The organism is Amphritea opalescens, assembly GCF_003957515.1.
GTDB lineage: Bacteria > Pseudomonadota > Gammaproteobacteria > Pseudomonadales > Balneatricaceae > Amphritea > Amphritea opalescens.
Genome location: NZ_RQXW01000009.1, coordinates 115,344 through 170,257 on the forward strand (window position 1 = coordinate 115,344; position 54,914 = coordinate 170,257).

At 48.4% G+C, this 54,914-nt stretch carries 46 protein-coding genes (1 of these 46 only partly in view); 25 read left to right on the forward strand and 21 right to left on the reverse strand.

Annotated elements, in window-relative coordinates:
- The 3 genes from EH243_RS11640 to EH243_RS11650 form a co-directional block, all read left to right on the forward strand.
- A protein-coding gene (locus EH243_RS11640; RefSeq protein ID WP_126158838.1) for a tRNA-queuosine alpha-mannosyltransferase domain-containing protein crosses the window boundary here: on the forward strand, positions 1-63 show its 3' end. The gene continues 1,020 nt to the left of window position 1, outside the view; 63 of the gene's 1,083 nt are visible here — the last part of the coding sequence; its start codon lies off the left edge, out of view; its stop codon occupies positions 61-63.
- Positions 64-229: 166 nt separating this feature from the next.
- The gene (locus tag EH243_RS11645; RefSeq protein WP_126158839.1) at positions 230-2,164 is read left to right on the forward strand and encodes an acyltransferase family protein; all 1,935 of its coding nucleotides are present in this window, start codon (positions 230-232) and stop codon (positions 2,162-2,164) included.
- 735 nt (positions 2,165-2,899) lie between these two features.
- Positions 2,900-4,504: an ABC-F family ATPase gene (locus EH243_RS11650; RefSeq protein WP_126158840.1), complete on the forward strand. Its 1,605-nt coding sequence runs from the start codon at positions 2,900-2,902 to the stop codon at positions 4,502-4,504.
- Positions 4,505-4,671: 167 nt separating this feature from the next.
- Here EH243_RS11650 and EH243_RS11655 read toward each other — a convergent pair whose 3' ends face one another.
- A complete protein-coding gene (locus EH243_RS11655) occupies positions 4,672-5,148 on the reverse strand; it encodes a PACE efflux transporter (RefSeq protein WP_126158841.1) in 477 nt (158 codons plus the stop codon).
- Positions 5,149-5,329: 181 nt separating this feature from the next.
- On the opposite strand from EH243_RS11655, the gene EH243_RS11660 reads away from it, so the two are divergent.
- Positions 5,330-6,223: a LysR family transcriptional regulator gene (locus EH243_RS11660; RefSeq protein WP_126158842.1), complete on the forward strand. Its 894-nt coding sequence runs from the start codon at positions 5,330-5,332 to the stop codon at positions 6,221-6,223.
- 95 nt (positions 6,224-6,318) lie between these two features.
- On the opposite strand, the gene EH243_RS11665 is transcribed toward EH243_RS11660, so the two are convergent.
- The 7 genes from EH243_RS11665 to puuE form a co-directional block, all read right to left on the reverse strand.
- Positions 6,319-7,158 carry an IclR family transcriptional regulator gene (locus EH243_RS11665; RefSeq protein ID WP_126158843.1) on the reverse strand — a complete coding sequence of 280 codons (840 nt, stop codon included), beginning with the start codon at positions 7,156-7,158 and terminating at the stop codon, positions 6,319-6,321.
- A 104-nt stretch (positions 7,159-7,262) separates the two neighbouring features.
- Complete coding sequence (locus EH243_RS11670; RefSeq protein ID WP_164549110.1) at positions 7,263-7,901, reverse strand: HAD hydrolase-like protein; 639 nt, start codon at positions 7,899-7,901, stop codon at positions 7,263-7,265.
- A gap of 14 nt (positions 7,902-7,915) precedes the next feature.
- Positions 7,916-9,094 carry a urate hydroxylase PuuD gene (locus EH243_RS11675; RefSeq protein WP_126158845.1) on the reverse strand — a complete coding sequence of 393 codons (1,179 nt, stop codon included), beginning with the start codon at positions 9,092-9,094 and terminating at the stop codon, positions 7,916-7,918.
- 85 nt (positions 9,095-9,179) lie between these two features.
- Positions 9,180-9,692, reverse strand: a complete 513-nt coding sequence (locus tag EH243_RS11680; RefSeq protein WP_126158846.1) for an ureidoglycolate lyase — start codon at positions 9,690-9,692, stop codon at positions 9,180-9,182.
- An 11-nt stretch (positions 9,693-9,703) separates the two neighbouring features.
- Positions 9,704-10,693 carry an allantoicase gene (alc, locus tag EH243_RS11685; protein ID WP_206441601.1) on the reverse strand — a complete coding sequence of 330 codons (990 nt, stop codon included), beginning with the start codon at positions 10,691-10,693 and terminating at the stop codon, positions 9,704-9,706.
- A 47-nt stretch (positions 10,694-10,740) separates the two neighbouring features.
- Entirely contained in the window at positions 10,741-11,262 is a 522-nt protein-coding gene (gene uraD / locus EH243_RS11690) for a 2-oxo-4-hydroxy-4-carboxy-5-ureidoimidazoline decarboxylase (RefSeq protein ID WP_126158848.1), read from the reverse strand.
- Positions 11,259-12,182: an allantoinase PuuE gene (puuE, locus tag EH243_RS11695; protein ID WP_126158849.1), complete on the reverse strand. Its 924-nt coding sequence runs from the start codon at positions 12,180-12,182 to the stop codon at positions 11,259-11,261. Before puuE ends, uraD begins: the two co-directional genes overlap by 4 nt.
- 320 nt (positions 12,183-12,502) lie before the next feature.
- On the opposite strand from puuE, the gene uraH reads away from it, so the two are divergent.
- On the forward strand, positions 12,503-12,856 hold the full coding sequence (gene uraH / locus EH243_RS11700; protein ID WP_126158850.1) for a hydroxyisourate hydrolase: 354 nt from the start codon (positions 12,503-12,505) through the stop codon (positions 12,854-12,856).
- Positions 12,857-13,014: 158 nt separating this feature from the next.
- Here the strand turns inward: uraH and EH243_RS11705 are convergent, their stop codons facing one another.
- Positions 13,015-13,326, reverse strand: a complete 312-nt coding sequence (locus EH243_RS11705) for a putative quinol monooxygenase (protein WP_126158851.1) — start codon at positions 13,324-13,326, stop codon at positions 13,015-13,017.
- A gap of 152 nt (positions 13,327-13,478) precedes the next feature.
- Here EH243_RS11705 and EH243_RS11710 point away from each other — a divergent pair, with 152 nt between their 5' ends.
- Together EH243_RS11710 and EH243_RS11715 are read left to right on the forward strand one after the other, a co-directional pair.
- Positions 13,479-14,198: a polyamine aminopropyltransferase gene (locus EH243_RS11710; RefSeq protein WP_126158852.1), complete on the forward strand. Its 720-nt coding sequence runs from the start codon at positions 13,479-13,481 to the stop codon at positions 14,196-14,198.
- A 66-nt stretch (positions 14,199-14,264) separates the two neighbouring features.
- Positions 14,265-14,888, forward strand: coding sequence for a LuxR C-terminal-related transcriptional regulator (locus tag EH243_RS11715; RefSeq protein ID WP_126158853.1), 624 nt, complete (start codon positions 14,265-14,267; stop codon positions 14,886-14,888).
- 4 nt (positions 14,889-14,892) lie between these two features.
- On the opposite strand, the gene EH243_RS11720 is transcribed toward EH243_RS11715, so the two are convergent.
- Positions 14,893-16,716 (reverse strand): sensor histidine kinase, encoded by a 1,824-nt coding sequence (locus tag EH243_RS11720; protein WP_126158854.1) that lies wholly within the window; start codon positions 16,714-16,716, stop codon positions 14,893-14,895.
- 187 nt (positions 16,717-16,903) lie between these two features.
- Positions 16,904-19,393: an FG-GAP repeat domain-containing protein gene (locus EH243_RS11725; RefSeq protein ID WP_126158855.1), complete on the reverse strand. Its 2,490-nt coding sequence runs from the start codon at positions 19,391-19,393 to the stop codon at positions 16,904-16,906.
- Positions 19,394-19,690: 297 nt separating this feature from the next.
- On the opposite strand from EH243_RS11725, the gene EH243_RS11730 reads away from it, so the two are divergent.
- Entirely contained in the window at positions 19,691-20,209 is a 519-nt protein-coding gene (locus EH243_RS11730; protein WP_126158856.1) for a lipocalin family protein, read from the forward strand.
- Between the two features lie 28 nt (positions 20,210-20,237).
- Here EH243_RS11730 and EH243_RS11735 read toward each other — a convergent pair whose 3' ends face one another.
- From EH243_RS11735 to EH243_RS11745, 3 genes are all read right to left on the reverse strand, one after another.
- A complete protein-coding gene (locus EH243_RS11735; protein WP_126158857.1) occupies positions 20,238-21,581 on the reverse strand; it encodes an NAD(P)/FAD-dependent oxidoreductase in 1,344 nt (447 codons plus the stop codon).
- A 172-nt stretch (positions 21,582-21,753) separates the two neighbouring features.
- A complete protein-coding gene (locus EH243_RS11740; protein WP_126158858.1) occupies positions 21,754-22,164 on the reverse strand; it encodes a GFA family protein in 411 nt (136 codons plus the stop codon).
- 169 nt (positions 22,165-22,333) lie between these two features.
- Entirely contained in the window at positions 22,334-23,779 is a 1,446-nt protein-coding gene (locus tag EH243_RS11745) for an NCS2 family permease (protein ID WP_126158859.1), read from the reverse strand.
- A gap of 451 nt (positions 23,780-24,230) precedes the next feature.
- Between EH243_RS11745 and EH243_RS11750 the strand changes: the two genes are divergently transcribed.
- On the forward strand, positions 24,231-24,953 hold the full coding sequence (locus EH243_RS11750; protein WP_126158860.1) for a GntR family transcriptional regulator: 723 nt from the start codon (positions 24,231-24,233) through the stop codon (positions 24,951-24,953).
- Between the two features lie 110 nt (positions 24,954-25,063).
- On the opposite strand, the gene guaD is transcribed toward EH243_RS11750, so the two are convergent.
- The 4 genes from guaD to xdhA form a co-directional block, all read right to left on the reverse strand.
- The gene (gene guaD, locus EH243_RS11755) at positions 25,064-26,374 is read right to left on the reverse strand and encodes a guanine deaminase (protein WP_126158861.1); all 1,311 of its coding nucleotides are present in this window, start codon (positions 26,372-26,374) and stop codon (positions 25,064-25,066) included.
- 63 nt (positions 26,375-26,437) lie between these two features.
- Positions 26,438-27,268 carry a xanthine dehydrogenase accessory protein XdhC gene (gene xdhC, locus EH243_RS11760; RefSeq protein ID WP_126158862.1) on the reverse strand — a complete coding sequence of 277 codons (831 nt, stop codon included), beginning with the start codon at positions 27,266-27,268 and terminating at the stop codon, positions 26,438-26,440.
- Positions 27,269-27,329: 61 nt separating this feature from the next.
- Positions 27,330-29,705 carry a xanthine dehydrogenase molybdopterin binding subunit gene (xdhB, locus tag EH243_RS11765; RefSeq protein WP_126158863.1) on the reverse strand — a complete coding sequence of 792 codons (2,376 nt, stop codon included), beginning with the start codon at positions 29,703-29,705 and terminating at the stop codon, positions 27,330-27,332.
- Positions 29,698-31,137, reverse strand: coding sequence for a xanthine dehydrogenase small subunit (xdhA, locus tag EH243_RS11770; RefSeq protein WP_126158864.1), 1,440 nt, complete (start codon positions 31,135-31,137; stop codon positions 29,698-29,700). Before xdhA ends, xdhB begins: the two co-directional genes overlap by 8 nt.
- Before the next feature lie 598 nt (positions 31,138-31,735).
- On the opposite strand from xdhA, the gene EH243_RS11775 reads away from it, so the two are divergent.
- The 7 genes from EH243_RS11775 (at position 31,736) to EH243_RS11805 (ending at position 44,281) form a co-directional block, all read left to right on the forward strand.
- Positions 31,736-33,082 carry an 8-oxoguanine deaminase gene (locus EH243_RS11775; protein WP_126158865.1) on the forward strand — a complete coding sequence of 449 codons (1,347 nt, stop codon included), beginning with the start codon at positions 31,736-31,738 and terminating at the stop codon, positions 33,080-33,082.
- A 69-nt stretch (positions 33,083-33,151) separates the two neighbouring features.
- Positions 33,152-33,727: a phosphoribosyltransferase gene (locus tag EH243_RS11780; protein WP_126158866.1), complete on the forward strand. Its 576-nt coding sequence runs from the start codon at positions 33,152-33,154 to the stop codon at positions 33,725-33,727.
- A 44-nt stretch (positions 33,728-33,771) separates the two neighbouring features.
- Complete coding sequence (locus tag EH243_RS11785; protein ID WP_126158867.1) at positions 33,772-34,347, forward strand: phosphoribosyltransferase; 576 nt, start codon at positions 33,772-33,774, stop codon at positions 34,345-34,347.
- Positions 34,348-34,512: 165 nt separating this feature from the next.
- Positions 34,513-35,775, forward strand: a complete 1,263-nt coding sequence (locus EH243_RS11790) for a DEAD/DEAH box helicase (protein WP_126158868.1) — start codon at positions 34,513-34,515, stop codon at positions 35,773-35,775.
- A gap of 351 nt (positions 35,776-36,126) precedes the next feature.
- Positions 36,127-41,520, forward strand: a complete 5,394-nt coding sequence (locus EH243_RS11795) for an alpha-2-macroglobulin family protein (protein WP_164549111.1) — start codon at positions 36,127-36,129, stop codon at positions 41,518-41,520.
- Complete coding sequence (pbpC, locus tag EH243_RS11800) at positions 41,501-43,837, forward strand: penicillin-binding protein 1C (protein ID WP_126158870.1); 2,337 nt, start codon at positions 41,501-41,503, stop codon at positions 43,835-43,837. The genes EH243_RS11795 and pbpC overlap by 20 nt, the downstream gene beginning before the upstream one ends.
- 207 nt (positions 43,838-44,044) lie before the next feature.
- Positions 44,045-44,281, forward strand: a complete 237-nt coding sequence (locus EH243_RS11805; protein WP_126158871.1) for a hypothetical protein — start codon at positions 44,045-44,047, stop codon at positions 44,279-44,281.
- Between the two features lie 204 nt (positions 44,282-44,485).
- On the opposite strand, the gene EH243_RS11810 is transcribed toward EH243_RS11805, so the two are convergent.
- Positions 44,486-45,352: a LysR substrate-binding domain-containing protein gene (locus EH243_RS11810; RefSeq protein WP_126158872.1), complete on the reverse strand. Its 867-nt coding sequence runs from the start codon at positions 45,350-45,352 to the stop codon at positions 44,486-44,488.
- A 256-nt stretch (positions 45,353-45,608) separates the two neighbouring features.
- Here EH243_RS11810 and EH243_RS11815 point away from each other — a divergent pair, with 256 nt between their 5' ends.
- Together EH243_RS11815 and EH243_RS11820 are read left to right on the forward strand one after the other, a co-directional pair.
- Entirely contained in the window at positions 45,609-45,884 is a 276-nt protein-coding gene (locus EH243_RS11815; RefSeq protein WP_126158873.1) for a hypothetical protein, read from the forward strand.
- Between the two features lie 192 nt (positions 45,885-46,076).
- A complete protein-coding gene (locus tag EH243_RS11820) occupies positions 46,077-46,289 on the forward strand; it encodes a cold-shock protein (protein ID WP_126158874.1) in 213 nt (70 codons plus the stop codon).
- A 291-nt stretch (positions 46,290-46,580) separates the two neighbouring features.
- Here the strand turns inward: EH243_RS11820 and EH243_RS11825 are convergent, their stop codons facing one another.
- Positions 46,581-47,057, reverse strand: coding sequence for a Crp/Fnr family transcriptional regulator (locus EH243_RS11825; RefSeq protein WP_126158875.1), 477 nt, complete (start codon positions 47,055-47,057; stop codon positions 46,581-46,583).
- Between the two features lie 430 nt (positions 47,058-47,487).
- Between EH243_RS11825 and pcaF the strand changes: the two genes are divergently transcribed.
- The 7 genes from pcaF to paaE all read left to right on the forward strand — a co-directional run bounded on the left by pcaF (position 47,488) and on the right by paaE (position 53,904).
- Positions 47,488-48,696: a 3-oxoadipyl-CoA thiolase gene (pcaF, locus tag EH243_RS11830; protein WP_126158876.1), complete on the forward strand. Its 1,209-nt coding sequence runs from the start codon at positions 47,488-47,490 to the stop codon at positions 48,694-48,696.
- Between the two features lie 97 nt (positions 48,697-48,793).
- Positions 48,794-50,104 carry a phenylacetate--CoA ligase PaaK gene (paaK, locus tag EH243_RS11835; protein WP_126158877.1) on the forward strand — a complete coding sequence of 437 codons (1,311 nt, stop codon included), beginning with the start codon at positions 48,794-48,796 and terminating at the stop codon, positions 50,102-50,104.
- 90 nt (positions 50,105-50,194) lie between these two features.
- Positions 50,195-51,139, forward strand: coding sequence for a 1,2-phenylacetyl-CoA epoxidase subunit PaaA (gene paaA, locus EH243_RS11840; protein ID WP_126158878.1), 945 nt, complete (start codon positions 50,195-50,197; stop codon positions 51,137-51,139).
- A gap of 12 nt (positions 51,140-51,151) precedes the next feature.
- Complete coding sequence (paaB, locus tag EH243_RS11845; RefSeq protein ID WP_126158879.1) at positions 51,152-51,445, forward strand: 1,2-phenylacetyl-CoA epoxidase subunit PaaB; 294 nt, start codon at positions 51,152-51,154, stop codon at positions 51,443-51,445.
- Between the two features lie 15 nt (positions 51,446-51,460).
- Positions 51,461-52,225: a 1,2-phenylacetyl-CoA epoxidase subunit PaaC gene (gene paaC, locus EH243_RS11850; RefSeq protein ID WP_126158880.1), complete on the forward strand. Its 765-nt coding sequence runs from the start codon at positions 51,461-51,463 to the stop codon at positions 52,223-52,225.
- A 5-nt stretch (positions 52,226-52,230) separates the two neighbouring features.
- Complete coding sequence (paaD, locus tag EH243_RS11855) at positions 52,231-52,770, forward strand: 1,2-phenylacetyl-CoA epoxidase subunit PaaD (RefSeq protein WP_126158881.1); 540 nt, start codon at positions 52,231-52,233, stop codon at positions 52,768-52,770.
- A gap of 36 nt (positions 52,771-52,806) precedes the next feature.
- The gene (gene paaE, locus EH243_RS11860) at positions 52,807-53,904 is read left to right on the forward strand and encodes a 1,2-phenylacetyl-CoA epoxidase subunit PaaE (RefSeq protein WP_126158882.1); all 1,098 of its coding nucleotides are present in this window, start codon (positions 52,807-52,809) and stop codon (positions 53,902-53,904) included.
- Positions 53,905-54,109: 205 nt separating this feature from the next.
- On the opposite strand, the gene EH243_RS11865 is transcribed toward paaE, so the two are convergent.
- The coding region (locus EH243_RS11865) for an IS110 family RNA-guided transposase (protein ID WP_126158883.1) at positions 54,110-54,914 on the reverse strand (805 nt) is incomplete at its 5' end.

Sequence of the window (54,914 nt, forward strand, 5' to 3'; positions counted from 1 at the left end):
GGGTTAAGCTGGGAAGCTATGGGCAAAGCATACGCGCGATTATTGGGTGATGTTGTTGGTTGACAGATGTGAACCAAATAGAAATCGAATTTTTGATGAGAAGTGCGTGTAAAATTTTATCACTAATACTAAATTTTTAGATGACTATGATTTTAAAATATTAGTGTTGAGGTTGTTGTTTTATTTATATAATATGTTGTTTTAATTTTAATTTGTTGGGCGTAGTGATTTGAAATTTCGAAAAGATATAAATGGACTTAGGGCTATTGCTGTTATTGCAGTTGTTTTTTTTCATTTTAATGAGTCTTGGATGCCCGGTGGATTTGCAGGAGTAGACGTTTTCTTTGTTATTTCAGGGTTTTTAATGACGGGGATAATATTTAAGGGGATTGAAAACGATAATTTTTCTGTTTTAAATTTTTATATTTCACGTGCGAATAGAATTTTTCCAGCTTTAGCTTTTCTTTGTTTGATTTTGTTGGTATTTGGATGGTTCTATATCACTCCTTTGGATTACAAAGCGTTAGGTAAGCATGTTGCGAGCAGCATGACATTTCTATCTAATGTTGTTTATTGGAAAGAGTCAGGATATTTTGATGCCGTATCACACGGGAAATGGCTATTGCATACTTGGTCTTTATCCGCGGAGTGGCAGTTTTATATAATATACCCACTAGTGCTTGTTTCTATGCGGAAGTTCATGTCTGTAAAAGTAATGAAAGCAACAGTACTATTTGGAACAATATTGGGGTTTGTTTTTTGTGTTATTGCTACCTATAAATGGCCTAATCCTGCATACTATCTTTTGCCAACTAGGGCGTGGGAGTTGATGGTCGGTGGTGTAGCTTATCTTTATCCTATCGTTTTAAAAAAAGAAAGAAAAAAGATATTAGAGTTGTTTGGCTTATTGTTGATTGTTGGTTCATATTTTTTAATATCTAAAGATAATCCTTGGCCAGGCTACTTAGCATTTTTTCCGGTTTTAGGTTCATTCTTTATCATTCAGTCGCAACGAGATGATAGCTTTTTTACAGGGAATATAGTTTCCCAAAAAATTGGGATGTGGTCTTATTCCATTTATTTGTGGCACTGGCCACTCGTTGTTGTTATATATTATTTTTCATTGAGTGATAAATTTATTTATGTTGGTGTTTTTTTGTCTTTATTTATCGGTTTTTTGAGTAATAAATATGTCGAAGGGGTTAAATTAAAAAGTAGTTTTTCGAGTTTTTCAAGTTATCTTAAATGTAAACCTGTCTATATTCTGTTAGGTGTCAGTGTCTGTGGTAGTGGGGTTTTTTTTACAAATGGTTTTGAATATCATTATTCTGATGCAGTGGTAGTCGCAAGTAATGAATCTATAAATAGAAATCCTTATAGATGTATGAACGATCATAAGTTTCCTTGTTATATAGGCAATGAAAAAAACATTAAGGCAATTATTGTAGGGGATAGCCATGCGGATGCCTTAACTACAGCTGTTGCACATTCAGTTGATTTAAAAAAAGAGGGAGTGATTGCGCTAACAATGTCGAGTTGCCCATTTGTCTTGAATCTTATGTCCACCAAAAATGGCGATAAATGTTATAAAGAGAATGCTCGACGAATTGAATATCTAGAATCTAACTATGACTCTGTTCCTGTTATATTGGTTTCAAGAATGGGCGCTTATTTATATGGGCAATCCAACCCTCAAAGAGTTAAAGATATTAGTGATATTCAGCCTTCGGTCTATTTTACTAAGCCATATACTAAGGTTGAGGATTTATTATATGATGAATTAAAGTTTAATCTAAGTTTAACAGTCGATAAGCTTCTTATTAATCATCCTGTTTATATTGTTCAACCTACTCCTGAAATGAGAAAAAATGTTCCTGCTACGCTGGCTAGAAACCTTTTACTCGATAACGGAGATTATGACTTGTCGATAGATTACGGTCTATATATTCAAAGAAATGAGCGGTTAAGAAATCTAATCAATGAAGTTTCGATTAAGAAAAATATTGTAGTATTAGATCCTGCTCCATATTTATGTCATAACGATAGATGTTTGGCGCAAATTAAAGGGAGACCAATTTATTATGATGGTGATCATATGAGTGAATATGGAAATAAGCTGTTAACGCCGATGTTTAAGTTAGTAACTGAAAAAAATATTAATTAGTAGTCCTTAGCTGCGTTATTGTTGATGATTTTTTAATTTATGAATTATCGTTAGTGTTTTTTTCTGACAGTCAGTAGGGTAGTTTTTTTTTATTTAATAGAACAATTATTATCTGATGTGTTTTCAAATGTCGCTATATTTATTTATTTTCCCTAATTAAATATTTTTCACCAAAGAGCTAAAACTTGGTGATTTGGTATTAAATTTACTGCAGGCGAGCGATGCAGCATCTTGGTAAAGCGATCATACACCGGCACTTGCCCGTCTAGATGGAAGACGGCGATCAATCTACATAGCCGAAAATGTAATTAGGCTCTTTATTTTAGGCAGAGAAAGCTAGTTCGTACTGTAGAGAATCGTATTGTGAGGAAAGTCCAGGTGTAACCTCTAGTACTCACCTCGGTTACGTTGTTGAGCTACAGTTTAAGAGAATTAGAGTTGATGAATTCTAGATCTTCTACACCTCAATTTGACATTGAGGGGAGACTTGACTGACGGTTATTCAAATAAGTGGAAGCTTCTGAACGGTTTAATTTCACACTGAAGTACTCCAGAACTGCTTTTTGTTTAATAAATGTACAGTTGCCCCTCGACATTAGGGGCTGAACTCTTTAAAGTGGCGGCTTCTTTAACAGCATCGCTTTTATGCTGTGTAATCTGTACTTTTTCCGGGTTCTTTTTCAGGATTCTTTGTCAGTACACTCTTTCTAGAACTTTCTTTTCAGGACCTATCCTTTGATCTCCTCTGCGAATATCACTATGCAGTTTGGCGCTGAGCCGCTGTTCCAAAATATTTCTGCTAAATTCGGCAACGGTAACCGTTATGGTTTAATCGGCGCGAATGGCTGTGGCAAATCCACCTTTATGAAGATTTTGAGCGGTGAGTTAACGCCTACGTCGGGAAATATTTCGATGACGCCTGGGGAAAAACTGGGCATCCTCAGTCAGGACCAGTTTGCCTTTGAAGAATACACCGTTATCGATGCCGTGATTATGGGTGATGCGGCGCTGTGGAAGATAAAACAGGAGCGTGAGCGCATCTATTCGCTGCCGGAGATGTCTGAAGAAGACGGTATGAAGGTTGCTCATCTGGAAGTCGAATTTGCCGAAATGGATGGTTACAGTGCTGAGAGTCGCGCTGGAGATATTCTATTAGAGGCGGGTATTGAAGAAGAGTATCACTTTGGTTTGATGAGTCAGGTTGCGCCGGGTTGGAAGCTTCGGGTGCTGTTAGCGCAGGCGCTGTTTGCTAACCCTGATGTCTTGCTACTGGATGAGCCGACCAACAACTTGGATATTCATACCATCAGTTGGTTGGAAAATGTGCTGAATCAACGTAAAAGCACCATGATCATCATCTCGCATGACCGTCACTTCTTGAACTCGGTCTGTACCCATATGGCGGATATCGATTATGGCGAGCTGCGTATCTATCCGGGTAATTATGAATATTACCTAGAAGCTTCGTCATTGATTCGTGAACAGCTGTTGACCGCAAATGCGAAGAAGAGTCTCGAGATGGACGAGTTACAGTCATTTGTAAACCGTTTCTCGGCGAATGCTTCAAAAGCCAAACAAGCGAGTTCGCGGGCGAAGAAGTTAGAAAAGATCGAGCTGGATGAAGTAAAAAGCTCTAGTCGTCAGTTTCCCTCGATTACCTATAAACAGGACAAGAAACTGCACCGTCAGGCGCTTATTCTGGAAGATATGGGACATGGCTTTGAAGGCGAGATGTTATTCCGCGATGGTAACCTGATTCTAGAAGCAGGCGCTAAACTGGCGATTATAGGTGAAAACGGTGCCGGTAAAACCACCTTTATGCGCTGCCTGATGAATGAGTTGGAAACCAAAGAGGGCACCGTCAAGTGGTCTGAAAACGCCTCAATTGGTTATTGTCCTCAGGATAGTACCGCCGACTTTAATTGTGATCTGACCCTGTTTGAGTGGATGTCTCAATGGCGTACACCGAAGCATGATGATTTGAAAGTGCGGGCGATGCTCGGACGTTTGTTGTTTACCGCGGATGATTTCAATAAGAAGGCTCGGGTTTGTTCCGGTGGTGAAAAGAACCGCCTACTGTTTGGTAAGTTGATGATGATGGATATCAACGTGCTGATTATGGATGAGCCAACCAACCATATGGATATGGAAGCGATCGAATCATTGAACATCGCGCTAGAAGGTTTTGATGGTACGCTGATTTTTGTTAGTCATGACCGAGCGTTCATCTCTTCTTTGGCAAACAATATTATTGAGATTAAAGATCAGCAAGTGATTCACTTCCCCGGTACTTTTGATGAGTATCTGGATAATCAAACTAAGGCTTCCCGGGTCGCTTAATGTTGATTGCTTGATTTGGTTTCAATGAAAAAGCCCCCTTCGACTTAACTCGAAGGGGGCTTTTTTACGTCTAATGGCTCGACCCGTTGAATCATTCGCTCGACAGATTTTTTGGGTCCCTGCGGTTTGAGAGCGAACAAAGCGGCTAGCGAGATAAGCCTTTTTTATTAGTTCTCTACCGGCAGCACTTGATGGGGTGCTTGAGCGGAGGGCTGACTAACGGGGAATACTCGGTCATATCCCCAGTTGAATACCAATGTGTAGGTCATCACTAGAAAGATCGAAATAAGGTCGACCATCAAGGCCTGCATAACGGTCACGTTAAGCCACCAGATAATTAGCGGTAGCGAGGTGGCAACCAGTGTTACTTCTAGCCCTGCCGCATGTAGCAAACGACCGGCGAGCTTTCGTTCAGTGGGAACTCTACCCCGTTTGACGTCATAGCGATCAAACAGATAATTGAAAAATGGGTTGATCAGCATCGCCTTGAGACTGATCACCACGGATAGCATACCCACCTCCATAATATCTCGGTCGAGTAATAGCGCCATCATGGGGGCTAATAGTGTGAGCAGTAATAGTTCGAACATCAGGGTATGACGCAGACGGTCGAGCGGGGTACGGGTGATGATTGGCTGATTCATGATGGCTCCTATACTCAGTTAAAGTGCTTCTTTGAAGTGCTTCGTTACAGTGCTGATTTGTTATGCTCACTTGCCAGATTTTGATTAGCGAGTGCTGCTTTAAGATGAGGCTATTCTAGGCTTTATTTAGATAGTAAAAAGTTAGATACTATCTAAAATTCAGATAGGTTGGGGTGTGAAAATGGCTGGTATCGACCCGTTAGAGGCGTTTGTCATTGCGGCTGAAACAGGCTCTTTTTCGGCGGCTGCGAGGCGTTTGGGTAAAGCGCAGTCAGCGGTGAGCACCGCGATCAGTAATTTGGAGCTCGATAGTAATGTCACGTTGTTTGATCGCACCCACCGTAGTCCGCTATTAACCCCTAGCGGTGAGGCACTGTTGGAGTACGCCCGAACGGTACTGCACAGTCAGCATGAGTTTAGGGTGCATGCCCAAGCGTTGGGGCAGAGTGATGAGGTTGAGCTCTGTTTGGCGGTAGAGCAGAGTATTTCTAGTCAGCCGTTGCTCGATATCTTGCATCGCTTTGAACAGCGCTTCCCCCATATTCAGTTGGAGTTACTCGATCCCGGCGGTAGTGATGTTGCCGAATTGATCCGCACTAATCGCGCGGATATCGGCTTAATGTTAGAACGGGAGTTTTATCCTCAGGGATTTGGTTTCCGTGGCATTGGCTATTCTGAACTGGTGGCGGTGTGTCGCCATGATCATCCTCTGGTCGATAAGCAATCGGTGAGTCACGCGAACTTTAGAGCCCATCGACAGTTAGTGCTGCGAAGCTTGGATCTCACCGATCGTAGTCATGAACGGCTGATGTTTAGTCCCAGTGTTTGGTTTTCAGAAAGCCCCCATCTGATACTAGAACTGCTTTGTAGTGGCTTGGGCTGGGCATTCTTGCATCGTAATGTGGTGCAGGAGAAGCTAGCCAGCGGCGAATTATTAGCCCTGCAGCGGGATTTTCAGACGGTGGCATCCCTTCAGGGTATTGATGTTGTCTGGACGGAAAATCGTTCTTTGGGCACGGCCGGTAGCTGGTTATTGGAAGAACTGTCACAGTTAGACCTGACCGCCAATCGTTAAGCTAATGATTTAAGCTTTTATTTAAGTTCTTATTTAAACTCTTATTTAAGCCCTGAGTTAAACTCAGATCTTAAGCCTAGCTCATCTATCCCTCTTTAATCTGGCGTGCTACTCGCAGCGTCCTGGGCGCTGTACCCTAGCTGTGTTGAAATTGTGTGGGCGGCCTTCTTGAGAGCGTCAATCCATGTCAATTGGCGTCTTTCGATCGGTGCAGAGATCGATAGACCGGCAACCGGCAGCTGGGTTTGGTCATAAATTAAGACACCGATACAGCCCACACCGATTTCCGCTTCTTCGTTATCCAACGCATACCCCTGGGTGGCGGATTGCAGGCATTCAGCCGTCAGTTCCGGCAACGTCGAAAAGGTGTTTTGGGTGTAGGTGGGTAGATTGGTGCGTTGTGCGTAGCTGACAATATCGCTCTCACCGCCGATACCGAGCATCAGTTTACCTACGCCAGTGACATGTAGCGGTGCACGGCTTCCGACGAGTTGATGAACGTGCATCATACGGTTGGGGATCGCCCGTTCAAAATAGATCACCACATCACCCTCGCGAATGGTCAGGTTAACACTCTCGCCTAGTTGATCCCTGAGCCGTTCCATATAGGGGAGAGCGACGGCGCGAAGGTCCACATCGGTACGCCGTTTATTGGTTAGTTGCAGCAGCCGATTACCTAACCAGTACTCACCATGTTCATTGCGATCGACAAAACGGTTATCGATGAGGGCGCGGAGTATCCGGTGGGCGGTTGACGGGTGTAGGCCGGTTTCGGCGCTGAGTACTTTGAGTGTCACCGGTTGAGAATAGCGGGAGATCGCATCCAGAATATGCGCGGCCCGGTCGATAACCTGTATGCGGCTGACAGGCTTAGTGTCGACGGCTATCGCCGTATGATCATCGGCAGAGCTCGCGGTGGTGAGGGTATCTGGCATAAGGCACCTGAAAGAATGAACAAAAGATACCGTATTCTAATATCTAACAGCTCTATTTCATATTATGAAATCAGGGTGATGTCTTTATCCGTTGTTTACGCTGGTTAGGTGAGCAGTGGGATGAGCTGTTCGGGGCTGTGGATAAGATAGTCGCTGTTAGCCTGCTGTAGTTCATCTATCTCGCCATAGCCCCAAGTGACGGCGACGGAGTTAACCTCGCAACTTTTAGCGGCGTGGATATCACTGGCTCGGTCGCCGATCATCCAGTGCTGTTGATCGGGCTGATGATCTTGCAGCAGGCTTTCGAGGTGTAGGGTTTTATCACTTCGGCTGCCATCGAGGAGGCTGCCATGAATGCTAGCAAATAGATGGCTCAGTTGGGCGTGTTGTAAAAGCCACTCGGCTTGGGGCTGAGGTTTGACCGTTAAAACGCGCAGTGTTTTGCCCGAGCTGGCTAGCTGTAACAGCAGTGTTTTTATGCCGGGATAGAGTTGATAGCGATAGATCCCTTTTTGCAGATAGTGTTCTCGAAAATGTGTCACCGCAGATTCGATTAGCTGGTCATCATCGGTATCGAGGAGCCGAGCGAAGCTCTCACGTATCGGCGGGCCAAAGCAGGTTTTTAATTCGGCTGGCTCGGCAATCGAACCGCCGAGCTGGGATAACGCCGCCTGTATCGACTCGCCAATCCCTGCCTGAGTATTCAGCAGGGTGCCGTCTAGATCAAAAAAGATTGTGCCCATTATCGGTGATCCCATTAATCGACGAGGGCGCCTTGGGCAATCCACTGGCCGAGTAGGTCTCGCTCTTGTGGCGTCATCTGGGTGATATTCCCTAATGGCATGGCGGTTGTCGTGATGGCTTGGGCCTGAATGCGAGGGATGAGTGCTTTGATCTGCTCTGGCGTATCCATAATGACGTTGAGTGGCGGGGCATTAAAGCCCGCGTAGCTCGGGGTTGCGGAGTGACACACCGAGCAACGCTCACTGATAATCGGTTGAACCTGAGCGAAACTAACGGTTTGGATGTTGCTACTCGGTGCGGTTTGTGGCGCGACCACAAATGCCAAACCGATCATACCCAGCGCCGCAGCGGGCAGGGTCCAGAGGTATTTTTGCGTCAGGTGGCGAGTGTTGAAGTAGTGCCGCACTAATATACTTAGAAATGCCAGCGCGCTGAGAATGGCCCAGTTATATTCATAACTATAGGTGCTCGGGAAATGGTTGCTGATCATGATAAACAGCACGGGCAGAGTAAAGTAGTTGTTATGCCGAGAGCGCAACAACCCTTTTGCCGGTAGCTTAGGGTCAGGGGCTTGTCCTGCTTCAATCGCACGAATCATGGCCCGTTGGGCGGGCATGATAATGCGGAACACGTTACCGACCATAATGGTGCCGATGATGGCGCCGACATGAATAAAAGCACCGCGACCGCTATAAATAAGTGTTAAGCCCCAGGCGGCTAGCACCAGCAATGCAAAGAGCACGACGCCTAATAACAGTGGTTTTTTACCCAGTGGTGAATCGCAGAGGGTGGTGTAAATCAGCCAACCGGCCAATAGGCTGCCGATACTGATCGCAATGGCGGTGGCTGTCCCCATATCAGAGCCCGGTGCAATCAGATAAAGCGGCGCATTAAGGTAGTAAACAACCGCCAGTAAGGTAAATCCAGAGAGGAAGGTGGCATAGGCTTCCCAGTAGAACCAGTGTAGTGTTTCTGGCATCTGTGGGGGAGCAAGCTTATATTTTTCTAAGTGGTAAATACCGCCACCATGAATGGCCCATAGATCACCGGATAGACCCTCTTTAGGTTGGCTGCGCTCTAGATGATTTTCTAGCCAGACAAAGTAAAAGGACGCACCGATCCAAGCGATACCGGTAATCATATGCACCCAGCGTACTGCGAGGTTAAGCCATTCCGTGATATGTGGATCCATCGTTTATTCCTCATCAAGCTAGACCTCTCTCGAGATCTTTATCGTCTAATATATCGCTGCCAGGAACCACTCCTGCAGGTTCATCTCAGCTGGGTATACCGCTTTCAAGCACCATGTCGCTGTCGTCACTAAAATAGTGTTCATCGCAGTTGTTACCGTCGCCTTCGCGATCGACGATTAAAAAGTCGTCTTCAGCTTCACAGCTGAGTACCGGATGGTGCCAAACACCCGTGTGGTAGTTAATGCCCTGATGGCCGTTAGTGATAAAGGCGCGGATCGTCTCGGGGTCGGGTTGATCACCGGGTTCAGCCACGAGTATCAGAAAGGGCTTTTGTTTCAGGGGAATGAAGGCCTGACTACCGAGAGGATGTCGTTCTAACATCTTTATCGGCAGTGGGTAGGTCAGCTTCTGAGCCCTAAAGATACTGATGATGGCGCGATCATCCGGTTTACCCAGCATCACTTCAGAAAGCCGATGAAAACGTTGGGTAGAGCCGTTATTGATCATAAAGAAATCACTGCCCTCGGTTTCAATAACATCACCATAGGGTGCAAAGCGTGCTTTCGTCAGGGGTTCCGGTGTGATTATCCGCTGCATGGGTATTTATCCTATTGGCTCGGCTTGCCGAACAGTCGGAGACGACTCACGCCGCCGTCGGGGAAGATGTTTAGGCGAATATGGGTGATATTTCCCAAGCTGTTAAGCTGTTGCTCGAACTGATGTTCTTGATGCATCGCTAGTTTTTGTGAGGGCAGTAGCTCTTTCCAGAATAAGCTCTGGGTTTCGATCTGTTCATCGGTGCCCCCTTTGACATAGGCCGCCTGAATCGAACAGCTATCGGGATAGTTACCCTTGAAGTGGAGGGTGTCGACCACGACTCGGCTGATTTCACCCGGATGACCCAAGGCGATAATTACCCAGTCATTGCCTGGGGTACGACGACGGGCGGTTTCCCAACCATCGCCCATATTGATACCTCGTCCGGGGTTAAGAATATTGCTCATGGTGCCGTAGTGCTCATTACTACAGGCCAGCGCCCTACCGCCATTGATGGCGGCGGCTAAGTCGATCTCTTCATCAGGGTTAACGCTCGACCAGTCCAGATAAGGAATGCCGTACAGCTTCAGGCGTGCGATACCACCATCGGGATAGATATTGAAACGGACATGGGTCCATGGCGCATCCTGTTCGATGGCGTGAAGGTGCTGACTATCACCACTGAGGCTGACAGCACCTAACAATTCGGTCCATTCGGTATTATCGTCAGGGTCACCTTGCGGGCAAAAACAGGCCTCCAGTGATGCGGAAGGAGGGAAGTTGCCGGTAAAGAAGGCGGTATCGATATTAACGCCCTTAATCACGCCGGGAACGCCGAGACGAATGATGGTGTAATCATAGCCTTCAAAACGTTTGCGGCGGGATTCCCAGCCATCCATCCATTTACCGTTATCATCGTAAACATCGTCTTTCCACACCGGTGCTTCCGGTTGCAGCATTCGGTCAACCGCGGCAAACCAGTCATCGGTGACAAACACCGCTTTACTACCGAGTCGGGCATCGGCTAGGTTGATGTATTTTGTAAATGTAGGATTACTCATAAATTTCAGTGCCTTGTCTCTATCATTGCCGATTAACGGGGGAGGGTTTAGAGGGATTCCAGTCTAAACCGAGCTATTTTGTTAATCTCCATCAGGGCGCGCTGGAACTCTTGTTCCGGGCTATGATGAATTCTCTCTTCGAAAGCGGCGAGTATCTGCTGCTTTTGACTGCCTTTGACCGCCATAATAAAAGGAAAGCCAAATTTGGCTTTATAAGCATTGTTTAACTCGGTGAAACGAGCAAACTCGGCATCGGTGCATTCACTGATACCGGCGCCTGCTTGTTCCGAGGTTGATGACTCGGTCAGTTCACCGGCAATCGCTGCTTTGCCGGCTAAATCTGGGTGGGCGTTGATGAGATCTAGTTGAGATGCTTGGTCAGAATCAAGCAAGATCTTTGCCATGCGAGCCTGCAGGGTATCAATTTGGTTATGGCTATGATCGATACCGAGATCGAATGCCTGTTCGGCGATCCACGCGGAGTGCTCATAGATATCACCAAAAGTAGCCACAAAGTCGGCGCGACTCATCTGGCTGGGAGTACAGCTATGAAAGCAGGTTGCGCTCATTTGGCCGCCTCCGGTTGATAGGGGTGTTGTTGCTGCCAATGTTGAGCGATATCGATGCGCCGAGTAAACCATACGCGATCATGACTTTGGGCATAACGGATAAATCGTTCTAAGGCAGCGGTGCGTCCTGGACGCCCCGCAAGTCGGCAGTGCAAGCCAACCGACATCATTTTTGGTGCATCTTCTCCCTCGGCGTAAAGAGTATCGAAGCTGTCTTTTAGATATTGATAAAACTGTTCGCCACTGTTGAAACCTTGAGCGGTGGCAAAACGCATATCGTTAACATCGAGGGTATAGGGAATCACCAAGTGCCCTTTACCGGCGTTATCGACCCAATAAGGTAGATCATCATCGTAGGCATCGGAGTCATACAGGAAGCCACCTTCCTCCATCACTAACTGACGTGTGTTAGGGCCGGTGCGGCCGGTATACCAGCCCAGTGGCCGTGCGCCGGTGATCTCTTCGATAATATTGATGGCCTTCAGGAGATGATCGCGCTCCTCCTCGATATCGGTATATTGGTAATCGAGCCAGCGTAAGCCGTGACTACAGATCTCATGGCCTGCCGCCACCATTGCCTGAGCAACCGCGGGATTGCGCTGGATCGCCATCGCTACGGCGAACACGGTCAAGGGAATATTGTATTGATTAAAAAGCTTTAATAGCCGCCAAACACCGGCACGACTGCCGTATTCATAGCAGGATTCCATGCTCATATGACGGACATTAGCGAGCGCCTGAGCACCGGGCATTTCAGACAGAAAGGCTTCCGATTCTTGATCACCATGAAGAATGCAGCGTTCACCGCCCTCTTCATAATTCAACACAAAAGAGATAGCAATACGGGCGTTATCAGGCCAGTGGGGATGAGGAGGGTTATTGCCATACCCAATGAGGTCGCGAGGATAGTCGGTATTCACGGCGGAACTCCTTACATAACGATCGATGTGATCGTCTGGTTTAGCAAAATCAATGCCTTGATTGTATACAATTGATTGTGGGTCGTTCAAGTATAAAGTTGTCCGATCGGTCAGAATTAAACAGATGTTAGCGGGAATAACAGGTTTAAATGAGCCGAGAGAGGAGAAATAGACGGGGCTGTTTAGCGAAATAAAATGTATACAATTTTACGAATGCTCTGTTGTTTTGTTTCCTTGCGTTGTTTTATAGTGGTAGTTGATCTTTTAGCGACATGTCCGTCATAACCATTTTAAATCAAGAGTGATAAGGGGAAGGGCAGATGGGATATCTGACAACACATGTATTGGATTCGGCGCACGGTTGTCCAGGGGCAAATATACCGGTGGTGCTGTACCGTATTGATGGCGAGCGTCGCGAACGATTACAGCAAACATTAACGAATGATGATGGTCGTTGTGATCAGCCGGTATTAGAAGGCGACGACTTCAAGCGAGGAGTGTATGAGCTGGTCTTTAGTGTGGGTGAATACTACCGCCAGCGCGGCGTTGAGTTGCCGGTAACGCCTTTTCTAGATGATGTGGTGCTGCGCTTCGGTATTGATGATGAAGCTGAACACTACCATGTACCACTATTGATCTCCCCTTATAGCTATTCAACCTATCGAGGCAGTTAAACGCTGTTGCTCTAGGCTGGAAAAGGCAGGTGTACTTGCTGGGCGCTGTCTATCGACGGCCTTGTTTCGACGCGCCTTTTAGCGACCTATTCTTTTCACTAACGATTCATTCCTTTCGTTAACGCCCCCGCCTTTAACTTCCCCCGCCTAGGGGTTTATCAGCTGAGTGGGTGCATCAACTTTACCTGAATAGACTCCTCTTCTATCAATTCAAACACCTTTGGCCGAACCTCCGTGATCCACCACTGGTTATAGGTTGATTGGTAAATCGCTTGGCGAGAGGCTTCATCATCAAACTCGCGCAACCAGATAAAGTAGTCAGTACCGTCAGGATCTTGATGAATATAGGTATTGATAATTCTCATGCCCTTCGACTCTTGGTAGGGCAGTAGTTCTTCTCGCATCCAGTCTAACCATTGATCTGTTTTACCGGGTTTAATCTTATATTCACGCAGTTCAATTATTTTCAAAGTAGGGCCTATAGCAAAATGTCGTTATCGAAATATGAAGGTGCTTAGCTGTTAATGCAGGGTAAAGATTGGCTTGGCTATGCTGATGTTTTCCCATCGTGCGAGTTAGCACGTATGATAACCGACCGGATACCGTATTAGGATTGTTTCGCATGCCACTATTTGAAGAGATCGATAGCCAAGCCTCGCCTTTGGGGCAGATATCCCTACGTAAGCGGCGGATGCCCGCGTTTGGTGATCGAGATATCTATGAGGTAAAGCTCGGCGAAGAGTTTTTAATGTCGAGTATGTTTGTCGATGCGGAAGAAGCGTTATCAACACTGGGCCTTGCTGCCGTCGAGGGCGATCAACTCAGTGTGGTCGTGGGCGGTCTGGGGTTAGGTTATACGGCAGTGGCGGCCTTAAAGGATCCACGTATTGCTGAGTTGCTGGTGGTGGATGCGATTGAGACGGTGATCGGTTGGCATCAAGATGAACGGGTCCCGCTGGGGAAGATACTCAACGCGGATAGCCGTAACCGTTACATACTGGGCAGCTTCTTTGATCTGGCGGTTGAACCAAGCACTGGGTTTGATCCCGCGTGTAGTGGTAAAAAGTTTGATGCGATCCTGTTAGATATTGATCACTCTCCTACAGAATACCTTAACTCTGCCAACGCGAGTTTTTATACCACGGCTAATCTGAGCTTGATGGCTGAGCAGCTTAAACCTGGAGGTGTGTTTGCCATGTGGTCGCAAAACCTGCCGGAAGCGCCGTTTGAAGCGCTACTGAAAACGGTATTTGAGCGTGTCGATGCCCATGTGGTCTCTTTTTATAACCCGTTTCAGCAGGATGAATCGACTAATTCCGTCTATGTTTGTGTTAAGGCCTAGTGTTAGTAGATAGTTGGCTTGTCGTTCGTTAGTACTATTTTTATTGGTTCTAAAAGGAAACCGGTTATGTCAGAGAGAGTTACCATTGTTGCGGCTGATGACCATTCCATGTTCTTGGAAGGGCTGAGTAGTCTGATTGGCAAATCATCGACTTTCCAACTGCTAGGCACCGGTGCTAACGGCGATGAGTTGATTGCGCTGATTGAGCAGTTTTCTCCCACGATCGCTTTAGTTGATCTGTCGATGCCAGGAGCCAAAACCGCCGATATTCTTAAGTATGTTGAAACCCATAGTCCCGAGACTCAGTTGATCGCGTTAACCATGCATCTCGAAGCCCATCTGGCTAAAACCCTATTAAGGCTTGGGTTGTCCGGCTATGTGTTAAAAGAGAGTGCGTTTGAAGAGTTAAGTGATGCGATTAATAATGTGGTCGCCGGTGAGCAATTCTTATCTCCAGCGATGATGGAAGCCTTGAGTGTTGTTGATGCCGATGAGGCGGCCTTAACCTTAAGAGAGGTAGAGGTGTTAGCCTGTGCATCCAATGGACTCTCCAATAAGGAAACAGGGCGGCAGCTCGATATTTCTGAACGCACGGTACGCTTCCATATCTCGAACTCCTGCTTAAAGTTAAACGCCCACGGTCGCGCTAATGCGGTCGCTGTTGCGCTTAAAAATGGTTATATCAGTTAACCCATTACGTTGCGGGTGATAGTGGGAATTTAATCTGTATATGGCAGCCCTTGCCGGTTTCACTGGTCATATCAAGATGGCCGCTTAACAAGGTGATCCTTTCTTGAAGGCTGACAAAGCCGTAGCCACCATCGTCTCGATATTCACCTTTGTCTTTGATATTAAACCCGATACCGTTATCGCGGATAGAAAGGCACACATACCCCTTTTTAGTGGATAACTGTATCTCGACGCTGGTCGCTAGACCATGCTTGATGGCATTCGATACACACTCTTGAAACATTCGGAAAACATGGATCTCAGTCCCTTTATCCATCGTCATCTCGGCACAGTTGAGAGAGGTTGTAATACCGTATATCTTCTCAATGTTTTTACATTCGCTGGTTAATGCTTGATGGATAGGGGTCTGATCGATCACCACCGGGTGTAACCCATTGATCAAACGTCGCAACCCTTGTACGGCCTGTTCGAGTTCAGATTTGACGTAGCCTAGATGTTGATCTTTTTCATCAGAGCTTAAGGCTAAGCTTGTTTGCAGTTTTGCCGATGCGAGGTGTTGACCTATGCCATCGTGCAGTTCGCGGGCGATCGAATGTCTAACGCTGTCGGTAATGCCAACGATGCGGATGGATAGCTTTTTGAAATCCATGCGAATATGGGTGAGTTGTTGAAAGTAGGCAAACAACAAAGCATAGCGATAGATGATGCTACCGAATTGAATGTTTCGGTGACCAAAAAAATCATCGGGCAACCATTGGCTACGAATCGAAAAGACATAAATGATAATGCCAAAAAATTGAGCGTAGGCGCCGACACGTTTATAGATAAGCCCTTTAAAGGCGGCATAAATAGCATAGAAGAAAAACGTGACGGCTTGGAGGTTCCAAACATACCAGCAGATATTTTTCAGCTCGAATGAGATGCTGGGTAATAACAGCATCACCACATTAAAGGCCCAGATAGCGGACAATACCGTGATTACCTTGCCGGGGATGTCACGATACTGACTCCAAAAATACATAGCGGTGGTGTAGGGCAGCACCAGCATTGCCGTCACCATAGCGAGGTTGGCGCTGATGAATTTAATCGAATAGATGTAGTTGATATCGTGGGCGGCAGCGCCTAATAGCAGGAAAAAGCTACAGGCGAGTAGCCATTTGAATTCAGGCACGGGGCCTAAGGCTGTTTTTAGCAGCACAATAATAATCACAAATTCGATGATACCTAGGACCGCAAACACCGTATCCAGCGTGATGATGTTTAGTTTTGTGTTATGGACCTTTTCGAGTAATTCATCATAGTCGCCAATCAGCACTTTACCCTTGGTAATGCCCGCCCCACCAGGAAACATAGCGCCCCAGGCTTCACCAAAACCGACGTTGGTTTTAATGGCGAGGACATTATTTTTTTCATTCAGTAATTGTGCGGGAATCTTGTACAGCCGAGGCAGGCTTTGCGGGTTGGTATGGAGAAAATCCCATGCGTCATAGGTTTCGCCCAAGCCGCCGATGCGGGTACCGTTGAGCCAAGTTTCATCGGCATGCCTGATTGTTTCAATAAACAGGGCTAAACCTTGCTGCTCAGGCGCCTTGAAATCGAAGTGAACACGGTACCAGCCTTTAACCGGTGTGTTATGTCCCTGAAATAGTAGCCTAGGGACTTCAACGGTTTGCCATGCGCTGTCATCGTATAATGGTTGGCTCCAGTTCGAGAGGTCGCCATGTTGGAACAGCCAGTTATTTTTGATCTGGACATCACCGGCCATCGCTAAGCCGTTGGCGATGATGAAGGTCAACAATACGACTGCTTTAAGGTATCTGATAATCATTAATCACTCTGGTTGACAGTGAAGTGAAATGGGGTTGCGATAATCGATGGATAAAACTTCCTCGATGATATTGTCTGATCTTAAATAGGCCTGCGCATGGGGCATGGTCAAACAGGGCTATTTAGCATCGGACGCAACGGCGAAGGCAGATAACCGCCTTCGCCGTTTGGTTTTTTTAAGCGATGAGTTATTGTTTTAACTGTTGTGCATTAATGGCTTTATTGACCACTTTACCACCGGATACGGATGGTTTTATCTGAGGCAGTACGGTCGCTTTTTTGACAGCGACTTTATCTGCAGTGGAAACGGTCTTTACACAGCCGCCACAGGGGTGGAAGGTTCCACCACCGGCCCATCTCATCGCACCGCTAAGGGCGGGGTATCGCATCAACATCAGGAGATCGCCGGTTGCGTTGTATTGCGCTTCGGAGAAACTACCATCACTTTTGCTTAGCTTAGAGCGTATCAATATACCATTAGCCGTCCGTGCCCGTAGGATAAGATCGGTCGTTAGCCCTTTATCGATATTACCGATCAACGCAGAAAAGTTATCGATTTGTGGCCCGTCTCCAGCGATATGTTGAACATGGGTATAGTGACCATCACCTTTGGAGAGTTTAAGCCGCAGAATCAAACCTTGTTGTGGGTCACGCTTACGTAGCAGAATATCGGTTCTGCGATCCCCATTGAAATCACCGACTAAGATTTCCAGCTTATCAACGTCGGCGGTTTCGGCGAGATCGTGTATGACCCGATGGTAGGTACCATCCCCTTGGGAGATATAGGTATTGGCGCGTAATAACTTGGTGCCATGGTCACGGGTGATGAGGATAAGATCCGATTTCTTATCGCGGTTCACATCACCAACAAAACTCTGCATATTATTCATATACCACCAACCACCGGGGATCAGTTTTTTATAGGTGAAACTGCCATCGCCATTGGATATCTGGGTTCTGATTTGGAAGTTATCGGCACCATTTTGAAAGTGATAGATGAGATCGGTTTTACCATCGCCGTTAACATCCGCGGCATGCATACGCATTGAGTCACCCATGGCGCCATCACCCGAGCGGTGGTCAGTTTCTCGGAAGCTGCCATCGCCATTCGAGTATTTAACGCGGATGTGTAGCCCTGAGGTTGGGTGCTGATAGAGTGATATGAGATCGGATAGTTTATCGCCATCGACATCACCGATAAACGCCAGCCTTTCAGTGTCACTATGGCCATCGCCTGCCTGATACTCTTTTTCTGTAAAGCTGCCATCACCATTGGACAATTTAGTGCGCAGCGTTAAGCCATTCTGTGGATGGTAATAACGTAACAGTAGATCGGTTTTGTTGTCGGCATTGAAATAACCGGAGAGCATCGGCAGCAAGTCTACCGCTGAACCATCGCCGGAGATAAACGCTTTATCGATGAATGAGCCATCGCCGTTGGATAATTTTGTATGAATGATGAGCCCTTGTTGCGGATTCCGAGAGCGTAGCACTATGTCACTTAAACCATCGCCATTGATATCAACCGGGTGTTGATCTGTTGATTTGAAGTGGGTGCTGCCAAAGACGTACATCGAGTCGTAAATATGGGTAACGGCTAAATCAACGGTTTGCCATGAGTGTTCATATTTACCACCCATATCTTCATGACCGGCATTCACCCACTTTTGCTCCCACCAACCGAGATCGGTATCGCTGGCCTTCCATGTGAATGAGCGGATGCCCGGTTCTTGAGCCCATACTTCACCGCCACCGTGAATATCTAGAACCGCCAGTTTATTACGGTGATTGCTGGGGAAAACTTGATCCATATCGATAGGGTAGGATTCATAGCTGTTATTGAGTGGGTTTCTATATACGCCACTTAACTGGGGGAGTTCTCGGTCAAGGTTGGGGGTGCCGGTGGTGGTGCAAACAGGGTCTAGGCCTTGCACGATTAGGGGGATATTTTGATAGGTGGATGTTGCCCGTAGTTTTTGTCCGAGGCGGAACATCATACAGCCCCCGCGGCTTTGGCCGGCGAGTACGATGAGCTCAACTTTGCTGGGATCAAACTGAGAGGTGAGGAAATCCCAATAAGCGTTTTCTCGTCTCTGTTTTTCGGCGCTGGGGCGGTAGTAGCCAAAACGCATATCAAACGCAGCGATAAAGAGGGTGTCGCTATCACTAAACTTACCATCGCCGCGTAAACGACCTAAGACCGACCTCGCGTCAATCGTGCGGGTGCAGCTTTTTGTGGCATTCATACAACCATCTTTATAATCGTTGGGTTGGCCTGTCAGTACGTTAGGATAGCCTTTGCCTATCTTGCCTCGTTCTTCTCCGCCGGGATCTGTCTGCTGTCCTGCAGAGATAAACACCACCTTGCGCACCTGATCTTTTGGTGGCTGGTTAACGATGGATATGTAGGTGTTGCGTTGACCCTCGGTGGAAACACCAGCGTTGCTCCACGCTTGAAATTTTGATGGGGTGGTGGCTGTACCTGCGCAGATATTATTGAGGCCTCGTTGATCACAATAGCGGACCCTTTCTAAGGTGACAGATTCATCGGCATAACTAGCGACGGAGGTCGCTAGCAGACAGAGTGCGATGGAAGATCGAAAGACTTTATGTAGCAGGCCTCGTCCCGTGGTTTGAGGTGTCGATATTAGCTGATTAGTCCGGTCTTCATTATTCATGGCACATCCCTTTTATCACTTAACCCATCATGATCAATAGATAGATCGTTTATTATTAGACCTGTATGGCTATCCACTCTAGAGAGAACGGCAGAAATAGACAACTGTCGTAAGCGACAGGTGTTTGAGTCGAAAGGCCGCTAAGCTTGATGGATAACCGATCATGGCGTTGTTGGGCTTCGGTGGACTGCTGTGATTCAAGATCGGTATGTGACTGAGGGTGACCGTGATCATGATCTGATTAACCCGTGAAACGTATCATAGGGTAGAGATTTATGTATAAGGATGCTTAAAAGGATGAAAAATTTATGGATGCTGATGACCGTGATGTTACTGACGGGCTGTTTAGGGATGCCTAAGGCAGTGACACCGGTAGGGCAGTTTGAGTTAGATCGATACTTAGGTCAGTGGTATGAGATTGCTCGGCTAGATCACTCCTTTGAGCAAGGACTGACACAGGTGTCGGCTGAATACACTCGGCGAGAGGATGGCGGTGTGGCTGTGCTGAACCGAGGGTTCTCTGCCGCAAAAGGTGAATGGCAGGAGGCGGAAGGTAAGGCTTATTTTGTTAACGACAGCGATGAAGCGTATCTGAAGGTGTCTTTTTTTGGCCCATTCTATGGATCATATGTTGTGTTTGAGTTGGATCATGAAGGCTATCAGTATGCCTTTGTCTCTGGGCCTGATACCGACTATCTGTGGCTGCTTGCTCGGACGCCGGAGGTTCAACCTGAAATCATGCAAAAATTTATCAGTATGGCGAAGGTGCGGGGCTTCGATACCGATGCTGTGATCAGGGTTGAACAGCATCGGTAATCAGGAAGGGAGTCGTTTTCTGATCCCTTTAGATATTGGGACCGATATTTAAGCGGCTACCATCGCTGAAGCGGGAGAAGCGAAAACGGGACAGGTCGTGCTGACTTTGTTCCTTATTCACTATCTGCGCTACGATTTTGCCGAAAGCGGGACCTATGCCAAAACCATGACCACTCATCCCTGTGGCCACAATGAGCCCCTCTAAGTCGGGGACTCGGTCAACGATAGGCACAATATCCGGCATCGCATCGATCATGCCGGCCCAGGCATCCAATATTTTGGGCTCGCCTATCTGTGGAAACCTTTCTGCAAAACGTTGTTGCATCACTTTAACCTTGCCCTTTGCGGGGGCTGGGTCCAGAACGCGGGTTAATTCAAAGGGGGTTACCTCATCCGCATGCCAGTGGCGAGCTACCCGCCACGCATCAGGGGAGTTGGGTATTTCATTCATCCAAGGCCGGATCTCGTGGATATTTTGCAGGCCTGTCTTAATCCACTTCGGCATCCAGCGGAATGAATCAGGTCCAATAAAGTGATCATGGGAATCGGTTAGTGCTAGCGAGTAACCGCCATCGTCACGGCGTCTCACCGCTAGTTTTTTATCGGCAAAGCTGGTGGTGGTAATACTCTCAAGAGGCGCTGTTCGGGCCACCGATGCGCGTACCGATAATTGAGGAATGTTGATTCCATGACGGCGCAGAAACAACGATGACCAAGCGCCTCCCGCGACGACCACCTGAGCTGTTTTTATGCGACCCGCCTCGGTGATCACGCCGGTAATCTGGCCCGCTTCAATATCTAATGTGCGCACGGCGCAGTTTTCTTTGATAAGCACGCCTTCACTGTGGGCGAGTTCAGCCACGGCGGGGATCGCTTGCCAAGGTTCTGCACGGGCATCACTGGCGGTAAAGGTCGCGCCAACCCAAGGGTTCTTTGAGTGTGGGTCCAGTTGGATGTGTTGTGCTATTTGCGCGCTAGACAGTGCCACCGTATCGACACCGTGTGCTGCGGCGGTGCTGAGCCAGCTTTCGCGTTGTGCTTGAGCTTCCTCTGTTTGTGATAGATACATCACGCCGACCCGTTTGAGTCCGGTACGGCCTTTGACCTCTTGATCAATGTTTTCCCATAACCGAGTGGCTTCCATCATAATCGGTAATTCGGCCGCATCACGGCCATGTTGGCGAATCCAACCCCAGTTACGGGAGGATTGCTCGCCAGCGATACGGCCTTTTTCGACCACCATCACGCTGAGGCCAGAGCGGGCAATATTTAGGGCGGAGAAGATACCGATAATACCACCGCCAATCACGACCACATCGACCTCTTCAGGCAGTGGATCATTGAAAGCAATAGCCGTATTTAGGTTGATCATAACAAGCGTCCGTGAGTTTTATTGGATGACTAATGGTGATTTAAAAGACCGCGAGGCGCCGCGTTAGATTGGCGTCGCGGTTAACTGAACCCGCTTTCGAGTGTATCGATTGCGGTGCGGTCTTTTAGCTAATTGTTGTTAGAGAGCCGATTGATATCAGTCTGTTAATCGATTACGCGCCCTGCTTTTCGAATGTCTCGGTGCCTTCGGGTATCTCAAACCAATCTTGCTTTTGGCTGACCCAGATATGGCGGATGGGTTTAATAATACTGGTGTCTGACAGGGTACTTGGCTTTAACTTGATGGAATTAGGTTCGTCTGGGTTGAAGTGGTAGATCCGGTTGCCGCAGCTAGGGCAAAACTTTGCAGCTGAAACATTGCCGCTATCCGCTGGTCTGCGCCACTCTTTCATCTCACCTTCAAACTCAATATCGCTGGCGTCGACAACGGCGGTAACGCTGAAAGCACTGGTCGATAGTTTCTGGCATGCAAGGCAATGACAGGCTTGAATTAACTTAGGGGCTTTTAATAACGTATATGTTACGCCGCCACATTGGCAAGAGCCCTCAATCGGATAAGTCATTTACATCTCCAGATAAACGAAACTACGAATAGCGAATTAAGTGAAGCTCTACTGTAATTCAGCAATCATATTTGAAGCAAGTGATTCAGGAACCGAGCGCGCTTTGTGTGGCGTCGGTGTTGAGACGAAAAAAGCCCTCGGTCGAGGGCTTGTAGGTTTTATGAGTGGATTAAGGTAGGAAGATAAACTTAGCCACAAAGATCGCGGTTAACACCCAGACACCGGTGGAGATGGCGGATGCTTTGCCAGTCGTCACTTTCATGACGGTATAGGTGATAAAGCCGATAGCGATGCCGTTAGCGATAGAGAAGGTCAGAGGCATCATAATGGTGGTCATGAGGGCGGGGGCAAACTCGGTGAGGTCATCCCAATCGATGCTTGCGAGGGAGCCCATCATCAGCATAGCGACGTAGATCAACGCGCCATCAACCGCAAAGCTAGGAAGCATCTGCGCTAAAGGCAGCAGGAAAAGCCCTAGCAGAAACATGATGCCGATCACGACGGCGGTTAAGCCGGTTCGGCCACCGGCAGCAACGCCCGCAGCGGACTCAACATAGGAGGTGACCGGTGGGCAGCCAAAGGCGGTGCCAATTACCGAGGAGATCGAATCTGCTTTTAATGATTTATCCAAGCCTTCGATTTTACCGTTTTCATCTTGAAGGTTGGCTCGATGAGCGACCCCCATCAGGGTGCCAGCGGTATCGAAAATATTCACAAAGAGGAAGGTGATAATGACCGGTATTAGGGCGACATCGAGGGCGCCCATAATATCCAGCTTCATAAAAATAGGGGCGATATCAGAAATGTTAGGTATCGCCATCAGTCCATTTTCAGGCCAAGCCATAAAGCCTGATGCGGGCGCTCGGTCAGAGGTGACGGTGAAAAAATCCACCGGTAGTAATGCGGTCATCAAAAAGGCGATAGCGGTGGTCACGACGATGCCGATAATCACCGAGCCAAAGACGCGTAGATAGCTCAAGACGCTGATGATAAGGAAGCTGAGTAATCCGAGTGCCGGTGCTTCAGGGCCGAAAGGACCGAAACCAAAGTGGGTCAGATCGGCCAAGGCGAGCATATTATCGGGGTTAGACACGATCAAACCGGTAAACCGTAGGCCGATAAACCCTAGAAACAGGCCGACACCGGCGGTCATGGCGAGGCGCAGGCTCATCGGAATACTCTCTAACATCCATTCCCGTAAACGGGTGACGCTCATCAGGACAAACAGAATACCGGAGAGAAATACCGCCCCTAGGGCTATCTCCCAACTGTAGTTCATTTCCAACACGACGGTGAAGGTAAAGAAAGCGTTGAGTCCCATGCCCGGTGCTAAACCGATGGGCCAGTTGGCATAGACGCCCATAAAAATCGTAGCGATCGCCGCGCCGATACAGGTCGCTAGAAATAGGCCATCGAAGGGCATGCCGGTTTTGGACATGATGATCGGATTAAGGAACATGATGTAAGACATGGTCACGAAGGTGGTGAGGCCCGCGATGATTTCGGTACGAATATTGGTTTTATGCTTGCTGAGTTTGAAAAAGCGATCCAGAAAGCTGAGCTCTGAAGACAGGGCTTGGTCCTTGCTTGCATGTTCTTGTTGTATGCTTTCCACAACGTTAACTCCTCATTGGGGGTAAGATGTTCCTGCGGAACATTTGATAAGGTGGTTTTCGTGTCCGGTTGTCAGAGGTGTTGTGTTTCTGTGGATAAACCTGACAGGGGCAGTCACAAGATTGTGCTTATCTTTAGAATAAGATTGTATACAAAAAAGTCAACCTATTGATGACATTGTATCCAGCCTATATTTTTGCGTCTACAGATTGTTTGACCTAGGCTTATAGTGCTTAATAGCGAAAAAATGCTGCTAAAAAGAGATAAAATGTAGTCAATTGTCGTGTTTTGTTGGGAATGGTGATGGCGGAAGTAAGCGAGATAAAGCCATGTTCTGTGTACAGAAAATCAGCTTTTATGTATTATTCTCCGAAATTTAAGCCACCATTGCTGTACAGTTGTATGTTTTTTATCGATAGGTTTTCTGGTGTATCTGGAGAAATGTAAGGTTTATGAATCAATTATCTGAAATAAAAAAAATTGATATCAAGAAAGGCGGTAAAAAAACGCAGGATGACATTGTCTATGAGCACATCTTTGATGCGATTTTAGAGCAGCGTTTAGCGCCGGGTACCAAGCTGAACGAGGAATCACTCGGCGATATTTTTGGTGTGAGCCGAACGATTATTCGGCGTGCTTTGTCGCGTCTGAGCTATGAGCAAGTGGTGGTGATACGGCCTAATCGGGGTGCGGTGGTGGCTAGTCCATCGAACGAAGATACCCGCCGGATTCTGTTTGCCCGTCGGGTGGTTGAAAAGGCGGTTACCGAACTGGTGTGTGAAGAGGCGGATAAAGCCCAGATTGAGCAGTTAAAGAAGAGTGTGCGGGACGAGCAAACGTGCTTTGAAAAGGGCGATCGTGCCGCGGGTATTCGTTTATCCGGCGAGTTTCATCTGTTGTTGGCTGAAATCGCTAATAATCCCCCCTTGCTGAGTTTTCAGCGCAGCCTAGTATCGCTGAGTTCGTTAGCGATAGCGCAGTATGAGAACCATGCGCGGTCACACTGCTCCTATGATGAGCATTTTGAATTAATCGAGGCGCTGGCCAATGGCGATAAGCCGTTAGCGACTAAACTGATGATGCACCATCTGGATCATATCGAAGAAAAGCTTAACCTCGATGATCATGCGGCGCCGAGCGATCTTAAAGCTATCTTCTCGAATGTCTGTAAATAAAGGCGTTAACCGGCCAAGTAACGCCGACTGCTTCGGTAAAGCGCTTTAAAAAGACACCAACCACTTAAACGCCCACGGGGGCGTTTTTTGTTTTAGTTGTACCTGTGCGGTTAATCTCGGCTATATACCGGTTTACCCATGGCGTAGGTTTCCTTGACCGCTCGGTCGTCCCCCAGTGTCATCATGACAAACAGGCGTTCTTCCAATGACTGGGTTTGTGCCATGCGGTATTTCATCAACGGGGTGGCATTATAGTCGAGCACGACAAAATCCGCTTCGCTGCCGGGTTCGAGATTACCGATTTTATCATCCAGCTTGAGTGCTTTAGCGCCCCCAAGGGTGGCGAGATAAAAGGATTTAAAGGGGTGGAGTTTTTTGCCTTGCAGCTGCATCACTTTATAGGCTTCGTTGATCGTTTGTAACATCGAGAAACTGGTGCCGGCTCCTACATCGGTGCCCATACCGACGTTGATTTTAAACTTCTCGGCTTGCGGCAGATTAAATAATCCGCTGCCAAGAAAGAGGTTCGAGGTGGGGCAGAAGGCGATCGCTGAGTCGGTGTCTGCTAAGCGCTGACACTCTTCATCACACAGATGTACGCCGTGGGCAAAGACCGAACGCTCACCCAGTAAGTGGTGGTGATCATAGACATCGAGGTAACCGTTTTGATCGGGGAAGAGGTTTTTTACCCATTCGATCTCGTTTTTGTTCTCCGATAGATGGGTATGCATATACAAACCCTCATATTCCTGCAGTAGCTTGCCGGCGAGACTGAGTTGCTCTGGGCTGCTGGTGGGGGCAAAGCGGGGGGTGACGGCATAATGCAGACGCCCTTTACCATGCCAGCGCTCAATCAGAGCCTTGCTGTCCTGATAACTGCTGTCTGGCGTATCGGTGAGCGCTGCTGGCGCATTTCGGTCCATCATCACCTTACCGGCGATCATGCGTAGGTTGTGTTGTTCAGCGCAATGGAAAAAAGCATCGACGGATGCCGGATGAACGGTACCAAATACCAAGGCGGTGGTGGTGCCGTTTCTAAGCAGTTCATTGACGAAGATCTCGGATACGTCGGCGGCATGTTGTGGGTCGGCAAACTTCTGCTCGGCAGGGAAGGTGTAGTTTTCCAGCCAATCTAATAGTTGTTCACCGTAGGAAGCAATCATGCCGGTTTGAGGGTAATGGATATGGGTATCGATAAAGCCTGGGATAATCAGGGCGTCGCTATACTGTTGTATCGTTATGTCCGCTGGCAGAGTGGTTAGCAGGTCGGTTGCTTCACCTAGGGCGGTAATCTGGCCATTCTCCACGACCATCAGCCCATCTTCAAAATAGCGATAACTGTTGTCGATACCGAGGTCAGTGGGGTCGCCAAGGCTATCGAGAATGGCGGCGCGGTAGGCGGTTATAGCGGGTTGTGTCATGGATATCTCAGCGTTTTAGTCTATTTAAGGTCTATCGAATGAGGTCTATCGAATGGCGGACGGTTAGATGGCCAGTCGTTCAATAACAGTGGTGTCGGCGGGCGTCGATTGTTGATCACAGCCGAAGTCTGCGTTGTAGTGGGCGATTATTTCTCCTGCGACCGATACTGCAATTTCTGCGGGTAATTTACCCTTCACCTCGGCAATCCCCATGGGGCAGGTCATACGCTTGATCTGCGCCTCGCTGAAGCCTTTGGCATGTAATCGATGGATAAATTTGTGACGTTTCGTTGCCGAGCCGATAAGGCCAAAGTAGGCAAAATCATCCCGCTGTAGAATGGCTTCCGTCAGCGTTTGATCCAATTGATGGTTATGGGTCATGACGATGAAATAGCTGTTAGTGGGTTGGCTTGCAACCTCATCGGCAGGAAACTCACTGACAAGGGGTTCGACCCCCTCGGGAATAACGTTTGGAAACTGATCTTCCCTATTATCAATCCAGCGCACCCGGCAGGGTAAGCTGGCGAGTATCGAGACCAGTGCACGACCCACATGCCCAGCCCCAAAGACGACGATCTGTACTGTGTCGGTATTCACCGGTTCAAACAACAGAGTGGTTGCGCCACCACAGCATTGTCCCAGACTCGCGCCGAGGGAGAAACGCTCTAAGCGGGGCTGGCTCTGTTTCTGCTGTAGCATCTGTCGCGCAATTTTGATCGCCTTGTATTCAAGATGGCCACCGCCGATGGTGTCATACTGCTCAGCCTGACTGATGACCATTTTCGCACCGGCATTACGGGGGGTTGAGCCACGCTCTTCCACAACCGTGATGATCACGCCGGGGGTTGCCTCGGAGGCAAACTGATTTAGCGCTGTGATCCACTCATGATTCATCCGGTTGGCTCCCTGTGGCAGGCCGTTCCCCTGTTGTTAGCAGGGACGGTCTGTCAGTGGTTTAGTTAGCTGACTGCTTAACGCTGTTTTGCTGTATCGCCTGCACGGCCCAGAGGACCCGCTCAGGTGTGGCCGGTGTATCGAGCGCGGGGCTGATGCGGTAATCCGAGAGGCTCGAAATAGCATCTTTGATCGCACAGTACACCGAGATGCCGAGCATAAACGGCGGCTCGCCGACGGCCTTTGAGTTGAATACGGTATCTTCTTTGTTTTTGCGGTTTTCAACCAAACGGACACGAAAATCAATCGGCATATCGGTGATGGCTGGAATCTTGTAGCTGGCTGGCCCCGAGGTCATTAAACGCCCCTGATCGTTCCAAACCAGCTCTTCGGTGGTCAGCCAGCCGGCACCCTGAACAAAGGCGCCTTCAATCTGACCAATATCGATAGCCGGATTAAGGGAGGCGCCGACATCGTGAAGAATATCGACCCGCAGGATTTTATATTCACCGGTGAGGGTATCGATCACCACTTCACTACAGGCTGCACCATAGGCAAAGTAGTAGAACGGTCGGCCGCGGGCGGTGTTTCGGTCATAATAAATTTTGGGCGTACGGTAAAAGCCAGTACTAGAAAGGGATATCTGATTAACATAAGCCAGCTGAATAAAATCGGCAAAAGCCATGATTTGATCTCGGATCAGCACATGGTTATTACGAAACTCAATATCCTCTTCACTCACGCTGAAGTGGTGAATAGCAAAGTCGATTAACCGTTGTTTGATGGTACGTGCGGCATTCTGCGCGGCTTTACCATTGAGGTCGGTGCCGGAGGATGCGGCGGTCGGTGAGGTATTCGGGACCTTCTCGGTATTGGTAGCGGTAATCTGAATCGTCGCAAAATCGACCTGAAACTCTTCCGCAACAATCTGCGCTACCTTAGTATTGAGGCCCTGACCCATCTCAGTGCCGCCATGGTTAAGGTGGATGCTGCCGTCGGTGTAGATATGGATCAGCGCACCGGCTTGGTTTAAAAATGAAGCGGTGAATGAGATACCAAACTTCACCGGTGTCAGTGCTAAGCCTTTTTTGAGAATCGGGCTGCTGGCGTTGTAGGCTTTGATATCTTGACGCCGCTGCTGATAATCACTGCTCTGTTCTAAATCATCCAACAGTTCGGGTAGGACATTATCTTCAACTTTTTGGTAGTAGTGGGTCGTGTCCCGCCCCTCACCGCCATAAAGATTCAGCTTACGTATTTCGAGTGGATCTTTACCGAGGTTACGGGCGATCTCATCGAGGATGATTTCCGGCATGATCAGACCCTGAGGCCCACCGAAACCACGATAGGCGGTATTCGATGCCGTATTCGTTTTGCAGCGATAACCGGTAATCGTGGCATCACCTAGGTAATAACCGTTATCGCTGTGGAACATTGCGCGGTCGATGATGGAGTCCGAAAGGTCGGGTGAATTACCGCAGTTACCGGCCAGCTTCATTTCACAGCCGGTGATCATGCCGCTATCGTCATAACCCACCGTATATTGGTTAAAGAAGGGATGCCGTTTGCCGGTCATCATCATATCTTCCATGCGTGGCAACCGAACTTTGGTTGGACGGCCCGTTAGCTTAGCTATGACGGCGGCGATACAGGCGGGCCCTGCGGCTTGAGTCTCTTTGCCACCAAAGCCACCACCCATCCGGCGCATATCGATCTGTACTTTATTGAACGGGATCGCCAACACCTCAGCGACTAGCTTTTGCACTTCGGTGGGGTTCTGTGTCGATGAATAGACGATCATGCCGCCATCTTCGGTAGGTACCACCGAAGAGATCTGGGTTTCGAGATAGAAATGTTCCTGCCCGCCGATATGTACACTGCCTGACACTTTATGCTTTGCTTTAGCCAAGGCCGCGCTGGAATCTCCCCGTTGATGAGTATGGGGGTCGCTAACGAAATGTTCAGTTTGCAGGGCTTGTTCGACACAGAGGACCGGTTCGAGCGGTTCATATTCAATGATGGCCGCCATCGCCGCTTGGCGCGCGGTTTCATGGTCGCTGGCGGCCACGGCAAGCAGTGGCTGGCCGAAAAATTCCACGATATCTTCGACTAATAGTGGGTCACCGGGTTTTAAGGGTCCAATATCCACTAGGCCTGGGATATCTTTAGCCGTGATGGCGATGGTCACACCTGGAACCTCGTAGCAAGGTGAGGTATCGATGCGGGTTACCCGTGCGTGGGCTTGGTCCGATGTGCGGATATACACATGCAGCTGATTCGGGAATTCTAACCGATCATCGATGTAAATAGCTTCGCCGCTAACCTGCTTGGCCGCACTCTCATGTTTGACACTGCGGCCGACGCCGGTGGTCAAGTCTTGCTTCGCTAATGCCATCATCTCGGCATGGCTGTTGGATTTGTGTGTGTGATTAGACATAGGCGGTCACCCGTGTTGTGACGTCAGGCGTTTCAAGTTCGATGAAATACCGGGTCAGTAAGTTCGTGGCGACCTGTGTGCGATAGGCCTGTGATGCGCGAAAATCAGAGATCGGGCTGAAGTCCTGCAGCAGTGCTTGTTTGGCGGTTTCGATCGTGGCCATATTCCATGGCGCACCGGTCAGGGCTTGTTCGCAAGCCGTGGCGCGTTTGGGAATCGCCGCCATCCCACCAAAGGCGATGCGGGCCGATTCAACGATACCCTGATGAATCTGCAGATTAAAACAGCCTAACACGGCTGATATATCATCATCTAAACGTTTGGATATTTTATAACAGCGGAATTCACCATTGTCTGATGCGCGGGGCACGATCACCTTCTCGATGAACTCGCCGGGCTGTTGCGCGGTACGTTTGTAATCCAGAAAGTAGTCTTGTAGATCAAGGGTGCGCGATTGATTCTGTTTGCGAAGTACCACTTTTGCGTTCAGCGCGATCAACGCCGGAGGGGAGTCACCTATAGGGGATGCGTTACCGATATTGCCGCCGAGTGTGCCTTGATTACGAATCTGCAACGAGGCAAAGCGGTGCAGTAGGGCGCCTAAATCTGGATAGTCATGATTCAAGGCGTCATAGCAATCGGTTAGAGAGGCGGCGGCACCTATGGTTATGGCCGTTTCAGACAGCTCTATCTGTTTGAGCGCGGCGATCTCCCCTATATAGATAAGCGTATCGATGGGTCGATGAAACTGTGTGACTTCCAAGGCGAGGTCGGTACCACCGGCCACCATGCGAGCGTCGGGATACTGTTCTAGCAGTGTGGACAGCTCGGTTAAGGTGGTGGGGTTAAATGATTTTTTATGACCATTGCTTAGCTCAGCCTGCTGTTGGGGCTGTATTTTACGTAATTGAGCAATGGTTTGCTGTTGTTCGATGGCGAAGCGGTCAGGTGTTGTGACAGCATACATCTTTTCAGCCGCCTCAATAATGGGGCGATAGCCGGTACAGCGACAGAGGTTACCGGCAAGTGCTTCATTGATCTCTTCTTTATCCGGTTGGCCGATATTTTTGCCGAGAGCGAACATCGACATGACAATCCCCGGTGTGCAAAAACCGCACTGGCTGGCGTGATTATCCACCATCGCTTGTTGGGCGGGGTGTAGTTGATCACCCTGTTTCAGGTCTTCGACGGTGATTAGCTGCTTACCATTCAGTGTGGATATGAAGGTTAGGCAGGCGTTGATGCTTTTATAGCGGATCTGGTCTCCGTCTAATTCGCCTAATACCACGGTGCAAGCACCACAGTCCCCGGATGCGCAGCCCTCTTTCGTGCCGGTTTTACCGAGCTGCTGCCGCAGATAATTTAACACTGTCATGTTGGGGTCTGGGTGTTGTTCAACCCGCAGTTCTTTATCGACTAAGAAGCTGATCAAGGCGGACTCCTTCTGACCTGAGTGAGTTAGGTGGTTTTATGGCCATCCAATGATTAAAATGAAACCTGACTTTTAAGTCAAGATAACGCCAAGTTCTATTTTTTTATATCTATGCTGCTGAGTAGACGGATATTTTTTGTTTTTGGGTGATTTATAGGGATATGTCCTCTTGGCTGTTTTATTTTTAGTAATATGGGCTGCCTAAAGTGAATTATATGAATTCAATATTTTTTTGATAAATTGTATACAATTATTGTCGTTCAGTTTTTTTGATCGATTGCTGGGCGATTTTTCGGTCTAATGCACTGAATAAAAGCATTTTGGCGATATGTGCCTCGATAGTTGAGAGGGGATTTGTCTTCTGAATAACGTAGGTTTTGGGATTTTTTCTCTTAGCTTTGGCTAATATTGTCTTTATTAAGACCTTTAATTGTGGACAATATTATTTTAAACCTCTGTATTCGCATCCGTATCTAATGATCGGGTGTTTATTCATATAGATTGTGTGGCTCTGAGAACGAGCACTGATAACGAGTGCTGATAAGTAAAACCGTGTAGGCATATTTTTTTACACTACACATAAGTTGGATGAAATTAGGTGAAGAGTAACCGACGTATCTGGATTAAAGCGCCTCTGGCAACCCTTGAGCCTGAGAGTGCTGGCGGGGTGGTGATAGAGAATCAGTTAATCACGGAAGTGCTGGCAAGTGGCATGCAGCCATCGGTGCCCGTGGATGAGGTCTTTGATGCCAGTCAGCATGTGATGCTGCCAGGGTTGATCAATAGCCACCATCATTTTTATCAGACCCTCACACGCGCCTTCCCTCAGGCACTGAATAAGTCCTTGTTCAGTTGGTTAAAAAGTCTTTATCCCGTCTGGGCAAAACTGGGTGAGGAGATGATCGAAGTCTCCACTCAGGTGGCGTTGGCGGAGTTATTGTTATCTGGTTGTACCACCGCCAGTGATCATCATTATCTGTTTCCTGATGGTTTAGAGAACGCGATCGATATTCAGATGGCTCAGGCAGAAAAGCTAGGCGTGCGGGTGCATCTGACCCGTGGCTCGATGAGTCTAGGTGAAGAGGATGGTGGCTTACCGCCCCAATCAACGGTGCAGTCTGAAGAAACCATTTTGGATGATAGCGAGCGGTTGATTCAGCGATATCATGATCCAGAAGCAGGGGCGATGACTCGTATTGCCCTAGCGCCCTGTTCGCCTTTCTCGGTGAGTGAAGCGTTGATGAGAGCCAGTGCTGTGTTGGCGCAAAAATATGATGTCAGGTTGCATACCCATCTGGCGGAAACCCATGATGAAACGGATTTCTGTATCCAGATGTTTGGTCTGCGCCCGTTAGACTATTTAGAAAAGGTCGGTTGGCTGAATGACCGCGTTTGGTTGGCCCACGGTATCCACTTTAATGCAGATGAGATTCGTCGCTTAGGCGCTGCTGGCACGGGTATCTGCCACTGTCCATCATCGAATATGTTGCTAGCCTCGGGGTTATGCTCAACGCTCGATCTAGAGCGGGCCGGTAGCCCCATTGGTTTAGGCGTGGATGGCTCGGCCTCCAATGATGGTTCTAATATGATTCAAGAGGTGCGCCAGGCGTTCCTGTTGGGGCGGCTTAAGTATGCGGCGTCTGAGATTACCCATCAAAAAGTCCTGTCCTGGGCGACCGAGGGATCGGCCCGATGTTTAGGTCGGGATGATCTGGGTAGTTTAAAGGTTGGGATGCAGGCGGATATTGCGTTGTATAAACTGGATGAGCTACGCTTTGCTGGCGCCGGCGATCCCTTGGCCGCATTAGTGTTATGTGGTGCACATCAGGCGGATCGGGTGATGGTGGCGGGGCGTTGGCGTGTGATTGATGGTGCTATCGAAGGTTTTGATCTCGAAGGGCTGATTCAACGTCAGAAAATGTTAGCGCGGCGGTTAGCGATTTAAAACGGTCATTCCTTAAAAATGATACCGTTGGGTGCAGGCTTAAACCGAATACAGATAGAGTAAATAATCATGGTTCAAAAAACCTACCTCGATGCACAAACCCTGCTGGATGATTCTTTTCGCTTAGGGGCCAAGATAGTTAATGACGGGTTTAAACCGACCTATATCATCGCTATTTGGCGGGGAGGGACGCCGATTGGCGTCGCCGTGCAGGAGTTTCTCGCTTATTACGGGGTGCAGAGTGATCATATTGCGATCCGTACCTCATCTTATGCCGATGAGATCGATCAGCGGGCTAAAAAGGTTAAGGTGCACGGCATGGACTATCTGATCAAGAATATCCAAGCCACCGATAGTTTGTTGATTGTTGATGATGTGTATGACACCGGTCTGACGATTCAGGCGGTGATTGCCGAGCTACGAGATAAGTGTCGCTTGAACACCCCTGAGGATATCCGCATCGCGGTTCCCTATTTTAAGCCGACACGGAATAAAACCGGTGTCGATCCGGAATACTATCTTTATGAGACTGAAGCTTGGTTGAAATACCCCCATTCATTGGAAGGGTTGACGGTTGACGAGCTAAAAGAGCATCGGCCGGAGCTGTTCGGTATTATTGGGCATCTGCTGCCTGAAGCGGGTTAATCGATCAGTTAGCGTAACGATTCTCATATGAGAAGGTGAATATCGTGGAAAAACATTTTATTACTGAGCAGGAACTGATCTGTGATTCGTTCCGCTTAGGGGCGCAGATTTTTGAAAGTGGTTATCGGCCCGACTTTATTGTGGGTATTTGGCGCGGCGGCAGTACCGTCGGTATCTATGTGCAGGAATGCCTACAATACTTGGGCGTTAAAACCGATCATATCTCGATCCGTACCTCTTATCGTGGATTACCCCATTATCAATCGATGATTGAGGGTGAAAACAGCATTAAAGCCCACGGCTTACGTTATCTGCTGGAAAATCTTAACCGTGATGACAAGTTGCTGATCGTCGATGATGTGTTTGGCTCAGGTAAAAGCATTGATGCGGTACTGTCGCAATTGTCTGAGCGGGCCAAGCGGAATATGCCGGCAGACGTTAAGATTGCGGTGCCTTGGTTTAAACCGGCCAATAATCGTACCGATAGAGTTCCTGATTTCTACACACATACCACCGATAAATGGTTGGTGCTGCCCTATGAGATGGTCGGTTTAACGGAAGCTGAGATCTTCGCCAATAAGCCTGGATTACAGGCCATTATGGAGACAGTTCAGCGCTGATTTTCCTTATCGGGCCAATCTGGACTAATCAGCCTCACTAAAGTGGATAAAATCCTTTATTATATGTACCCAGAATTCAGGGAAGGCGCGAATATGTCGTGCCGAAAGGTCGTTTAACCTATTTGCACCTTCCTGAGCTATAGCAAGGTATACAGAGGATTTATCATGAAGTTTTCAGCATTAGATCTTGCCCCAGAGATTCAACAGGCCCTGGATGCCTGTGGCTATAGCCAGATGACCCCCGTACAGGAGCAGGCGATTGTGCCCGCCCGTCGGGGTAAAAATGTGCTAGCCAATGCTCAGACAGGTACCGGCAAAACCGCCGCGTTCAGCCTGCCTATTTTGCAACAGATGAGCGATCGTCCTAAGCCCACTGAGCCGGGCTGCCCGCGGGCGTTAATTTTGACGCCGACCCGTGAATTGGCCGAGCAGTTGGCCGAGACGATTAAACGTTACGCTCAGTTTATGCCACTCACCGTCACCGCCCTCTATGGTGGCGTGAATATGGATGGGCAGCAGAAGAAGCTTAAAGCCGGTGTTGATATTCTGATCTCAACCCCAGGCCGTTTGTTAGAACATGTGGTGCAGTGCAATGTGAGCTTGGCGAAAGCTGAGTTTGTGGTGTTGGACGAAGCGGATCGCATGTTGGATATGGGCTTTATTACCGATGTCGGTACCTTGTTGCAGCAAACAGCGAAAAAGCATCAAACATTGATGTTTTCTGCCACGATTTCTCCGACCGTGAATACGGTGGCTAAACAGTTGATGAGCCCCTATGAAACGGTACGGGTGGCAAAACTCAATGCTACCGCTGATACGATCGAGCATGTGGTTTATCCCGTTGAGGAAAAACGCAAAGCAGACCTGTTTGCGGAACTGATCAATAAACACCAGTGGTTTCAGGTGTTGGTGTTTACCAGCACCAAAGCACAGGCGGATTCCCTAATGGTGGATCTTAAAATTGACGGTATTCGCGCTGCGCTTTGTCATGGTGATAAGTCGCAAGGCTCTCGTCGTCGTGCCATTGCTGATTTTAAATCCGGTAAGATTCAGGTGTTGGTGGCGACGGAAGTAGCTGCCCGCGGATTGGATATTCAGGGATTAGAGTTGGTGGTGAACTTTAATCTGCCCTATCTGGCGGAAGATTATGTTCACCGTATTGGCCGTACTGGGCGTGCTGGCGCTAAGGGTAAGGCGATCTCGTTTGTGAGCCGTGAAGAAGAGCGGGCATTGGATGATATCGAACGGCTTATCGGCGCGCGGATTCAGCGGGTTTATATGCCGGGGTATGAAGTCGGTAGTCGTGATAACCTACGTAAGCAGATGGCTAAAAAGTCACATCGTCCGCGCACCAATAAGGCTGGCCGAACAAAAATCATCCGTAGCAAGCCTGGCGCTTCTAAGCCTACGCGTAATAAGTCTAAGTAAGTGTAATAGGCCGTGATATGCCGTTTAGGTTGTTCAGGGTCTGTTTAACGATGCCCCAGCCCTCACTCTTAGCGAGGGCTTATCTTTATAAGGTTTTATTTAACGCTTTAATATAAGACACTGATTTACTTTTAAGTAGAGCTTTTTAATAGAACTTTTTAGTAGGGCTTTTTAGTAGAGCTTTGCTATAAACCTTGATATTGGTCGGTTGTATAGGTGATTTTTCCACCGCAGAGGTTTTAGCTGAAACCTGATTAGTATATAAAGTTGTCATTAATTATTTGCTGAGCACCCATCTTGCAGTAAAGGTTTGAATAGCGATGGATGGCTGACATCATAAAAGGATTTGCTATGTTACGTACTGCTATGTTGCGTGTGTCGATGTTATTTTTGGTTGTGCTGCTAGCGGGCTGCAACGATGATGCCGCCACGACGGATGCTCAAACAGAGAACAAAGATACAACCGTATCGTCTGAAGCGATGAGTGAGCCGGTTTCAGCGGCTAGCGATGCGGATGAGATGCCATCGCCTGCATCGAGTTCTGATGCAGCAATGCCGACTAAGTCTTTCACGCTTAGATGGTTAGATTCCCAAGCAGGACAACCCGCTGTCCGAGATGCCTCCACGGATACGGTCGATATCTATGCCGTCATTGAAACTGACAAAACCCTTAATGCGGCTGAGTTTGCATCACTGATCCAGGTATCGGATAGTGCGGCGAAAGTGGCGGTAAATACAACGGGCAAACAACCGCAGCTAGTGATCAGTAATATTGTGCGCCCCCGTGATTGCGGTCAAGAGGTGACGGTAAGTTGGGGTGACACCGACGCACAGATGCAACGGTTTATGGTGCCGGCGGTATCCGGTGCGGATAATAGCCCGCTCGAATTGATCTCAGGCGCAATCGTTGGTGATTCTGGCGGTGTGCTGGAACTGATCTTTAACCGTCAATTAAAGCAGGACCAGGCTCTTAAACACCTGATATCCAGCGCCTATCGTTTCACCCGTTATCAGATTGAAGGTAACAAACTGCGTTTAGGGTTGAATAACTCGGCGGCAGACAAAGTAAATGTCACTATCCATAAAGAGCTGCAGGACCGCTGTGGCATGGGGCTGCGGTCGAGTCTGCGACAATCCTTTGAGATTGCACCGCATAAGCCGGGGGTTCGCTTTGCCGGTAGTGGCATTATCCTACCGGATGCGGCGCATATTGAACTGCCGTTTCAGGCGGTCAGTGCTAAATCAGTGACGGTCACCGCATTTGAGGTATTTGGCGATAATGTGGGGCAGTTCCTACAGGAAAACCGTCTAGACGGTAGCCGTTCACTGGATAAAGTCGGCCGCTTTCTTTGGCAGAAATCGATTCCGTTGACCGGGAGTGATCTACGTAGCTGGCAGGATTATCGTCTCGATATTACCGAGTTAATGGAACATAAAGGCGGTAGCCTTATTCGGCTTTATCTCTCGCTGGATCGCGGTGATTCGATGATAGCCTGTAGTGATACAGAGAATGCCGTCCCTCTACCGAAGCAGACATTACCCGAGAGTGCCGATGAGCTTAATTATGGCGGAGGCTATAGCTCATGGAATAACTTTGAGCCTGGCTCGTCGCGCACAACCCATTTGAGTGCCTGCGATGATCGTTATTATCGCTTTTCGTCGGATGCTAAGGCCGCTAAAAATCTGTTGCGTTCAAATATTGGCATCGTCGTGAAGCAGTCACCGAGTGGTCAGTATGCTCGGGTGATTACGACTAATTTGAAAACGGCGGAGCCATTGGTTGGCACCACTGTTGAGCTGTTTAATTTCCAAGGGCAGTCAGTCGGTAAAAGTAACACCGATAGTGATGGCTTTGCCCGCGTTGAGTTACACGGAAAACCCTTTTATCTGCAAGCTCAAGCGGGCGATCAACTGGGATATATTAAGCTGAACGATGCCGGTGCACTGACGACCAGTCAGTTTGATATTGGTGGTACGCATCTACAGAGTAATATCGACGGCTTTATTTTTGGTGAGCGGGATATTTGGCGGCCTGGTGATGATATCTATCTGACCTTCATTCTGAAGGATAAGCTTAAAGAATTGCCGCCGGAGCATCCGGTGGTCGCTGATCTGTATAACCCCTCCGGTCAGTTGGTGGAATCGGTTTATAGCAATCAACCGGTCGGTCATCTCTATAGCTTTAAGTTGGGCACCCCTGAAAGTGCTCCCACCGGTAACTGGGAAGCGGTGGTACGTGTCGGTGGGCAGGATTTCCATCATCCGCTGCGTATTGAAACCGTTGTGCCTAACCGCCTTAAAGTTGAATTGGATATCCCTCGTGATGAACGCTTACAGAATGGCGAAGAAAAATCGGTGGGTCTGCAATCGGCGTGGCTGCACGGTGCGCCTGCTAGCGATTTAAAAGCGGATGTATCGGTGTCGTTAGTGCCAGTGAAGACCCAGTTTACCGGTAAGTTTCCTGAGTATACCTTTGATGATCCAGCTCGAGATTATCGCTCCAATAAGATCAAGTTGTTTGAAGGAACCTTGGATGAGCAGGGTAAAACCCAGTTTGATCTCCTGATCGAGAGCAATACACCGCCGCCGGGTATGTTAAAAGCGGTGTTTACTAACCGAGTGTTTGAGGAGAGTGGACAGTTTAGTAGTAATAGCTTCTCTCGGCCGTTTGATTACTATGACCGTTATCTCGGGATGCTATTGCCCAAAGGGGATGCTGAACGAGGCATGCTGTTGACCGATGAGGATCATAAAACCCGTCTGGTGGTATTGGATCAAACCGGATTGCCGGTGAGTAATACCGATCTCGATGTGACGGTTTATAAACTCGATTGGAAGTGGTGGTACGAAAAAAGCAACGAATCCTTGGCGCGTTATACCGATGGTCGGCATAGTCGCGTAGTCGCCTCGGGCAGCGTCGTGTCCGATGAGAACGGTATGGCTGAATGGCCTCTGCGGATTAATTATCCACAATGGGGACGTTATTTAGTCCGGGCCTGTATTGCGGGTGGGGATAGCCACTGCACGGGTAAGGTGGTCTATATTGATTGGCCTGGTTGGGCAGGGCGTCAACAGGAATCTCAGGGCGATAACGTTGATCGGTTAACACTCTTCAGCGATAAGAAAGCCTATCAAGTGGGTGAAACCGCTACAGTGACGCTGCCTGAACTCGATAGCGGCCGGGCATTGGTCACCGTTGAAGCGGCCAATCGGGTGCTGAAGCAGTTTTGGGTGAAGACTGAACAGGCTCAAGCAGACGGGCAGCCGGCCTTGCAGCGGGAAGTGAAGATTGATATTACCGCTGAGATGACGCCAAATATCTATGTCAGTGTGACCTATCTACAGCCCCATGAAAATCGGCATAATGATCGGCCGATGCGGTTAATGGGGATTATTCCGCTGGCGGTCGAAGATCCACAAAACCACCTACATCCGGTGATTAAAACGCAGGATCAAGTTCACTCTCGCGCCAGCTTTGATATTCAGGTGGGCGAAGCGGATGGCCGTCCGATGGCCTACACCCTCGCGCTGGTGGATGAAGGCTTGTTGGGCCTGACAAACTACCGCACGCCGAATCCATTTGGTTATTTCTATCGTCGACAGGCCTTACAGGTGAAAACCTGGGATCTCTATAAAGATGTTGTCGGCGCCTATAGCGGTGAGCTGCATGGGCTATTGCCGGTGGGTGGTAGTGATGCACAGAAAGATGACGATAAGAGTAAGAAGAATCGCCGTTTTCCTCCCTTGGTCCAGTACCTTGGTCGTTTCGAGTTACAGCCCGGTGAGTTGCGTACCCATCATGTCACACTGCCGATGTACCTTGGTGCGGTGCGGGTGATGGTGGTGGCTGAAGATGGCGGGGCCTATGGTAAAGCGGAACAAGAGGTGGTGGTACGGGACGATGTCTCCATGTTCCCCACCTTGCCTCGGGTGTTAAGAGTCGGTGAACAAGCTGGTGTGCCCGTTGAGTTATTCAACAATACTGCAGACGAAACCGAGGTTGAGGTCACACTGACGGTGGATGATGAGCGGGTGAGTGTTGAGCAATCGTCGGCGAAACTAACGTTAGCGCCTTATTCATCGGCGATGGCTGAGTTTGCGATTCAGACAGGCGAGCAGACGGGCAAAGTGGCCTTTAACTTTGAGGTCGAATCGGCCACGGCGACCAGTAAACAGACCCTCTATCTGGATATTAATGCGCCTAATCCGCTGACGACTCGGGTTTCATCCCATCTGTTGGAGGCTAACTCGGCGCTGGACATAGGCTTACAGCCGTTCGGCATAGCGGGCAGTAACAGTGCTTCCGTCGCTTTGAGTCTGTTTAAACCTATTCACCTGCGCTCACGGATGGATTATCTAGTTCGATATCCACACGGCTGTCTAGAACAGACCACCTCATCGGTGTTCCCGCAGTTGTACCTGAATAAGCTGAGTCATTTGGATGAGAAGACCGGTCAGCAGACACAGCAGAATATTGCTGCGGCGATTGACCGGTTACAATCTTTCCAAACATTGGATGGTGGTTTCGCTTACTGGCCAGGGCAGAGTCATAGTCACGCCTGGGGGAGTAGTTATGCGGGTCACTTCCTGTTGTTAGCGAAACAGGCCGGTTATGAGGTGCCTGAAAACCTTCTGAATCAATGGTTGGCGTATCAATATCAGACATCAGAATTTGCTGTTGATAGTGGCGATAGCGAAAAAATCCGTGCACAGGCGTATCGATTATTTACCCTGAGTCTTGCGGGTAAACCCAACTGGTCAGCGATGTATCGTCTGAAAGCGTTACAGGTTGAAGATAGCGCCAGCTTGGCGATGTTGTCGCTGGCATATGTCTATGCAGGCCAAGAGGATGTCGCTCGTACATTGATTGCCGATGGTCTGACGGTGAGTGATGCTTATGATACCAATTCGCCTAGTTTTGGCTCTGCCTTACGGGATAAAGCACTGTTCTTAATGCTCTATGCCAATATTGCCGATCCGGTCGCGGCGGCAACATTAGCGGATGAAGTCGCCGATGGCTTGGCTGAAAACCGTTGGTATAGCACCCAAACCTCGGCATATGCCCTAATCGCATTGGCCAATTATCAACAGGTTGCGCAGCCGGTGCCGCAACAGAGTCTGCAAAGTGATCAAGATCGACCGTTAGCGCTTGAGGTGTTATTACAGCAGGCAGAAACGCAGCAGCGTTTAATGGTTGGGCGGCAGATCACCGAAGCGCAACTACAAAGTGGTACTGAGGCGGCCAAGCCCTTGAGTCTTCGTAACGATGGTGAGGTGCCGGTCTGGTTAACTTTGACTGAAACCGGTATCGCTGCGCCTGGCTCAGAAAAAACCTATGCTGATGGATTGCAGCTAAAGGTTGAGTATTGGGACGGTGATGATGTCGTTGATGTGCGCTCATTGAAGCAGGGCAGCAATGTGACGGCGTTGATCAAACTGCGTAATATCAGCGGTGCGGATATCAGTAATGTTGCATTGAATTTCAGAGCGCCGAGTGGTTGGCAGATCGATAATGAGCGTCAAGTCTGTACGGATGACGGCTGTCGCTTTGATTATATCGATATTCGGGACGATCGTGTCAGTGCCTATATGACCCTAGAGCGGAATCAGCAGAAAACCTTGGCATTGCAGTTAAACGCATCCTTTATCGGGCATTTCTATCTGCCGGCGATTTCGGCCTCCGCGATGTATAACGATAACCTTAAAGCGCAGTTAAAAGGGTTGAATGTTGAGGTTGTTCAGTAAACGTCGGGCGGTTTACGCCGGCTTACTGGTTTTATTGGCTGGGGCTACTCTATGGTGGCCCCTGCCCAAGCCGCTATTTAATCAGCCCCTTTCGCGTCTATTGTTGGATCAACAGCAGCAACTGCTGAGTGCTCGTATAGCCGCTGACCAGCAGTGGCGCTTTAAGTCGGTTGCCTCCCTATCGCCCGCTTATCAAACGGCACTGATACAGTATGAAGATAAACGCTTTATGCAGCACCCCGGCGTGGATCCTCTGGCGATTCTTCGAGCGCTGTACCTTAACCTGAAATCCGGTCGTGTGGTCAGTGGGGGGAGTACGATCACCATGCAGTTGGCACGCATGGTCGAGGGGAATCAACCACGAACGCTGTGGCAGAAGCTGCAAGAGTTACATCTGGCATTACGGTTAGAGGTGCAGCTGACGAAAGCGGAGATTCTTTCGCTCTATGCGGCGAATGCGCCGATGGGGGGGAATACCGTCGGCATCGATGCGGCGGCTTGGCGTTATTTCGGGCGATCACTAGCGGAGCTTAGCTGGGCTGAAGCGGCATTGTTGGCCGTTTTGCCGAATAATCCCGCGGCGATGCACCTGTCACGTAGCCGTGATAAATTGCAGGCGAAACGGGATTTTCTGCTACATAAGCTTTGGCTGAAAGGGATCTTGACCGAACAAGACTATCGGCTGTCTCTGCTTGAATCGATTCCTCAACGCCCTCGACGTTGGCCTAGTTATGGGCAGCATCTTCTTGATCGGCTGAGTCAGCAATATCCGGATCAGTCTGTCTTTTATACATCGATCGATCGGCGTTTAACGCAGAAAATTGAGTTCATTACGCGGCAACACAGTCAGCGATTGGGTGCTATCGGCATTCATAACCTAGCCTTGCTGGTGGTCGATAATGCCAGTATGCAGGTGAAAGCCTATTTCGGTAATGTGGCTTACAGTGACCGACCGGAAGATGGCTCCCATGTGGATATCGCCAGCCGCCCTCGCTCATCGGGTAGTACCTTAAAGCCGTTTCTCTATGCGGCGATGCTGGATAACGGTGATATCACCCCACAGACGCTGATTCCTGATGTACCCACCGCCTACGGTAGTTATCAGCCGAGTAATTATGACCAAAGCTTTCGTGGCGCGGTGACGGCGCGTTCAGCGTTGACCGCTTCGTTGAATATTCCTTCGGTGAGGATGCTTAACGACTATAGCTATCAGGCGTTTTACGACAAGTTACAGGCACTGGGTTTTAGTAACCTGTTTCGTCAGCCGGATGAGTATGGTTTGTCGCTTATTTTGGGTGGGGCTGAAGTTAGTTTAGTGGATTTGACCGCTGCTTATGCTGGGCTAAGTCGCCGTGCGCAGCAGGCCGCCCCATTGAGCTTCGAGGCGCTGAACTATGGTGTCTCGTTTGATCATGAAAAGGCAGAAAAAACGGCCTACCCGTTGAGTCAGGGAGCGGCTTGGCTGACCTTGGATGCCTTATCCGATGTGACTCGTCCCGGTTTACATAAGATTCATCGCTTATTTTCCGGTTCCGCTCGGGTTGCTTGGAAAACTGGTACTAGTTATGGCTTGCGGGATGGTTGGGCGGTCGGTACTACCGAGAACGTTACCGTGGGCGTCTGGGTGGGGAATGCCAATGGGGAAGGGCGACAGTTATTAACTGGCACGAGTGCTGCCGCTCCCGTTTTATTCGATACCCTTAATATCATTAATGATCTCGGTTGGCCGGAAGAGCCTAGTGGGGCATTGAAATCCATAGAGGTCTGTCGTGAAAATGGTTTTTTACCCAAGTTTGGCTGTCCTCGAGAACGGGTGACAATTCCCGCAGCAGCGCAGTTTGAAAAGGTCAGTCCGCATCACTTTCAGGTGACAGTCGATCGCAACACAGGCTTACGTAGCAGTATCGGCTGTAATCCAACCGGCAGTATTATCAGTAAAACATTTTTTCAGTTGCCGCCTTCTCAAGCGGCTTTCTACCGGATCGCTCATGCATCCTACCATCCTGTGCCTGAATTTGATGAAGGCTGCACCCCCGATAGGCGGGCTTTAAATGGTCGCTTTGAGGTGACCTATCCCCGCGCCGGTCAGATTATTAGCTTACCTCGGTATATGAGTGGCCAGCCGGGAGAGGTGATTTTTAGGGCCACGGCTAAAAGCGATTCAGCGCAGCTGTTCTGGCATCTTGATAAACACTATCTGGGGGCAACTAAGACATTTCATGAGCTCAGTGAAACGCTTCAGCCTGGGAAACACCTGTTGCGGGTGGTTGATCAACAAGGGGTGTGGCAACAGATCCGCTTTACGGTTATTCCTTAATATCAACAGTGAAAAACGAATAAACCTATTAAACGTATGCTTTTTATTAAGCTGAGGGTGATAAAAAGTTGATCAATCCATAATCTTGGTATACAACTAAGGTATAAAGACAAACCAGCTTAGTGCTGGTTTTTGTTCCTCTTATTTTAGCTGTTAGGGGCAAGAGATAATAATAAAGCAACCGGAACTGTTGCAGGAGCAAGTGCGATGAATGCTATTTTGAAGGATCAGAATGATTTTTTTGCTTTTCTCAAAGGATCAGGTGTACCGCTAAAACAGACATGGACACCGCAACAATGTAGTCAGGCCGCTCTGGCTTGGTTGGTAGATCAGAATGATGTGATTCGGACTCAGTTTGCGGTCACCGTGACAGAGTTGAAAGACAATGATCAGGTGATGCCGCCGGAGATCCAAGAGGCATTATCCATTTTGGTCGATAATTAAACATCTTATACCTGAGTGTTGGCTAAAAGCACCGATGATTAGGCTACATAAGCGTTAGAGGCATAGCCGGTATAGTCGGATATAGTCGGTTTATGCGATTTTTCTATATTTCACAGGGTAACGTTTGTCTATCTGTGATGATTTACCCCTGCTACAAATGATCAGTAATCGGCAATCCTGTTTCGAGTCTGCATACCCATTTCGTCAAAGAGTCATTTCCGGTTTGAGTTCGTATTCACCTAACTTTTTGATAATAGCTTGCACCTGAAGTTGTCGCTCTGAGTCTTTAACATAGACAGCAAACACGGAACGTTTCACGGATTTGATATTATTGACTCGGTGTAGCTGTGCAGATGCAAGGTAAGGCCCCGCTAATACCAATGGTAGAAACGCACAGCCGCCATGGCTAAGAATAAATTCCAGCGCGATCTGACTCTGCTCGGTATGTAAAATCGGCGTCAGGGTTTTCTTGAAGAGTTTAGCGGTGCGCATATTAAACGCGACGCCCCAGTCTACAAACACAAAGTCGCAGTCCTGAACCTGATCAGGCGTAAGCTCTGCTTCGCTACTTACTAATACCAGTTCTATTTGACCGATCTTGAGGTGATCCAGTTCATCGAGGTTGGGTGGGTCGAGTACGATGGCGAGATCTAAGGTGCCGGAAAGGAGCGAGCGGGTGAGCTCCAGATGATTATTAATTTCAGTCCGGATAATCATGTTAGGAAAACTGCCCACCAATTTCGGTAGCGTGGACTGCAGAAAAGTCCCCCATAGGTTTGAAATCCCCCCCAAGACGAGCTGTGACTCCTGTTCTTCACAGATCGCCACATCTTGCAGTGCCATTTGCCAATTTTTAATAATATTTTCAGCGTGAGGTATCAAGCGTTCGCCAGCACTGGTGAGCAGAATATTATTACGTTGGCGGGTAAACAGCGGCACACCGATCAACTCTTCTAGGTGTCGGATACGAAAGCTGACCGCTGATTGGGTCAGATAAAGGTTCTGTGCCGCTTTGCCAAAGTGGCGCGTACGGGTGACTTCAAGAAAGGTGCGTAGTAAGCCGATTTCCATTGCTTAGCCTATTTGCTAAAGGTAGTGACTGTTCGATTAGTAATTTCGATTGAAGTCATAAAAAAGCATCATTTTACACCGTTTAAATCTCTGATAATAATCTAAGTGTAGTTTAAATAGTGCATAAAGAACGGATCAATATTTTTTATGGTTAGGTGTGCTGATGTCATTAAATGGCGTTAGGTACCTGATCAGGTGAGTAGCACACAGTGGTGCACTACATCATCAACGCCCTTAGGTATTAAAGAGAAGCATTATGAGTAACAAAAATCGTTTGAGTAGCTATTCAGAAGATCAGGATGGCTGGGAAGACTGGGGTGACGATAGCTATAAGGCTAGTAAGCGTCGTACGCGGTCAGCTCGGGCTGTTGAGTTTAGTGCTGATGATGATTGGGATGATGAAGATGATGAACTGCCGGAAGAACTCGGCCGTAAATCACATAGTCGCCGACGAGATATTGAAGATCGCCTTGAGCGACAACGGTTAAGACAGGATATCTTCGGGGATATGGACCGGCAAGACCGGGCCTAACCTTTCTAAAAGCAGGCATTGCCTGCTTTTTTTTGATTTGGCGCAATTTTAATCAGATGATGACTCATTATAGGAGTTTTTCTTATATACCCTCGGTCCTCTATTTCTCAAAATAGAGGTAGGTCGAGTGGATCTGATGGTCGTTAAAATACTCTGAGACCTGTAGTAACGCATGAATTTAAGGAGCATCAAATGCATACGGGAACAGTTAAGTGGTTTAACAATGCGAAGGGGTTTGGTTTTATTGTATCGCCAGACTTTGAAGAGGACTTATTTGTCCACTACTCCGCGATTATCACTGAGGGTTATAAGAGTCTTAGAACAGGTCAGTCTGTTCAATTTGAAGCGGCGCCAAAAGATGTTGGTATACATGCTGTGAATATTACCCCGATTACTGCCAGTTAAACTGTTTTTAATCGCTCGTCATGCACAGTCTAACAAGGCTGTGCATTTCTTTTTTCTGTGCCGAATTTGGCCACGACGCTTTTTTATCTCAGATAATAATCACGTTCATCACGTTCATCACGTTCATCACGTTCATCACGTTCATCACGTTCATCACGTTCATCACGTCAGTCGCCCCGTTTAACTATTGATGCTCAATTTCTCATATTCGACGTTATTGTGTTGTAGCAGCGACGGTGAACATGGAAACCTATTCTTACCACGCATTGAGATGCGGCCTCTATTGTTGAGTCATGATTTGTCGACCAATATATTGTTGGTCTTTCTGAGTGTACGCGCCATCTCGCGGGCAAGATTCATCATGAGTATACCGAACTCAAGGGGATGGCTGAGGTGAAAGTCATGGAATATCTCTGAGTTTATTTCCAGTGAAATACCGGCTTCACAGGCCTCCGCTCGTCCCACTCTGTCATGTAAGGCGATCATGCTGACGAAACCGATCTGCTCACCGGCGTTAAATGTCCGTATGTAGGCGTAACGTTGGTTATGAAATTTATAGTAATCAACGGACCCCTGTAGGATGACGTGGAAACTATTACCCGCTTGATCGGGGCTGAAGAGTTCATCTCCTGCGTTAAAGCTACGAATAACGCCATGATCCAATAGCCAGAGGATAGAGGTTTCCGGAAGAGCGCCGAACACTGAGGCACTGGCAAGCAGACTTAACGGTAGCTGGGCCAATAGTTGTTGGCTGTTGATTCTGTCCATCACTGATTCCTGTCTCTTATCAGGGTTAAGTTTAGTCGGACTGTCATGATTGTCAGTGTTTTTTATTTTACGGCCATTCCGGCTGGTATATCGACTATGCTGATACGTGGTTACGCTGATGCCAGATCAGAACGCGCTATATTCTATTCAGCATCTATACTTTAAAGAACCCAGTTGATTGATACAACTTTAGGATAGTTTTTCTGAATTAGGTTTCATAAGTCATCGCTATTATAAGTTAACGCTTAATAGGATTCATTGTTTTAGGGGTTCTGATAACTTCAAAGTGATACAAAAAAGTTGTCAACATGTTAGATTTGTGTAATATTAACCTGATCCGGGAATGACTGAGTTTATTGTCACCACAGGTTTCCACACTGAGTAACGTTTTGCTGGACGTTGCCAGGAAAATAGAAATGAGGAAATAATAATGACAGATGCCTATATCTGCGATGCTGTCCGTACACCTTTTGGGCGTTACGGTGGCGGTCTTTCTGCTGTTCGGGCTGACGATCTGGGTGCGGTGCCTCTCAAGGCATTGATTGATCGTAATCCACAGGTGGACTGGTCTCAGGTAGATGATGTTATCTACGGGAATGCCAACCAAGCAGGCGAAGATAACCGTAACGTTGCGCGTATGTCGGCGCTGCTGGCGGGGATGCCGACCGAGGTGCCAGGCACCACGGTTAACCGTTTGTGTGGTTCAGGTATGGACGCCATTGGCATGGCAGCACGGGCGATTAAAGCTGGCGAAACTGAATTGATGGTTGCCGGTGGCTGTGAATCGATGTCACGGGCACCTTTCGTGATGGGTAAAGCTGAATCGGCTTTTAGTCGTACGCCGAATGGCTTGTATGACACCACGATCGGCTGGCGTTTCGTCAATAAAAAGATGAAAGAACAGTACGGCGTCGACAGCATGCCCGAGACGGCTGAAAACGTTGCTGAAGAGTTCAACATCTCCCGTGAAGATCAGGATCTGTTTGCTTTTCGTAGTCAGCAAAAAACGGCGGCGGCGATGGCTAAAGGTCTCTTCGATGAAGAGATTGTGCCGGTCATTATTCCTCAGCGTAAGGGTGAGCCATTGGTTTTTGATACCGATGAACACCCTCGCGCATCTACAACATTGCAAGATTTGTCAAAACTGAAAGCGCCTTTCCGTGCTGGCGGTTCCGTCACAGCGGGTAACGCTTCTGGCGTCAATGATGGTGCTTGTGCACTGCTGGTCGCGTCGAAAGCCGCGGCAGATAAATACGGCCTGACCCCGAAAGCCCGTGTCGTAGGCATGGCAACGGCGGGTCTTGCACCACGGATTATGGGCTTTGGCCCATCGCCAGCGACCAAGAAAGTATTAGCACAAACCGGTCTGACGTTGGATCAGATGGACGTTATCGAGCTTAATGAAGCCTTTGCTGCTCAAGGCTTAGCGGTCATGAGAGATTTAGGCTTGGCCGATGATGCCGCCCATGTAAACCCGAACGGTGGTGCTATTTCATTAGGGCATCCTCTGGGAGCCAGTGGCGCGCGTCTTGTGATGACTTCAATGTATCAATTACACCGTACCGGTGGCCGTTATGCGCTGTGCACCATGTGTATCGGCGTCGGTCAGGGTATCGCGATGATCATTGAACGGGTGTAACACCTATTAGCCAATCCGGTTAGGACCGAATGCCTGCCGGATTGATATTTACCCTGTGCTGAATGCCTGAAATATAAGAATACAGGACGACAAAATTATGAAATATGAGAAGCATCCCCGCCGGGCACTAGACCCGATTGAAACCGCCAGCATTGATGAGCTGCGTGCGCTGCAGTTAGTCCGTATGCAGTGGAGTATCGCTCACGCCTATAACAATGTGCCAGCGTATAAGCGTTTATGCGATGAGAGTGGGGTTCATCCATTTGAATTGAAACAGCTGGAAGATTTAAGCCTCTTCCCGTTTACCACTAAAGCCTATTTGCGTGATGCGTATCCGTTTGATTCTTTTGCCGTGCCAATGGCTGATGTTGTACGGGTGCATGCGTCATCCGGTACCACGGGTAAACCAACGGTTGTAGGCTATACCCAGAATGATATCAATGTCTGGGCCGATGTTGTGGCTCGTTCTATCCGTGCAGCGGGTGGTCATGCCGGCGATAAAGTTCATATCTCTTACGGTTATGGCTTATTTACCGGAGGTATGGGTGCCCATTATGGTGCTGAGCGCTTGGGTTGTACCGTTATTCCGATGTCCGGTGGTCAGACGGAGAAACAGGTTCAGCTGATGAATGATTTCGATCCTGACATCATCATGGTAACCCCCTCTTATATGCTTAACATTATCGATGAGATGGAGCGTCAAGGACTCGATCCTCACAAGATGGCGCTTCGTTGCGGTATCTTTGGTGCCGAGCCTTGGACCGATGAGATGCGTAAAAACATCGAACACCGTCTGGGTATCGATGCGGTGGATATCTATGGTCTATCTGAAGTGATGGGGCCGGGTGTTGCGCAGGAGTGTATCGAAACCAAAGATGGTCCAACCATTTGGGAAGATCACTTTTACCCTGAGATTATCGATCCGAATACCGGCGCGGTATTGCCGGATGGCGAATACGGTGAGTTAGTGTTTACCTCGCTCACGAAGGAAGCTTTGCCGATTGTCCGTTACCGTACCCGTGATTTGACCCGTCTATTGCCCGGCACTGCACGTCCTATGCGGCGTATCGATAAGATCACCGGTCGTTCCGACGACATGATGATTATCCGTGGTGTCAACGTCTTCCCGACTCAGGTTGAAGAGCAGATTTTGAAGATCTCTGCGCTGTCTCCGCATTATGAAATTGTGGTGGATAAGCAGGGCAACTTAGATACTGTGCTGGTGAAAGTTGAACTGTCGGTGGGTGCACAGAGTGCTAATCAGGCATCGGTAGCGAAAGAGCTGGCTCACCATATTAAGGCGGTGATCGGTATCTCAACAACGATTGAAATTTTACAGCCGGGAACGATTCCTCGCTCCGAAGGCAAGGCTAAGCGGGTATTTGATAACCGCCCTAAAATAACATAAGACGGGTGCCCTGTTGTTCAGGGTCGCCAACCAAATGTCATCGCGAAGGGCTTGCCTAGCAAGCCTTAAACCGAAGTGGAGACGATTGAAATGACAATACCTCAAGAAGAAAACTTCATGCGTAAGATTTCGGCTGAAGAGAAAATTGAGCCGAAAGATTGGATGCCTGCTGCGTACCGTAAAAACCTGATTCGTCAGATCTCGCAGCATGCACACTCTGAAATTATTGGCATGCAGCCTGAAGGCAACTGGATTACTCGGGCGCCATCTCTGCGTCGTAAAGCGGTATTGCTGTCTAAGGTTCAGGATGAAGCGGGTCATGGTCTGTATCTTTACAGCGCCTGTGAAACCCTCGGAATCTCCCGTTCCGAGATGATTGAGCAGTTGCAAACCGGTGCGGCTAAATACTCGTCAATCTTCAACTACCCAACCCTAACCTGGGCAGATGTTGGTGCGATTGGCTGGTTGGTTGATGGCGCAGCGATTGTGAACCAGGTGTCGTTGCAGCGTACCTCATACGGCCCCTATGCCCGTGGCATGATCCGTATCTGTAAAGAGGAATCGTTCCATCAGCGCCAAGGTTATGAAGCGATGTTGGCACTGGCAAAAGGCTCTGAAGGACAGAAGGCGATGGCCCAAGATGCGCTAGATCGCTTCTACTGGCCCGCCTTGATGATGTTTGGTCCACACGATTCGGATTCGGCGCATTCGCAGAAATCGATGGAATGGAAAATCAAACGTGAAACGAATGATGATCTGCGCCAAAAATTCATTGATCAAACGGTTCAGCAGATTGAAGTGCTGGGTCTGGAACATCCAGACAAAGCGATTAAGTGGAATGAAGAGCGCGGCCACTTCGACAGCAGTGATCTGAACTGGGATGAGTTCTGGAGTGTGATCAATGGTAACGGCCATTGTAACCGTCAGCGTATCGAACACCACGTGGCTGCTCATGAAGAAGGTGAGTGGGTACGTGATGCGATCACCGCCTATAACGAAAAGAAACGTGCCAAGCAAGCACAGAACGCGGCATAAGGGGTAACTGAGATGACAACGTCTACCGAAAAGCTGGAACTGTTTGAAGTATTTGTACGTTCCAAGCGTGGTCTTGACCACAAACATATTGGCAGCTTGCACGCTGAAGATCATGAACAAGCATTGGAATATGCCCGCGACTGTTATACCCGCCGTAGTGAAGGGGTTAGCATCTGGGTCGTTAAATCCAATGATATCTGTGCCTCTCAAGAAGACGATGCGGATTGCTTCTATGATCCGAGTGATGACAAACCTTATCGTCATGCGACGTATTATGTTTTGCCTGACCCCGTCAACAACATGTAATTGGGGAGAGCCTGCATGAGTGATCAAATGAAAAATGCACTGCTGGAATACACAACCCGTCTGGGTGATGATGCGGTGGTGCTTGGACACCGTATTTCCGAATGGGTGAGTTATGGCCCTTTCCTAGAAGAAGATATCGCCTACGGTAATGTCGCACTGGATTATATTGGCCGTGCGCGGATGTTTTATGCCTATGCTGCCGAGTTGGCTGATGATGGGCGTGATGAAGATGATTTCGCCTATATGCGTAATGATCGGGAATATCATAATCTGCTGTTGCTGGAACTGCCGAAAGGGGATTTTGCCTATTCGCAGGTACGTCAGTTATTTGCCGATGCTTATTACACCCTGATGTTGCCGCACCTGCTGCACTCGAAGGACGAGCGCTTATCGGCCATCGCCGCTAAAGCGATTAAAGAAACCAAGTATCACCTGCGTCGCAGTCGTGATTGGGTTTTACGTCTGGGTGAAGGCACCGATGAAAGTCATCGTCGCGCTCAGAAAGCCCTCGACCAGTTGTGGGGTTACACCCATGAGATGTTCGATATGGATGATACCGAGCAATTACTGGCGGATGCGGGTATCGGTGTTGATGTGTCTAAGTTACGTGATGAGTGGCTGGCGATGGTGACAGAGATTGTCACTAACGCAACCCTGACAGTGCCGGAAGATAGCTGGGCTGTACGCGGTGGTCGTATTGGTTATCACACCGAAAATCTAGGCCATATGCTGACCGAGATGCAGATTGTGCATCGTTCACATCCTGGCTGTAAGTGGTAAGAGCGATGAATGAGATCTCTCTGATGGCAGAAGAGCACTATCAACGTTTGCAACAGCGTAATGCTGACGACGTGAAAGTGTTCTGGGATCTACTGGATGCGGTTAAAGACCCTGAAGTGCCAGCGTTAAGCATTTGGGATCTGGGTATATTGCGGGATATTCAGCTTGATGGTGAGCAGGTTGTGATCACCATTACGCCGACCTACTCCGGCTGTCCGGCGATGGATAATATCAGTACCGATGTTGTTCAGTGTCTGAACGAGCATGGCTATGCCGATGTGACGGTGAAAATGTCACTGTCGCCAGCGTGGAGTTCCGAGTGGATGTCACCGGAGGGTCGTATCAAACTGCGCCAGTATGGTATTGCCCCTCCGGAAGATGCCGAACTGGATGCTGATGGCTTAACGCCGGATGCCCATGCTGCGTGCCCCCACTGCGGATCACGCAATACCCATCGAGTCAGTGAGTTTGGTTCAACCGCCTGTAAAGCGCTGTTTCAGTGTGATGCCTGTGGTGAGCCGTTCGATTATTTTAAAAAGATCTGATCCAGTATCAGCTCTGATAAAAACAATAGGTGAAGCATGTCTGACACCAATTTTTACACCCTGAAAGTCGCGGATGTACAGCCCGAAACGGATACAGCGATCTGTGTTACTTTCGCGGTTCCGGATGATCTGACCGACAAATTCCGTTTTATTCAAGGGCAGTTTCTAACCCTGCGGGCGACCATTGACGGTGAAGAAGTACGCCGTTCTTACTCGATCTGCTCCGGTGTGAATGATGGCCATATGCGGGTCGGCATTAAGCGCGTGAAAAACGGTCGGTTCTCTAATTATGCCAATGATGTTTTTAAACCGGGCATGTCGGTTGATGTGATGCCGCCTCAGGGGAGCTTCTATACAGAGCTGAACCCTGATAACAGCAAAAACTATATGTGTATTGCTGTCGGTTCGGGTATCACTCCGATGATCTCCATTATGAAATCGATTATGGATACGGAACCCGGTTCTAGCGTGACGCTGATCTACGGTAACCGTCGTAGTAATTCGGTTATGTTTAAAGAGGAACTGAACTTCGTTAAAAACCGTTTTATGGATCGTTTCCACTGGATCAATATTATGGATTACGAAGATCAGGGGGCGGATCTGCTTAACGGCCGTATCGATAACGCTAAAGGTTATGCCTTACAAAAAGCGGGTTTGATCAACATTAAAGCCGTGGATGATGCCTTTATCTGTGGTCCCGAATCGATGATGTCGGAAATCTCTCGGGGCTTCCGCCTTGAAGGTTTGAGTGATGAACAGATTCACTATGAGCTGTTTGCTAACTCGTCTGCTGATTCCAAAGAGATGTTGGAAAAAGCTGCTAAACGTAAAGAGCAGTTTGGCGAAGAGAAGATGTCAAAAGTGACCGTCCGTGCCGATGGGCGCGCGGTGATGTTTGATCTAGCAACCGTAGGCGAGAACATCCTCGATGCCGGTATGCATAACGGGATGGATCTGCCTTACTCTTGTAAAGCCGGCGTGTGTTCAACCTGTAAGTGTAAGTTGGTTGAAGGGGAGGTCGATATGGATATCTCCCACGGGCTTGAGCAACATGAGATTGAAAGCGGCTATATCCTAAGCTGTCAGGCTCACCCGATCTCCGATACGGTCGTCGTCGATTTCGATCAGCGTTAATCGTTACAGCGGTTGCCGGTCGGCTTACTCTTTAAGCTAAGTGGCCGCTGAACCTTTAGGAAAATCCACTGCGGTACCCATATTGAAAAGATGGGGTGCCGAGGTGGATTTTTTTTGTGCAGTGAGGGGCTAGAGCGTTGTTTGATCTAGGGGGGACAAGACCGCCTGTAGATACCATCTCTCACCACCGGGTTCAAACTGTTTTTTAAGCCGTTTGAACCTGGAATTCACTTTGATTCTTAACCACGCCAAAACATACTTGTACCAGCTTTCTCATGGCCGCTCCCAAAGCGGACATTTTCGTTTTACCCGCCGCAAGCAAGCGTTCATATTGTCTTCGAATATCCGGGTTATGCTGCTTGGCTGTTACTGCCGCCATATAGAGCTTGGCTCTAAGATGTGCTGGGCCTGTTTTGCTCAAAGCGGTATAGCCCTTAATCTTTCCAGACTCCTTCATCTTCGGGATTAGCCCCATATAGGCCGCGACCTGTTTTGCCGTTTTAAATCGCTTGGCAGCAAATAGATAGGTCAGTTCCCGAGACATCACTTCGCCTATACCTTTTATGCTCTCTAGTAGCTTGCGGTTTTTCTTCAGCGGTGGATGGCGGTTAATATGCTCATCAATATTCTGTTTGAGCTTTTCGATCTCGACTTCGATAACCGTGATCATTTCATGCAATGATTGCCTGACTCGATCAGATGTATCGCTGATTTCACAAGACTCAAGGCGATTGTGTTCGCGCTGTCTGTCTTTTTCTAACGCGCTTAAGCGTCGCATTAAAGACTTTAGCTCACGTACTTCAGGCGCTTCTGGTTGCCACAGCCTGATATCTTGAGGCTGCTCCTCGCCATAGTACGACAGCATGGCTGCATCGGACTTATCTGTTTTATGGGTCAGGCCTATTGATTCAGCATACTTCTTGGCCTTACCCGGATTCGCCATAAAAATAGTGAAGCCTTGTTCATGGAGATAATAGACCAGCGCTTCATGGTAAACACCGGTTGCCTCA

What these genes read in the sequence shown, in the direction of transcription:
- EH243_RS11655 (WP_126158841.1), bottom strand. Translation starts at nt 5,148, where the DNA reads ATGAATCAGCCAATCATCACCCGTACCCCGCTCGACCGTCTGCGTCAT.
- EH243_RS11660 (WP_126158842.1), top strand. Translation starts at nt 5,330, where the DNA reads ATGGCTGGTATCGACCCGTTAGAGGCGTTTGTCATTGCGGCTGAAACA.
- EH243_RS11665 (WP_126158843.1), bottom strand. Translation starts at nt 7,158, where the DNA reads ATGCCAGATACCCTCACCACCGCGAGCTCTGCCGATGATCATACGGCG.
- EH243_RS11670 (WP_164549110.1), bottom strand. Translation starts at nt 7,901, where the DNA reads ATGGGCACAATCTTTTTTGATCTAGACGGCACCCTGCTGAATACTCAG.
- EH243_RS11675 (WP_126158845.1), bottom strand. Translation starts at nt 9,094, where the DNA reads ATGGATCCACATATCACGGAATGGCTTAACCTCGCAGTACGCTGGGTG.
- EH243_RS11680 (WP_126158846.1), bottom strand. Translation starts at nt 9,692, where the DNA reads ATGCAGCGGATAATCACACCGGAACCCCTGACGAAAGCACGCTTTGCA.
- alc (WP_206441601.1), bottom strand. Translation starts at nt 10,693, where the DNA reads ATGAGTAATCCTACATTTACAAAATACATCAACCTAGCCGATGCCCGA.
- uraD (WP_126158848.1), bottom strand. Translation starts at nt 11,262, where the DNA reads ATGAGCGCAACCTGCTTTCATAGCTGTACTCCCAGCCAGATGAGTCGC.
- uraH (WP_126158850.1), top strand. Translation starts at nt 12,503, where the DNA reads ATGGGATATCTGACAACACATGTATTGGATTCGGCGCACGGTTGTCCA.
- EH243_RS11710 (WP_126158852.1), top strand. Translation starts at nt 13,479, where the DNA reads ATGCCACTATTTGAAGAGATCGATAGCCAAGCCTCGCCTTTGGGGCAG.
- EH243_RS11715 (WP_126158853.1), top strand. Translation starts at nt 14,265, where the DNA reads ATGTCAGAGAGAGTTACCATTGTTGCGGCTGATGACCATTCCATGTTC.
- EH243_RS11720 (WP_126158854.1), bottom strand. Translation starts at nt 16,716, where the DNA reads ATGATTATCAGATACCTTAAAGCAGTCGTATTGTTGACCTTCATCATC.
- EH243_RS11725 (WP_126158855.1), bottom strand. Translation starts at nt 19,393, where the DNA reads ATGAATAATGAAGACCGGACTAATCAGCTAATATCGACACCTCAAACC.
- EH243_RS11730 (WP_126158856.1), top strand. Translation starts at nt 19,691, where the DNA reads ATGAAAAATTTATGGATGCTGATGACCGTGATGTTACTGACGGGCTGT.
- EH243_RS11735 (WP_126158857.1), bottom strand. Translation starts at nt 21,581, where the DNA reads ATGATCAACCTAAATACGGCTATTGCTTTCAATGATCCACTGCCTGAA.
- EH243_RS11740 (WP_126158858.1), bottom strand. Translation starts at nt 22,164, where the DNA reads ATGACTTATCCGATTGAGGGCTCTTGCCAATGTGGCGGCGTAACATAT.
- EH243_RS11750 (WP_126158860.1), top strand. Translation starts at nt 24,231, where the DNA reads ATGAATCAATTATCTGAAATAAAAAAAATTGATATCAAGAAAGGCGGT.
- guaD (WP_126158861.1), bottom strand. Translation starts at nt 26,374, where the DNA reads ATGACACAACCCGCTATAACCGCCTACCGCGCCGCCATTCTCGATAGC.
- xdhC (WP_126158862.1), bottom strand. Translation starts at nt 27,268, where the DNA reads ATGAATCATGAGTGGATCACAGCGCTAAATCAGTTTGCCTCCGAGGCA.
- xdhB (WP_126158863.1), bottom strand. Translation starts at nt 29,705, where the DNA reads ATGTCTAATCACACACACAAATCCAACAGCCATGCCGAGATGATGGCA.
- EH243_RS11780 (WP_126158866.1), top strand. Translation starts at nt 33,152, where the DNA reads ATGGTTCAAAAAACCTACCTCGATGCACAAACCCTGCTGGATGATTCT.
- EH243_RS11790 (WP_126158868.1), top strand. Translation starts at nt 34,513, where the DNA reads ATGAAGTTTTCAGCATTAGATCTTGCCCCAGAGATTCAACAGGCCCTG.
- EH243_RS11795 (WP_164549111.1), top strand. Translation starts at nt 36,127, where the DNA reads ATGTTACGTACTGCTATGTTGCGTGTGTCGATGTTATTTTTGGTTGTG.
- pbpC (WP_126158870.1), top strand. Translation starts at nt 41,501, where the DNA reads ATGTTGAGGTTGTTCAGTAAACGTCGGGCGGTTTACGCCGGCTTACTG.
- EH243_RS11805 (WP_126158871.1), top strand. Translation starts at nt 44,045, where the DNA reads ATGAATGCTATTTTGAAGGATCAGAATGATTTTTTTGCTTTTCTCAAA.
- EH243_RS11810 (WP_126158872.1), bottom strand. Translation starts at nt 45,352, where the DNA reads ATGGAAATCGGCTTACTACGCACCTTTCTTGAAGTCACCCGTACGCGC.
- EH243_RS11815 (WP_126158873.1), top strand. Translation starts at nt 45,609, where the DNA reads ATGAGTAACAAAAATCGTTTGAGTAGCTATTCAGAAGATCAGGATGGC.
- EH243_RS11820 (WP_126158874.1), top strand. Translation starts at nt 46,077, where the DNA reads ATGCATACGGGAACAGTTAAGTGGTTTAACAATGCGAAGGGGTTTGGT.
- EH243_RS11825 (WP_126158875.1), bottom strand. Translation starts at nt 47,057, where the DNA reads ATGGACAGAATCAACAGCCAACAACTATTGGCCCAGCTACCGTTAAGT.
- pcaF (WP_126158876.1), top strand. Translation starts at nt 47,488, where the DNA reads ATGACAGATGCCTATATCTGCGATGCTGTCCGTACACCTTTTGGGCGT.
- paaK (WP_126158877.1), top strand. Translation starts at nt 48,794, where the DNA reads ATGAAATATGAGAAGCATCCCCGCCGGGCACTAGACCCGATTGAAACC.
- paaA (WP_126158878.1), top strand. Translation starts at nt 50,195, where the DNA reads ATGACAATACCTCAAGAAGAAAACTTCATGCGTAAGATTTCGGCTGAA.
- paaB (WP_126158879.1), top strand. Translation starts at nt 51,152, where the DNA reads ATGACAACGTCTACCGAAAAGCTGGAACTGTTTGAAGTATTTGTACGT.
- paaC (WP_126158880.1), top strand. Translation starts at nt 51,461, where the DNA reads ATGAGTGATCAAATGAAAAATGCACTGCTGGAATACACAACCCGTCTG.
- paaD (WP_126158881.1), top strand. Translation starts at nt 52,231, where the DNA reads ATGAATGAGATCTCTCTGATGGCAGAAGAGCACTATCAACGTTTGCAA.
- paaE (WP_126158882.1), top strand. Translation starts at nt 52,807, where the DNA reads ATGTCTGACACCAATTTTTACACCCTGAAAGTCGCGGATGTACAGCCC.